The organism is Bacteroides sp. 11BF (assembly GCF_019633765.1).
Classification (GTDB): Bacteria; Bacteroidota; Bacteroidia; order Bacteroidales; family Bacteroidaceae; genus Bacteroides; species Bacteroides hominis.
This window is the reverse complement of record NZ_JAFKPJ010000017.1, coordinates 57,672-115,342: the sequence shown is the minus strand read 5'-3', so window position 1 is coordinate 115,342 and position 57,671 is coordinate 57,672. Positions and strand designations below refer to the sequence as shown.

At 45.9% G+C, this 57,671-nt stretch carries 43 protein-coding genes, 1 tRNA gene, 2 pseudogenes and 1 riboswitch (2 of these 47 cut by a window edge); of the genes and pseudogenes, 30 read left to right on the top strand and 16 right to left on the bottom strand.

Features of this window, described 5'->3' with window-relative positions; translation table 11 throughout:
• Together JZY04_RS16940 and JZY04_RS16935 are read left to right on the top strand one after the other, a co-directional pair.
• Positions 1-216 carry the final stretch of a RagB/SusD family nutrient uptake outer membrane protein gene (locus JZY04_RS16940; RefSeq protein ID WP_122141477.1) on the top strand. 1,749 nt of this gene lie to the left of the window's left edge, so 216 of the gene's 1,965 nt are visible here — the last part of the coding sequence; its start codon lies off the left edge, out of view; it ends in the stop codon at positions 214-216.
• 108 nt (positions 217-324) lie between these two features.
• Positions 325-1,785: an arylsulfatase gene (locus JZY04_RS16935; RefSeq protein WP_005778816.1), complete on the top strand. Its 1,461-nt coding sequence runs from the start codon at positions 325-327 to the stop codon at positions 1,783-1,785.
• A 118-nt stretch (positions 1,786-1,903) separates the two neighbouring features.
• Here the strand turns inward: JZY04_RS16935 and JZY04_RS16930 are convergent, their stop codons facing one another.
• The gene (locus JZY04_RS16930; RefSeq protein WP_005778814.1) at positions 1,904-2,530 is read right to left on the bottom strand and encodes a porin family protein; all 627 of its coding nucleotides are present in this window, start codon (positions 2,528-2,530) and stop codon (positions 1,904-1,906) included.
• 17 nt (positions 2,531-2,547) lie between these two features.
• Complete coding sequence (locus tag JZY04_RS16925) at positions 2,548-3,180, bottom strand: DUF4136 domain-containing protein (protein WP_005778812.1); 633 nt, start codon at positions 3,178-3,180, stop codon at positions 2,548-2,550.
• A gap of 176 nt (positions 3,181-3,356) precedes the next feature.
• Between JZY04_RS16925 and JZY04_RS16920 the strand changes: the two genes are divergently transcribed.
• Entirely contained in the window at positions 3,357-4,655 is a 1,299-nt protein-coding gene (locus JZY04_RS16920; protein ID WP_270369113.1) for a S28 family serine protease, read from the top strand.
• Positions 4,656-4,803: 148 nt separating this feature from the next.
• On the opposite strand, the gene JZY04_RS16915 is transcribed toward JZY04_RS16920, so the two are convergent.
• From JZY04_RS16915 to JZY04_RS16905, 4 genes and pseudogenes are all read right to left on the bottom strand, one after another.
• Entirely contained in the window at positions 4,804-5,154 is a 351-nt protein-coding gene (locus JZY04_RS16915; RefSeq protein ID WP_005810690.1) for a MarR family winged helix-turn-helix transcriptional regulator, read from the bottom strand.
• A 9-nt stretch (positions 5,155-5,163) separates the two neighbouring features.
• Positions 5,164-5,898: pseudogene (locus tag JZY04_RS21560) on the bottom strand (DsrE/DsrF/DrsH-like family protein); the annotation flags it as partial.
• Between the two features lie 74 nt (positions 5,899-5,972).
• A pseudogene (locus JZY04_RS16910) lies at positions 5,973-7,644 on the bottom strand (FAD-dependent oxidoreductase); the annotation flags it as partial.
• Between the two features lie 205 nt (positions 7,645-7,849).
• The gene (locus tag JZY04_RS16905; protein WP_122141480.1) at positions 7,850-9,259 is read right to left on the bottom strand and encodes an aspartate kinase; all 1,410 of its coding nucleotides are present in this window, start codon (positions 9,257-9,259) and stop codon (positions 7,850-7,852) included.
• Positions 9,260-9,565: 306 nt separating this feature from the next.
• Between JZY04_RS16905 and JZY04_RS16900 the strand changes: the two genes are divergently transcribed.
• The 14 genes from JZY04_RS16900 (at position 9,566) to JZY04_RS16835 (ending at position 29,612) form a co-directional block, all read left to right on the top strand.
• Positions 9,566-10,915 (top strand): sigma-54 dependent transcriptional regulator, encoded by a 1,350-nt coding sequence (locus tag JZY04_RS16900; protein WP_122141481.1) that lies wholly within the window; start codon positions 9,566-9,568, stop codon positions 10,913-10,915.
• 347 nt (positions 10,916-11,262) lie between these two features.
• Positions 11,263-11,343 (top strand): K(+)-transporting ATPase subunit F, encoded by an 81-nt coding sequence (kdpF, locus tag JZY04_RS21555; protein WP_080546244.1) that lies wholly within the window; start codon positions 11,263-11,265, stop codon positions 11,341-11,343.
• Between the two features lie 14 nt (positions 11,344-11,357).
• Positions 11,358-13,064, top strand: coding sequence for a potassium-transporting ATPase subunit KdpA (gene kdpA, locus JZY04_RS16890; protein WP_122141482.1), 1,707 nt, complete (start codon positions 11,358-11,360; stop codon positions 13,062-13,064).
• A 21-nt stretch (positions 13,065-13,085) separates the two neighbouring features.
• The gene (gene kdpB, locus JZY04_RS16885; RefSeq protein WP_032531738.1) at positions 13,086-15,134 is read left to right on the top strand and encodes a potassium-transporting ATPase subunit KdpB; all 2,049 of its coding nucleotides are present in this window, start codon (positions 13,086-13,088) and stop codon (positions 15,132-15,134) included.
• An 11-nt stretch (positions 15,135-15,145) separates the two neighbouring features.
• A complete protein-coding gene (locus tag JZY04_RS16880) occupies positions 15,146-15,727 on the top strand; it encodes a K(+)-transporting ATPase subunit C (RefSeq protein WP_005778797.1) in 582 nt (193 codons plus the stop codon).
• A gap of 2 nt (positions 15,728-15,729) precedes the next feature.
• Positions 15,730-16,479 (top strand): hypothetical protein, encoded by a 750-nt coding sequence (locus JZY04_RS16875; RefSeq protein ID WP_122141675.1) that lies wholly within the window; start codon positions 15,730-15,732, stop codon positions 16,477-16,479.
• 94 nt (positions 16,480-16,573) lie between these two features.
• Positions 16,574-17,701 carry a sensor protein KdpD gene (locus JZY04_RS16870; protein WP_122141483.1) on the top strand — a complete coding sequence of 376 codons (1,128 nt, stop codon included), beginning with the start codon at positions 16,574-16,576 and terminating at the stop codon, positions 17,699-17,701.
• Positions 17,702-17,727: 26 nt separating this feature from the next.
• Positions 17,728-19,167 (top strand): ATP-binding protein, encoded by a 1,440-nt coding sequence (locus JZY04_RS16865; RefSeq protein WP_122141484.1) that lies wholly within the window; start codon positions 17,728-17,730, stop codon positions 19,165-19,167.
• Positions 19,168-19,330: 163 nt separating this feature from the next.
• Positions 19,331-19,894, top strand: coding sequence for an RNA polymerase sigma-70 factor (locus JZY04_RS16860; RefSeq protein ID WP_022011483.1), 564 nt, complete (start codon positions 19,331-19,333; stop codon positions 19,892-19,894).
• A 53-nt stretch (positions 19,895-19,947) separates the two neighbouring features.
• Positions 19,948-20,958 (top strand): FecR family protein, encoded by a 1,011-nt coding sequence (locus JZY04_RS16855; RefSeq protein ID WP_032536840.1) that lies wholly within the window; start codon positions 19,948-19,950, stop codon positions 20,956-20,958.
• Between the two features lie 116 nt (positions 20,959-21,074).
• Positions 21,075-24,488, top strand: a complete 3,414-nt coding sequence (locus JZY04_RS16850) for a TonB-dependent receptor (RefSeq protein WP_122141485.1) — start codon at positions 21,075-21,077, stop codon at positions 24,486-24,488.
• Between the two features lie 22 nt (positions 24,489-24,510).
• Positions 24,511-25,998: a RagB/SusD family nutrient uptake outer membrane protein gene (locus JZY04_RS16845; RefSeq protein ID WP_122141486.1), complete on the top strand. Its 1,488-nt coding sequence runs from the start codon at positions 24,511-24,513 to the stop codon at positions 25,996-25,998.
• A 123-nt stretch (positions 25,999-26,121) separates the two neighbouring features.
• On the top strand, positions 26,122-28,515 hold the full coding sequence (locus JZY04_RS16840; protein ID WP_122141487.1) for a hypothetical protein: 2,394 nt from the start codon (positions 26,122-26,124) through the stop codon (positions 28,513-28,515).
• A 341-nt stretch (positions 28,516-28,856) separates the two neighbouring features.
• The gene (locus JZY04_RS16835) at positions 28,857-29,612 is read left to right on the top strand and encodes a NigD-like protein (RefSeq protein ID WP_005778786.1); all 756 of its coding nucleotides are present in this window, start codon (positions 28,857-28,859) and stop codon (positions 29,610-29,612) included.
• Positions 29,613-30,285: 673 nt separating this feature from the next.
• On the opposite strand, the gene JZY04_RS16830 is transcribed toward JZY04_RS16835, so the two are convergent.
• Positions 30,286-30,362: transfer RNA gene (locus tag JZY04_RS16830), tRNA-Met, on the bottom strand.
• 219 nt (positions 30,363-30,581) lie between these two features.
• On the opposite strand from JZY04_RS16830, the gene JZY04_RS16825 reads away from it, so the two are divergent.
• The 4 genes from JZY04_RS16825 to JZY04_RS16810 all read left to right on the top strand — a co-directional run bounded on the left by JZY04_RS16825 (position 30,582) and on the right by JZY04_RS16810 (position 35,451).
• Positions 30,582-30,968 carry an START-like domain-containing protein gene (locus JZY04_RS16825; RefSeq protein ID WP_122141676.1) on the top strand — a complete coding sequence of 129 codons (387 nt, stop codon included), beginning with the start codon at positions 30,582-30,584 and terminating at the stop codon, positions 30,966-30,968.
• Between the two features lie 76 nt (positions 30,969-31,044).
• Positions 31,045-32,949 (top strand): LptF/LptG family permease, encoded by a 1,905-nt coding sequence (locus JZY04_RS16820; protein ID WP_122141492.1) that lies wholly within the window; start codon positions 31,045-31,047, stop codon positions 32,947-32,949.
• An 11-nt stretch (positions 32,950-32,960) separates the two neighbouring features.
• Positions 32,961-34,175, top strand: a complete 1,215-nt coding sequence (locus JZY04_RS16815) for a bifunctional 3,4-dihydroxy-2-butanone-4-phosphate synthase/GTP cyclohydrolase II (protein WP_005778652.1) — start codon at positions 32,961-32,963, stop codon at positions 34,173-34,175.
• A gap of 82 nt (positions 34,176-34,257) precedes the next feature.
• Positions 34,258-35,451 carry a pyridoxal phosphate-dependent aminotransferase gene (locus JZY04_RS16810; protein ID WP_005823072.1) on the top strand — a complete coding sequence of 398 codons (1,194 nt, stop codon included), beginning with the start codon at positions 34,258-34,260 and terminating at the stop codon, positions 35,449-35,451.
• A 160-nt stretch (positions 35,452-35,611) separates the two neighbouring features.
• Here the strand turns inward: JZY04_RS16810 and JZY04_RS16805 are convergent, their stop codons facing one another.
• Positions 35,612-35,782 carry a DUF362 domain-containing protein gene (locus JZY04_RS16805; RefSeq protein ID WP_005810660.1) on the bottom strand — a complete coding sequence of 57 codons (171 nt, stop codon included), beginning with the start codon at positions 35,780-35,782 and terminating at the stop codon, positions 35,612-35,614.
• A 159-nt stretch (positions 35,783-35,941) separates the two neighbouring features.
• On the opposite strand from JZY04_RS16805, the gene metA reads away from it, so the two are divergent.
• The 3 genes from metA to JZY04_RS16790 are packed head-to-tail and all read left to right on the top strand — an operon-like array spanning position 35,942 to position 39,653.
• On the top strand, positions 35,942-36,859 hold the full coding sequence (gene metA, locus JZY04_RS16800; protein WP_005810659.1) for a homoserine O-succinyltransferase: 918 nt from the start codon (positions 35,942-35,944) through the stop codon (positions 36,857-36,859).
• Positions 36,856-38,682 (top strand): U32 family peptidase, encoded by a 1,827-nt coding sequence (locus JZY04_RS16795; protein WP_122141493.1) that lies wholly within the window; start codon positions 36,856-36,858, stop codon positions 38,680-38,682. Before metA ends, JZY04_RS16795 begins: the two co-directional genes overlap by 4 nt.
• Positions 38,679-39,653 (top strand): zinc ribbon domain-containing protein, encoded by a 975-nt coding sequence (locus JZY04_RS16790; RefSeq protein ID WP_022011547.1) that lies wholly within the window; start codon positions 38,679-38,681, stop codon positions 39,651-39,653. The genes JZY04_RS16795 and JZY04_RS16790 overlap by 4 nt, the downstream gene beginning before the upstream one ends.
• Positions 39,654-39,915: 262 nt before the next feature.
• On the opposite strand, the gene JZY04_RS16785 is transcribed toward JZY04_RS16790, so the two are convergent.
• From JZY04_RS16785 to radA, 5 genes are all read right to left on the bottom strand, one after another.
• Positions 39,916-42,318, bottom strand: coding sequence for a TonB-dependent receptor (locus JZY04_RS16785; RefSeq protein ID WP_122141495.1), 2,403 nt, complete (start codon positions 42,316-42,318; stop codon positions 39,916-39,918).
• A 257-nt stretch (positions 42,319-42,575) separates the two neighbouring features.
• Positions 42,576-43,175, bottom strand: coding sequence for a response regulator transcription factor (locus JZY04_RS16780; RefSeq protein ID WP_032531771.1), 600 nt, complete (start codon positions 43,173-43,175; stop codon positions 42,576-42,578).
• 8 nt (positions 43,176-43,183) lie between these two features.
• Positions 43,184-44,773: an NAD(P)/FAD-dependent oxidoreductase gene (locus JZY04_RS16775; protein ID WP_122141496.1), complete on the bottom strand. Its 1,590-nt coding sequence runs from the start codon at positions 44,771-44,773 to the stop codon at positions 43,184-43,186.
• Positions 44,774-44,816: 43 nt separating this feature from the next.
• The gene (locus JZY04_RS16770; protein ID WP_005778635.1) at positions 44,817-45,191 is read right to left on the bottom strand and encodes a GxxExxY protein; all 375 of its coding nucleotides are present in this window, start codon (positions 45,189-45,191) and stop codon (positions 44,817-44,819) included.
• Between the two features lie 54 nt (positions 45,192-45,245).
• Positions 45,246-46,613 (bottom strand): DNA repair protein RadA, encoded by a 1,368-nt coding sequence (gene radA, locus JZY04_RS16765; protein WP_005810649.1) that lies wholly within the window; start codon positions 46,611-46,613, stop codon positions 45,246-45,248.
• Between the two features lie 610 nt (positions 46,614-47,223).
• Here radA and JZY04_RS16760 point away from each other — a divergent pair.
• The 5 genes from JZY04_RS16760 to JZY04_RS16740 all read left to right on the top strand — a co-directional run bounded on the left by JZY04_RS16760 (position 47,224) and on the right by JZY04_RS16740 (position 54,081).
• Positions 47,224-47,364 carry a hypothetical protein gene (locus JZY04_RS16760; protein ID WP_181996227.1) on the top strand — a complete coding sequence of 47 codons (141 nt, stop codon included), beginning with the start codon at positions 47,224-47,226 and terminating at the stop codon, positions 47,362-47,364.
• 355 nt (positions 47,365-47,719) lie between these two features.
• Positions 47,720-50,155 carry a bifunctional aspartate kinase/homoserine dehydrogenase I gene (gene thrA, locus JZY04_RS16755; protein ID WP_005823094.1) on the top strand — a complete coding sequence of 812 codons (2,436 nt, stop codon included), beginning with the start codon at positions 47,720-47,722 and terminating at the stop codon, positions 50,153-50,155.
• A gap of 10 nt (positions 50,156-50,165) precedes the next feature.
• On the top strand, positions 50,166-51,377 hold the full coding sequence (locus JZY04_RS16750; protein WP_032531726.1) for a cofactor-independent phosphoglycerate mutase: 1,212 nt from the start codon (positions 50,166-50,168) through the stop codon (positions 51,375-51,377).
• A 126-nt stretch (positions 51,378-51,503) separates the two neighbouring features.
• Positions 51,504-52,805, top strand: coding sequence for a threonine synthase (gene thrC, locus JZY04_RS16745; RefSeq protein ID WP_122141498.1), 1,302 nt, complete (start codon positions 51,504-51,506; stop codon positions 52,803-52,805).
• Positions 52,806-53,133: 328 nt separating this feature from the next.
• Positions 53,134-54,081: a DMT family transporter gene (locus tag JZY04_RS16740; protein ID WP_032531769.1), complete on the top strand. Its 948-nt coding sequence runs from the start codon at positions 53,134-53,136 to the stop codon at positions 54,079-54,081.
• Here the strand turns inward: JZY04_RS16740 and JZY04_RS16735 are convergent.
• The 3 genes from JZY04_RS16735 to JZY04_RS16725 form a co-directional block, all read right to left on the bottom strand.
• Positions 54,035-54,658 (bottom strand): thiamine diphosphokinase, encoded by a 624-nt coding sequence (locus JZY04_RS16735; protein ID WP_005810634.1) that lies wholly within the window; start codon positions 54,656-54,658, stop codon positions 54,035-54,037. The two genes, JZY04_RS16740 and JZY04_RS16735, sit on opposite strands and share 47 nt — an antisense overlap.
• Positions 54,645-55,217 carry a nicotinamide riboside transporter PnuC gene (pnuC, locus tag JZY04_RS16730; RefSeq protein ID WP_005823108.1) on the bottom strand — a complete coding sequence of 191 codons (573 nt, stop codon included), beginning with the start codon at positions 55,215-55,217 and terminating at the stop codon, positions 54,645-54,647. The genes JZY04_RS16735 and pnuC overlap by 14 nt, the downstream gene beginning before the upstream one ends.
• A 3-nt stretch (positions 55,218-55,220) precedes the next feature.
• The gene (locus JZY04_RS16725) at positions 55,221-57,440 is read right to left on the bottom strand and encodes a TonB-dependent receptor (protein WP_122141500.1); all 2,220 of its coding nucleotides are present in this window, start codon (positions 57,438-57,440) and stop codon (positions 55,221-55,223) included.
• A riboswitch (TPP riboswitch) is annotated at positions 57,439-57,535 on the bottom strand. Its footprint overlaps the gene before it by 2 nt.
• Before the next feature lie 117 nt (positions 57,536-57,652).
• On the opposite strand from JZY04_RS16725, the gene JZY04_RS16720 reads away from it, so the two are divergent.
• Positions 57,653-57,671, top strand: the 5' portion of a protein-coding gene (locus tag JZY04_RS16720) for a mechanosensitive ion channel family protein (protein WP_122141501.1). Its footprint extends 890 nt past the window's final position; only the first 19 of its 909 coding nucleotides appear in the window; it begins with the start codon at positions 57,653-57,655; its stop codon lies beyond the right edge, outside the window.

Genomic DNA, 57,671 nt, shown 5'->3' with positions numbered 1-57,671 from the left:
ATTTCGAAGAGCGAACTCAGCTCACTGACACTGCTTAACGAAATGACCGGAACATCGGATGGGGCAAATGGATCTATGACCGAAGGTTATATCTATCTGTTCAACGATCCGTTGAAAGAAGGAAAAGGCTGGCTTGAAAAATATTATCTCTATCAAGTCCCGTTGGAAGAAATAGCGCTTAATCCTAATCTGACTCAAAACCCGGGCTGGGAATAGAAAGATCTTTATCCGTTCTTTTAAATTAAACAATGAGAGAAGAAGAGTGGCGAAACTGGCTTTAGTAGCGCCCTCTTCCTTCTGTTTTGAAAACTTTAAATACATATCATGAATCAGAAATTATTACTCGGAAGTGCATTGCTCGTAGGGATGGTTTCTACACAACAAACGTTGGCACAGAAAAAGAAAGCACAGGGGCAAACCCGCCCTAACGTTGTTTTTATACTGGCTGATGATCTGGGGTACGGAGATTTGAGTTGCTATGGGCAAGAGAAGTTCGAAACCCCTAATATCGACCGATTGGCACAGAATGGCATGCGTTTCACCCAATGTTACTCGGGAACAACGGTTAGTGCTCCCTCGCGTTCGTGCCTGATAACCGGAACCCATAGCGGGCACACTGCTATTCGCGGGAACAAAGAGCTTGCTCCGGAAGGACAATTCCCATTACCGGAAAACTCACAGACCATCTTTAATGATTTTCGTAATGCAGGTTATCGTACAGGTGCCTTTGGCAAATGGGGGCTTGGCTACATCGGTTCGGCGGGTGACCCTAACAAACAGGGAATCGATCAATTTTACGGATATAACTGCCAGTTGCTCGCCCATAGTTATTATCCCGACCATTTGTGGGATAATGATAAACGTGTTGATTTGCCGGATAACAATTTAAACGTGCAATACGGAAAGGGAACTTATTCGCAGGATCTGATTCATTCTAAAGCATTGGCTTTCCTGGATGAAGCAGCTAAGGATAAAGATAAACCGTTCTTTATGTGGTATCCTACTATTATCCCGCATGCCGAACTGATAGTACCGGAAGATAGTATTATCAAGAAGTTCAGGGGGAAATATCCGGAGAAACCCTATCGTGGAGCAGAGCCCGGCAGTCCCGGTTTTCGTAAAGGGGGATATTGTACCCAGTTCTATCCGCATGCTACTTTTGCTGCAATGGTTTACCGGTTGGATGTATACGTAGGGCAGATTGTACAGAAACTTAAAGATATGGGAGTATACGATAATACCATTATTATTTTCTCAAGTGATAATGGTCCTCACATGGAGGGCGGTGCCGATCCGGATTTCTTTAACAGTAATGGTATCTGGCGCGGATACAAGCGTGATGTATATGAAGGTGGTATTCGTGTACCTATGATTATATCGTGGCCTGGACGTGTACAGCCAAATACGGAAACTGATTTCATGTGTTCATTCTGGGATTTGATGCCTACTTTCAGGGAAGTATTGGATCCGAAAGTGGATACTCGGAATATGGATGGTGTCAGCATACTTCCTTTGTTGCAAAACCGCAAAGGGCAGAAAGAGCACGAATATCTTTATTTTGAATTTCTTGAGATGAACGGACGCCAGGCTGTCCGCAAAGGCGATTGGAAACTCGTTCATATGAATATACGTGGAAACAAACCCTACTACGAATTGTATAATTTAGCTTCGGATCCGTCAGAGAAACACAACGTGCTGAACCTGTTCCCCAAGAAAGCGGATGAGCTGAAGACAATTATGAAAGAAGCTCATACAGAAGATCCTAATTGGCCTTTATTTCGATAAATAGTGATTGATAAAGTTGTCAAAATGAAAGGCAAGCATGTATTGCTTTAAAAGGAAGGGGCTGTTATGTGATATAACAGCCCCTTTATGTATATATAGTCAGGTACCTCTGCTCTTTTTAGAAAGCAAGACCTACCCTGAAGCCGAAGTTGTTCAGTTTGTCTACATTGTAAGTCAACACGTTGGCTTTGTTGGTAGCATAGCTGTAATAAACAGCGATGTGCAGGCCCGGGCCATATGCCCAAGGGTAAACGTTCAGACCGAGTTCCGGTGATACGTAAAATCCCCAAGTATTGTCGCGGGTTTCGAACATATTGTAGTTAGAACGTACTTTCGCATAGTTAGCACCCAGTTTGACACCAAAGTAAGGCTGCCATGCTCCCCCACGATTCAACTGATAGCGTGCAGCGGCACCAAAAGGTAACTGGAAGATGGTATGCTGCTGGTCAGTATTCACGGTTCCTTCGCCCACAGGGAAAGTTGCGCGTGGGAAGTATTCGTGATTGCTGCTATAGTTCATAAAGAGACCCAGTCCGAGGTTAGGGGTTACAAAATAACCGCCTTCGAAGTTCATACCCCATCCACTGGCTTTATCGGCAAAGTGATTTTTCAATGGCACGTTGAACTGCCAGTCCACGTTAGCGTATCCATTATCTGATAACTGTGCCTTGGCCGGCATGGCAAAGGCCAGAGCAAGGGCCGCTATGGCCAGTACTCTAAGAGAAATATATTTCATTGTTTTCATAACGGTTCTTAATTAAATTATTTGTTAGTGAGATAAGGTGACTGTGCAAACGACTGATTGATTGCGCGAACAACCAGAGTCTGGTTCACTTTGCCGGAATAGCTTGCAGGACCGCTCAGGAAGCTGCTCCACAGAACCGGAAGTTTCTGATTATCACCTTCGGGAGCCTTCAGGTTCATGATTTCAGTCAGGAATGAGTTGGTTGTAATGCTATAGTTCACAACATACGGATAGTACCAACCGCCCCAGTTACCCCAGTAAGGTGCATCCCAATAGCCGGGATAGTTCCACCACCATTCGGGTTGTCCGTAGTCGGTAAAGTAATAAGTACTCTGAACGTAACTAATCTGTACGCCCAGATCGGCAGCATCTTTATTGTCAGTATAAGCAAAACCTTTGCTGTTCAGGTTGTCTTTGTATGCATTGATAATAGCTGCTGCTGCTTCACCTTTCCAGTATTCCGGATCTTTTTTATCTCCTATTACGAGAACGCTGTCAGGGATGTAGTACGTGCTGAACTGTTTAAAGTCAGCTTTCTTGTCGTAGTTGGTATAAACCAAATAGTCATTGTCCAATTTGTCCATGTCAGGGTCTTTTTCGCAAGCTGCGAATGCAAAGACCGCCAATAAGATGGGAATTAATCTCTTCATATCTTTATAATGTTTAGGTTATTAAAAAAATCTTGCCCTGGTACCTTAAGGCGTTTGCAGAAAATAACAAGACTCTTGTTAAAAGGTTCGCAAAGAATAATGTTAAAATGCAGTATGATTACTTGGAGCCTTTGGTGAAAGATCTATCTTTGTACAAAATTAAAACCGAAATAAATATGAAGAACCTACGCATCTGCCAGACATTTTCTCTTTGGCTCGTTTTGCTTGCTACATCTTTGTCTCTATCCGCCCAAACAACTTTATTAGATAAGTTGGGTAAGATTACCGAAATCACCAAGACCCACCCCTTGGAATCTACAGAGTTTGTTGAGAAATATGTGGCTTATTTCACCCAGCCGTTAGATCATCATCATCCAGAGAAGGGCTCTTTCAGTCAGCGTGTTATTGTTTCCCATGTCGGATTCGATCGTCCTACTGTGATGGTTACCGAAGGTTATGGCGCTTCTTATGCTTTGGGAATCAATTACCGGGAAGAGCTATCAAAACTATTTAATACCAATATGATATTTGTGGAGTATCGCTATTTCCTCGAATCGACCCCTACTCCTAAAGATTGGCAATATCTGACAGCCGAGAACTCTGCTGAAGATTTACATGCCGTGCGCGAGGCTTTCCGCTCTATCTATCCCGGTAAGTGGATTGCTACCGGCATCAGTAAGGGAGGACAGACAGCGATGCTTTATCGGACTTTCTTTCCCGAAGATGTGGATATCTCTGTTCCGTATGTGGCTCCACTCTGCTATGGAGTCGAAGACGGGCGTCACGAACCATTTTTAAAGATGGTATCTACTCCTGAGGCTCGTGAGAAAATTGAAAATTTTCAGTTGGAAGTGTTGAAGCGTAAACCTACTTTGCTACCTCGTTTTGAGAAGTATTGTGCCGGAAAGAAATATAAATTTCGCGTTCCTGTAGAAGAGATTTATGATTATTCAGTACTCGAATATTCGTTTTCTATCTGGCAATGGGGGACCCCGGTCGATCAGATTCCTGCAATTACAGCCTCGGATGACGAACTCTTTAAACATTTGCTTGCAATTAGCGAACCGTCTTATTTTGAGGAAGAGGGTGCCAATACTTCCTTCTTTGTCCAAGCTGCCCGCGAGTTGGGGTATTATGGGTATGATATCCGTCCATTCAAAAAATATCTTACCATTAAAACCAGTGAAGATTACTTGAAGCGTTTGATGCTTCCTGAAGAACTCGGCAATATGAAGTTTGATAAGACTCTGAGCCGGAAAATAATTCATTTCCTAAAGAAAAATGATCCGAGGATGATCTTTATCTATGGGCAGAATGATCCATGGACGGCAGCAGGTGTCACTTGGCTGAAAGGAAAAAAGAATATTCATGTCTTTGTGCAACCAAACGGAAGTCATTTGGCCCGTATCGGCACTTTACCTCAAAAAGAGAAAGAGGAGGCTATCGAGTTGATAAAAGAATGGTTGGAAGAGTGATTCCATTCTTACCCTTTTGTAAATGAATAGAAAAGTTACAGGGGCGTTTTCACCACAGATTACACAAGTTTATACGGATGAAAAACAACTGGATTATTGCCCATACAGATAATCAGTGTAATCTGTGGTGATCTCTGATGTTACAAACTTACATCAACGGTTTCAATATCTCCGGCACCTCTACTTTGTCCAGGTCCAGCTCGTCTAAACGCTTCTTTCCCGCTTCTGTCAGGCTGAAATACATTTGACGTTTATCTACCTCACCCAATGAGCGGCGGATAAGTCCTTTATCCTCCACTGCACGGATGACTTTCGATGTATGTGATGGAGCCATTTCCGTTCGTTCGGATATGGCAGTCGATGTAATCTCTTTTCCAGCTTCACGTAACGCACATAGCACCATTGCTTCGTTAAGCGATATCGCATACATCTCCTCAAATGCTGTTTCGAATACAGAGAGAGCTTTGTAGATATCGCGCATTTTACATATTGTATTCATACTTCTTTATTAAATAAACAAATTGATGTTAGCATTATCGGCACGCTCCATGTAAGTGGCCACTCCACCTACCGTAACTTCGTCGAGCAGTTCTTCACGTTTCACTCCCATGACATCCATCGACATTTGGCAGGCTATGAATTCCACACCGTTTTCCAATGCCTGTTGCCGCAGGGATTCCAGTGAGTCGATGCCCTTGCGGTGCATGATGTATCGCATCATCTTTCCGCCCATGCCTCCCATATTCATTTTCGACAGCTTCAGTTTCAGTGAACTCGATGGTAACATCATTCCGAACATCTTGCCGAAAGCGTCTTTCTCTACCTTGTGTTTATGAAGTTTCTTAATCACATTCAGTCCCCAGAAGGTAAAGAAGATAGTCACTTTCTGTCCGGTTGCAGCCGCACCGTTGGCCAGGATGAAAGTAGCAAGCGCCTTATCCAGATCGTCGCTGAACATAATCAACGTTTTTCCTTTGCTGTCACACGTTGTAGTGAGACTACAGGCTTTGGGCTCTCCTTTTTCAATAATTACTACCGACTTCCCGTCTGCACTCTCTTTTGAGATGAAATTATTTCCGGTCGAGTTGCACCATGCTGCGGCATCTCGTGAGAATCCCGGGTCTGTAGCTACAATTTCCACTCGTTCTCCCGGGGCGAGTGTATCCATTGTTTTCTTCATTTTCAAGATTGGACCCGGACATTGTAATCCGCAGGCATCCACTCGGATGGTTTTAGACATTGCAACGGGTGCAGCCTGCATCTTTTCAGCAGAGGCAGGCTGCTTTACCTGACTTTCTTGAGTAATAGACATGTTTTTCGTTGCTTCATCTTCGTGCAGGACGATAGGAGCAGTAGCTGCACGGTATGTTTTCAGTCCGCCGGAAAGATTATATACATCTTTGAAACCATGCTGAATCAGGATACGGTAAGCGAGATACCCTCTCAATCCTACGGCACAGAAAGTATAAATGGGTTTCTCAGAAGGTATTTCGTCCATACGGTCGCGTATTTCATCCAACGGGATATTGACCGCTCCCGGCAGCGAACCCAGTGCGAATTCATCCGGTGTACGCACGTCCAGCAAGAATACGTTTTTCAGTTCGATGTCTCTCAGGTCACGCCAGTATACGGGTTTCACTTTGCCAAGGATGATGTTTTCGGCTACATAACCGGCAATAGCCACGGGATCTTTTGCCGAAGAGAAAGGAGGGGCATATGCCTGTTCCACTTTCATCAGGTCATAGATCGTTCCCCCGTGCTTGATGACGAGTGAGAGTTCGTCGATTCGTTTGTCCACACCATCGTATCCCACAATTTGCCCGCCATACAACTTGCCTGTTTGAGGATCGAAAGTTATTTTGATACTCATCGGCATAGCGTTCGGATAGTATCCTGCATGTGAAGCCGGATGTGTTGTTGAAGAAGCGTATGAGATGCCCGCTTGTCTCAGCCGCTTGCCGGGAAGGCCGGTAGAGGCTACCGTCATGTCAAATACTTTTGCGATGGATGTACCGATGGCTCCTTCATAAGAGATTTTCGCTCCCAGCAGATTATCGGCAACGATACGTCCCTGGCGATTAGCCGGTCCGGCAAGATAGTTCAGCCAGGATTTGCCTGTAATGGGGTGACGGAATTCGATAGCATCACCGATGGCATAAATCGATTCATCGGAAGTCTGCAAATTGTCGTTCACTGCGATGCCACCCGCTTCGCCGATTGTAAGCCCGGCAGCCCGTGCCAGTGTAGTTTCCGGACGTACACCGATGGAGAGGATCACAATATCCGCCGGAATAGACTGTCCGTTTTTGAAGATCACTTTCACCTCTTTGCCTGCTTGTTCGAACGAAGCCACAGCCTGTTCCAGATATAAGTTTACACCTTTCTCCATCAAATGTTGATGAACCAGTGCCGCCATTGAAAAGTCAATAGGTGCCATCACCTGGTTGCCCATCTCGACAATAGATACTTGTGCTCCCAATGCATGCAGGTTTTCTGCCATTTCCAGTCCGATGAATCCGGCTCCGATCACGACAGCCCGGCGGGGAGGCCGACTGTTGACGTATGCTTTAATGCGGTCGGTGTCTGCTACATTCCGCAAAGTAAAGATACCGCTTGAGTCAATGCCCGGTAATGGTGGGCGTACAGGAGATGCACCGGTGGATATTAACAGTTTGTCATAACTCTCCTCGTAAGTGTCTTCACTCTTAAGGCGGACGGTCACTGTCTTTTTTTTCCGATCTATAAAAATAACTTCATTTTCGGTACGTACATCCACTCTGAAACGTACTCCGAAAGCCTCAGGAGTCTGCACGAATAACTTCTCGCGGTCTTCAATAACGTCACCTATATAATAGGGTAGTCCGCAGTTGGCATAAGATATATATTTTCCTTTTTCCAGTAAGATGATTTCTGCTGTTTCATCCGAACGTCTGATGCGAGCCGCAGTAGTAGCTCCTCCCGCTACGCCTCCAATAATAATGATCTTCATTTGAATATGTTTTCGTTTTAAAATAGTTTCCTTTGGAAATAAACGTTTATAGGCTTCAAAAGGTTCATGGGACGTACAGGAAATTATCCGGCATCCACTCTCTTATCTTACTGAGATATGGTTGATTTAAAAGACGGCTCTTTTATCCCGTTATTATCTGTTGACAGACATGAGGATATTCGTATTCTCAATATCCCTATATTAGTCAACTTTTCTTTAGAAGAAAAGATGGTTTGTCCGTGTTGTTCCACTTACTGCGGTTTAATGTCGGGGCACATGTATGAGAGACCATTGTAGCTGAAGGCTTAAACAGGGTATCGTTCAGTAGTTGCAATGCTTCTTTCTTATCTTCTGCTTTGATAACAAGAGAAACGTCGTTATTATTACTACCATAAGAAATCATCCGAATCGGGATGGCTGTCAGAGCGTTTAGGATTCGGGTCTCCAATCCGGTATATTGCCATTGTATGTTTCCAATGACCGACAGGATGCACATACGGTCCTTTACTACCGTAGTTGCGTATCGCGAAAGCTCATGCAGGATATTTGGTAGATGTTCTTTATCGTTGATGGCGACGGATACATCCGAGCCGGACGAAGTAAAAAGGCACAGGGGAGTGTGGTATTTTGCAAAAACATCGAATATCTTGCTGATGAACAAGTAGGGGCGCAATGTCCGGTTCGACTGGAATCTGATGTAACAAATACCGTCTCTGGCAGTAATGGTTTTTATACTTTCTCCGCTCTGTATGTGTGAAATCAGAGTACCTTTTTCCGTGGGATCCATTGAACAGAACAGGCGTATCGGTATATTGCTTTCTCTTGCCGGGAAAATGCAGCAGGGATCGAATCCCGTTCCTCCGCAATGGGCGAATCGTTCGGCTTCGTCGAAACTGAGTTGTGTAACCATAGCCGGATGTTTCACGAAATGCGGATCACAACTGTGTATGCCATTACCACCTATCCATAGCCGTATTTCTTCGGTCCGTAGGGCGGCTCCGATTAATGTGGCAGAAGCATCGTCTCCACCCGGCTTGAGAAAACAGGTTTCGCCATAAGCATTCTGGCAGAGGTGTCCTTGGGTAAGAAACACGTTGATGTGTTTGTTGTCTTCCATGGATGTGTGCAGTTTTTTATTGATGTATTCCAAGTCAGGTTCTCCTTCCGGAGTCAATCGCATAAAGTCAAGACTGTTAAGCAATAGATTATTGATTCCCCGTTCTTTCAAATAAAGGCTTGACAGCATGCTGCTTATGAATTCTCCTTGCGACAATATGTCTTTTTCATCGACCGATGTAAAACGTTGCCGGGTAAAGTTCCATAGGGTACGGAAGCGGTCGATGATGGAGTCAATAGCTTGTTGTTTGATCGACTCGTCGTTGAATAGTTCGTTAGCGAAATCAATGAATCTGAATTCCAGTTTGCTTATTTCGTCATGCGCCCGTTCTGTATCTCTACTGAAAAGATGTGTTGCTATTTTCGTTAGATGCTCCGTAGTTTCTGTAGGGGCAGATAGAACGATTATTTTGGGTGTACTGTCGTTGACCAGTTGGAGCATTTCCTGCATTCCTCGGATTGAACCAGTGGGAATATTACCGAATTTGTAGATCTTCATTTTTTTGTTTTTGAGTTATACGATATATTTTCTTTGTTCGTTACCCCTTTCCATTTTAGGTTGTTTTTATCAAAATGGGAGGGAATATAAGTACCTGTTCCGGCTGTATCTTGCCCGTTGAAAGCGCTGTTGTACTATTTGTAAGGCAGATTAGACGAATTTTCAGGGACTATGTCATGAATGAAAGATCAAAGTATATGCCATTGAAGGTTGTTTTTTTCCACAGCCCGATCATTTGCATTGTAGTAGAAAACCATTATATTTGCACACCCTGTTTTTTACCGTTCACATTTTAACTTATCAGACATGAGTAAAATTCTGATTATAGATGACGAAGTTCAGATTCGTGGTCTGCTGGCCCGTATGATGGAACTTGAAGGTTATGAAGTGTGCCAGGCCGGCGATTGCAAGGCAGCGCTCAGACAATTGGAACTTCAAATGCCCGACGTGGCTTTGTGTGACGTATTTCTTCCGGACGGAAACGGGGTAGACCTGGTGACGGAAATGAAGAAAAAAGCACCCGGAGTAGAAATCATCCTGCTGACGGCTCATGGTAACATACCCGACGGTGTGCAGGCCATTAAGAACGGAGCTTTCGATTACATTACAAAAGGAGATGATAATAATAAGATCATTCCTCTCATTAGTCGTGCTGTAGAGAAAGCGCGAATGAATATCCGTTTGGATAAGCTTGAGAAAAAAGTCGGACTGATGTATTCGTTTGACACTATACTTGGCGAATCGAAGGCATTGAAAGAAGCGGTGTCACTGGCACGTAAAGTATCAGTGACTGATGTCCCTGTGTTGCTGACAGGTGAAACAGGGACTGGAAAGGAGGTCTTTGCCCAGTCGATACATTATAACAGCAAGCGGTCGCAGCAGAATTTTGTAGCGGTCAATTGTTCTTCATTCAGTAAAGAGTTGCTGGAGAGTGAAATGTTTGGGCATAAGGCGGGTTCGTTTACCGGTGCGTTGAAAGATAAGAAGGGGCTTTTTGAGGAAGCCAACAATGGAACAATCTTTTTGGATGAGATTGGTGAGATGGCTTTTGAATTGCAGGCCAAACTATTGCGCATCCTCGAAACCGGTGAATATATCAAGATAGGAGATACGAAGCCTACCCGCATCAATGTACGCATCATTGCTGCTACGAATCGGGATTTACCTGCTGAGATAGCAGCCGGACGCTTCCGTGAGGACTTGTTCTATCGCCTTTCTGTATTTCAGGTACATCTTCCGCCTTTGCGTGAACGTACGGGGGATATTAAGATTCTGGCTGAATCGTTTGTCCGTTCTTTCTCGGAGAAGCTTTCACATCCGGTGGGTACTATTACGCCTGCTTATCTTGAGGCTTTATGTCAACAACCGTGGAAAGGCAATATCCGCGAATTGCGTAATGCCATCGAACGAAGTCTGATTGTCTGTGAGGGTGATTGTTTGGATGTAGACGACCTTCCGCTTGAAATACAGAACAGCCATTATGAAAAGTCTGATGAAGGAATGCCGGGCAGCTTTGAACTTTCAGCCATGGAACGCAGGCATATTGCCAGGGTATTGGAGCATACCAAAGGGAATAAGACTGAAGCGGCACGTTTGCTGAAAATCGGATTAACTACCTTATATCGGAAAATAGAAGAATATAAACTTGGCAGTTGAGCGGACAGGAATATACTTGCTTGTCCGGGTTTATGCTTTTCTCCCTTTCAAAATAAAACATACCTTTTCAAAATGATAGGGTATCCTTGCACTGACGAGGATACCCTATTTGTTTTATCTGTCTGTATGTTAGTTGATTATGCTAACTCTCTTCATTTTTGGCACACATTTGGCATTAATTGTTTCAAGTAAAACAGAAATATAAACATTCTAATTAAAAGGTAAAGAACATGGGAATAACAGTTTCATTTATTTTCTGCCTGTTGAGCGGCATCGTCTGCTTCTGGCTGTTTTGGAAATGTGTCGATTGGTTTGAAACAATTTAAAGAGAGAGGAGAATTAAGTTTATGTACACAACACTATTTGTAATAAGTATTACACTTTTCGGCTATTTGGCGTATGTGCTCATTCGGCCTGAGAAGTTTTAATTGGAAGTAAAGCAATGAATACAGAAATTTTAGGAGTGGCGGTGCAAATCGTCCTAATGGTGGTCTTAGCTTATCCCTTGGGACGTTACATAGCCCGGGTTTATAAGGGAGAGAAGACTTGGTCGGACTTTATGGCTCCTATAGAGCGAGTGATTTATAAGATATGCGGTATAAATCCGCAAGAGGAGATGAATTGGAAACAGTTTCTCAAAGCCTTGTTGATTTTGAATGCCTTCTGGTTTGTCTGGGGAATGGTACTGCTGGTATCACAAGGTTGGCTGCCACTCAATCCCGATGGTAACGGCCCTCAGACACCCGATCAAGCATTCAATACCTGCATCAGTTTCATGGTAAACTGCAATTTGCAACATTATAGTGGTGAGAGCGGATTGACTTATTTTACCCAGCTGTTCGTTATTATGCTGTTCCAATTTATCACTGCTGCTACGGGGATGGCCGCTATGGCCGGTATCATGAAAAGTATGGCTGCCAAATCCACCAGAACAATAGGTAACTTCTGGCATTTCCTGGTAATAAGCTGTACACGTATTTTATTACCTCTTTCGTTGATTGTCGGTTTCGTCCTGATTTTGCAGGGAACACCGATGGGATTTGATGGTAAGATGAAGGTGACTACCCTGGAAGGACAGGAGCAGATGGTATCGCAAGGACCTGCGGCTGCAATTATCCCTATTAAACAACTGGGAACCAATGGTGGCGGTTATTTCGGGGTTAATTCTTCACATCCGCTGGAGAACCCTACTTATCTGACTAATATGGTTGAATGCTGGTCAATCTTGATCATTCCGATGGCAATGGCGTTGGCGTTGGGCTTCTATACCAATCGCAGAAAGTTAGGATATAGCATCTTTGGAGTGATGCTGTTTGCTTATCTGGCCGGAGTTTTCATTAATGTTCAGCAGGAAATGGGAGGTAATCCACGTATCGATGAGATGGGAGTTGCTCAGGATCATGGTGCGATGGAAGGCAAGGAGGTAAGGCTTGGGGCCGGAGCCACAGCATTGTGGAGTGTTACTACAACGGTTACCTCTAACGGATCAGTCAATGGCATGCACGATTCGACTATGCCGCTTAGTGGAATGGTCGAAATGCTGAATATGCAGATTAACACTTGGTTTGGTGGTGTCGGTGTCGGATGGATGAATTATTATACCTTCATTATTATGGCCGTGTTTATCAGTGGCTTGATGGTGGGACGTACACCTGAGTTTCTGGGAAAGAAGGTAGAAGCCCGGGAGATGAAGATTGCAACTCTCGTTGCTTTGCTCCATCCGTTTGTTATCCTTGTGTTTACTGCCATTTCAAGTTACGTTTATACACATCATCCCGATTTTGTAGAGAGTGAAGGAGGCTGGTTGAATAACCTCGGTTTCCACGGGCTCAGCGAACAACTCTATGAATATACCTCTTCGGCAGCCAACAATGGTTCCGGTTTTGAGGGGTTGGGTGATAATACTTACTTTTGGAACTGGACATGTGGGATTGTGCTTATCCTGAGCCGTTTTATTCCAATTATCGGTCAGGTAGCCATTGCGGGACTTTTGGCACAGAAAAAGTTTATTCCCGAAAGTGCCGGTACATTGAAAACGGATACTGCGACTTTTGCCATGATGACTTTCGCTGTTATCTTTATCGTTGCAGCCTTGTCTTTCTTCCCTGTGCATGCATTAAGTACGATTGCCGAACATTTAAGTTTATAAGAATAGCAGGATAATATAGTTATGAAAAATAAAATGTCAGCTTCTATGTTTCAAAAGGAGCAAGTAATGGAAAGTATCAAGCAATCGTTTGTGAAGTTAAATCCGCGAATGATGGTAAAGAATCCGATCATGTTTACAGTAGAGATAGTTACCTTTATTATGTTGGTGGTGACGGTGTTCTCTCTGTTCACTCCGGAGTATGGTGCTTTCGGATATAATTTGTGTGTATTCCTGATTTTGTTTATCACTTTGTTGTTTGCCAATTTTGCCGAAGCGATAGCCGAAGCCCGTGGCAAAGCACAAGCGGATAGCCTGCGTAAGACACGTGAGGAAACTCCTGCCAGACTGGTGATGGGTGACAAGATTCAGACGGTGAGCAGTTCAATGCTGAAAAAGGGAGATATTTTTGTGTGTGAGGCAGGCGATACGATTCCTGCCGATGGAGAGATTATCGAAGGATTGGCTTCGATTGATGAAAGTGCCATTACCGGTGAATCTGCTCCTGTGATTCGTGAAGCAGGTGGAGATAAGAGTTCGGTGACCGGTGGAACTAAAGTGCTTTCGGATCACATCAAGGTATTGGTGACACAACAGCCCGGTGAAAGTTTTCTCGACAAAATGATTGCTTTGGTAGAAGGTGCCAGCCGACAAAAGACACCGAACGAGATAGCTTTGACCATTCTGTTGGCCGGTTTTACACTTGTGTTTGTCATCGTTTGCGTCACTCTGATTCCGTTTGCTGATTATACCAGTCTTGAGCATCCTGGAACGGCCATCTCGATCGCAGCTATTCTTTCTCTGTTTGTCTGTTTGATTCCGACTACTATCGGGGGACTACTTTCTGCAATCGGTATTGCCGGTATGGATCGTGCACTGCGTGCCAATGTGATTACGAAATCGGGTAAGGCTGTTGAGACGGCAGGTGACATTGATACTCTGCTGTTAGATAAAACGGGTACCATTACGATTGGTAATCGTAGAGCGACAAAATTCCATTCGGCACCGGGAGTCGGTCCGCGTGAGTTTATTACGACCTGTCTACTGGCTTCCCTCTCGGATGAAACGCCTGAAGGTAAGTCCATCGTAGAGTTAGGACGTGAATCGGGGGTACGCATGCGGAGTCTTAATACGACCGGTGCACGCATGATTCAGTTCACTGCCGAAACCAAATGTTCGGGGGTTGATTTGTCCGATGGTACACAAATCCGTAAAGGGGCTTTCGATGCAATCCGTAAAATAACGGAGGCTGCAGGAAATAAATTTCCGAAAGAAATAGAAGAAGTGATAGCTGAAATTTCGGGTAATGGCGGTACACCGCTGGTAGTGTGTGTCGACCAGAAGGTAACAGGGGTTATTGAGTTGCAGGATATCATCAAACCGGGAATTCAGGAGCGTTTTGAGCGCTTGAGAAAGATGGGAGTGAAAACGGTGATGGTGACCGGTGACAATCCCCTGACCGCTAAATACATTGCAGAGAAGGCAGGAGTAGATGATTTCATCGCCGAGGCAAAACCCGAAGATAAGATGGAATATATCCGTAAGGAACAACAGTCAGGTAAGTTGGTGGCTATGATGGGCGACGGAACGAATGATGCTCCTGCTCTGGCACAGGCTAATGTCGGTGTGGCAATGAACAGTGGTACCCAGGCGGCCAAGGAAGCCGGTAATATGGTCGACCTTGATAACGATCCGACGAAGTTGATAGAGATTGTGGAAATCGGAAAGCAACTGCTGATGACTCGCGGTACGTTAACAACTTTCTCTATTGCAAACGATGTGGCCAAATACTTTGCTATTGTGCCTGCCCTGTTTATGGTGGCTATTCCAGAACTCGGTGCACTTAATGTCATGAATCTGCACAGTCCGGAAAGTGCGATCCTTTCGGCTGTTATCTTCAATGCTATTATTATTCCGATCTTAATTCCATTGGCTTTGAAAGGAGTACAGTATAAACCGATCGGAGCATCGGCACTACTTCGTCGTAACCTGCTGATTTATGGGTTAGGAGGGGTGATAGTTCCTTTTGTCGGAATCAAGTTAATCGATTTGGTAGTCAGTTTATTCTTCTAAATATTCAAACAATGAAAACATTATTAAAATCCATCAAGATAACGCTTGTGTTTTGTGTATTCTTCTCAGTGTTCTATATTCTCGTGTTATGGTTGTTTGCTCGGGTAGCCGGTCCCAATCAGGGTAATGCGGAGGTGGTGACATTGAACGGTAAAGTGGTCGGCGCCGCCAATGTCGGACAAAAATTTACGGAGGATATTTACTTTTGGGGACGCCCTTCATGTGCAGGTGACGGTTATGATGCAACCAGTTCATCTGGTAGTAATAAAGGGCCTACCAATCCGGAATATCTGGCAGAAGTGAAATCCCGTATCGACACTTTCCTGGTTCACCATCCATACTTGTCCCGTAAAGATGTGCCTGCCGAAATGGTGACGGCCAGTGGTTCGGGACTGGACCCCGATATCACTCCTCAGAGTGCTTATGTGCAGGTAAAAAGGGTCGCTCAAGCACGTGGAATGGATGTAGAGGAAGTCAGAAGGATTGTAGATAAGGCAGTGGAAAAACCATTGTTAGGGGTATTCGGAACCGAGAAAGTAAATGTATTAAAATTGAATATAGCTCTTGAAGAGACAAAAGTAAACAGGAAATGAATATGAGAAATATTATAAATAAAAACACGATTTTAACATCACTGGCACTTGTGGCTATGTGTTTTTGGGGAGGTATAAATGCAAATGCTCAACAGTTCAATGTTCAGGGCGATCTGGTAAGCTCTTACATTTGGCGTGGAATGTATCAGACAGGGGTCAGTATTCAGCCGACCCTGGGGTTCAGTGCCGGAGGCTTTTCGCTGACGGCATGGGGATCTACAGATTTTGACGGGACTTCCGCTTCGGCCGGAGCTGCTGCTAAAGAGATAGATTTGACTGCTGCCTATACTTTAGGTAATTCCGGATTGACTTTTTCAGTTGCGGATTTATGGTGGGCAGGACAGGGAGCACGTAAATACTTTAATTTTAAAAGTCATGAAACCGCTCACCATTTTGAAGCAGGACTTACTTATGCCGTCCAGTCTGAAAAGTTTCCTTTATCTATAGCATGGTATACCATGTTTGCCGGACAAGATAAGAATGCGGAAGGCAAACAGAATTACTCGTCTTATGTCGAGTTTAATTATCCTTTCTGTGTAAAGATGGTAGATCTGAACGCAACTTGCGGTATTGTCCCTTATGTGGCTCCTCAGTACAATTGTGATGGATTCGCTGTGACCAATGTTGCTTTGAAAGGAACTACCCGGATCAGATTCAATGATACGTTTGCTTTGCCTATATTTGCACAGGCTGTTTGGAATCCTCGTATGGAAGATGCACATTTGGTGTTTGGTATCACTTTAAAACCGTGAAATCAGATATAATTTAAAAACTCGTGAAGTTGTTAGCCGGCCCGTAGCAGTAGTGATACTGTTACGGGTTATGCAGTATAAAAAATGAATAAATATGGATAGAGAAGAGAGTGTACAACATTTCCTCGATTTGATAAAGAGATCACGTCGTGGTAAGTTCAAGGTTTACATCGGTATGATTGCCGGTGTAGGCAAGTCTTACCGGATGCTTCAGGAAGCACACGATTTGATTGATAGTGGAGTAGATGTCCGGATAGGATATATTGAGACACACGGGCGTGCCGGGACGGAGGCCGTATTGGAAGGCTTGCCGGTTATTCCGCGTAGGAAACTGTTTTATAAAGGGAAAGAGCTTGAGGAGATGGACTTGGAGGCGATTATCCGTATTCATCCCGAAATTGTGATAGTGGACGAGCTGGCACATACTAATGTGGAAGGGAGTCTAAATGAGAAACGTTGGCAGGATGTGATGACATTGCTCGATGAAGGCATTAATGTGATTTCGGCAGTCAATATCCAGCACATTGAGAGTGTAAACGAAGAAGTGCAGGATATAGCAGGCATTGAAGTTCGGGAACGTATCCCCGATAGCGTACTTCAAGAGGCTGACGAGGTCGTGAATATTGACCTCACAGCCGAAGAACTGATTACCAGGCTTAAAGCGGGGAAGATATATAAACCGGAGAAGATTCAGACCGCACTCAATAACTTTTTTAAGACTGAAAACATTTTGCAACTCCGTGAATTGGCCTTGAAAGAGGTCGCATTGCGAGTAGAGAAGAAAGTGGAAAATGAAGTTGTGATGAGCATTGGCCTTGGGGTTCGTCATGAAAAATTTATGGCTTGCATCAGTAGTCAGGAAAAAGCTCCCCGGCGTATTATACGGAAAGCGGCCCGTTTGGCTACCCGGTACAACACCTCGTTTGTAGCACTCTATGTACAGACTCCCAGAGAGAGTATGGAGCGTATCGATCTGGCCAGCCAACGTCATTTGCTGAATCATTTTAAACTGGTGACTGAGTTGGGGGGAGAAGTGGTTCAGGTGCAGTCGAAAGATGTGTTGCGGAGTATTGTACAGGTTTGCAAAGAGAAACAAATATCCACTGTTTGTATGGGATCCCCTTTCCTCCGATTGCCCGGCGCTGTGTGCGGAATATTGAAATATCGCAGATTTTTAAATAATCTGGCACAAGCGAACGTAGATTTGATTATACTTGCATAAAAAATGATTTAGTCTCATTATCGATTATGAATATAAAAACCAAATTACTTTTCGGCATTGGAATATTGGCCGGAATGATCATTTTACTGGTAACACTTTCAGTGGTTAATCTTCAGATTTTGACGGCTACGGAACCTGACAGTCCGGTTGCTATGCCTTCTTTGGAACGTGCTCTTTTATGGATTTCCATAACGGGTGGTATTTGTATTTTGACGGGGTTGGTTCTGCTTATTTGGCTACCCCGCTCCATTAATAGACCAGTAAAGGAACTGACTCGTGGAATTCTGGAAATAGCCAATCATAATTATGAAAAGAGATTGGATATGAAGGGATATGAAGAATTCAGGGAGGTTTCCGATAGTTTTAATCGTATGGCAGAGAAACTGACAGAATATCGTGACAGTACGTTAGCTGATATTCTTTCTGCAAAAAAATTTCTTGAGGCTGTAGTCAATAGTATCCATGAACCGATTATCGGGCTGAATACCGAACGAGAAATTCTTTTTATTAATAATGAAGCACTGAATGTGCTCAATATGAAGCGTGAGAATGTGATTAGACACTCGGCTGAGGAACTTTCTTTGAAGAATGATCTGCTGCGCAGACTGATACGTGAACTGGTGACTCCCGGCGAAAAGAATGAACCCTTGAAAATCTATGCGGATAATAAAGAAAGTTATTTCCAGGCTTCTTATATCCCGATTGAGAATGCAGAGGCAGAAAAAGGAGAAGCCCGTAATTTGGGAGACGTCATTTTGCTGAAAAATATCACAGAATTTAAGGAACTCGATTCGGCAAAAACAACCTTCATTTCCACAATTTCTCACGAACTGAAGACCCCCATTTCTGCCATTATGATGAGCCTTCAGCTATTGGAGGACAAGAGGGTAGGAGTTCTGAATGGAGAACAAGAACAGCTGTCAAAGAATATAAAGGATAACAGCCAGCGTTTGCTTGATATTACCGGAGAATTACTGAATATGACTCAGGTGGAAGCCGGTAAACTTCAGATGATGCCGAAAATTACAAAACCTATCGAACTGATTGAATATGCCATTAAGGCCAATCAGGTACAGGCCGATAAATTCAATATACAGATAGAAGTGGAGTACCCTGAAGAGAAGATACCTAAGTTATTTGTGGATAGTGAAAAGATAGCTTGGGTGCTTACTAATCTTTTGAGCAATGCAATCCGCTATTCTAAAGAGAATGGACGGGTGGTGATTGGTGCCCGGCGTGAAGAGGAGTATATCGAACTCTATGTCCAGGACTTTGGGAAGGGGATTGATCCGCGATATCACCAAAGTATTTTTGATCGTTATTTCCGTGTACCGGGCACCAAGGTGCAGGGGAGTGGTTTAGGATTGTCTATCTCAAAAGACTTTGTAGAAGCACATGGAGGTACGTTGACCGTGCAGAGCGAATTGGGTAAGGGGAGCTGCTTCGTGATGAGACTGAAGGCTTGATGATGATTGTAAATGACAGAGGTGAACTTGTGGCTCTGTAGGGCATTTTCCGGAAAAAACAACTTATAACATCTTTATATTAAGCTTTTTTTGTTATTTTTGTCGGCGTATTGATATATAATCTGATACTTGTCTAAGTTAATCTTTTAAGCGAGGTATAATAATGCATTCTGAAATCGCAGATGAAAAATTGCTGGTCGTCCAATTCTCACAAGGAAACCATATAGCGTTTAAGACATTGTTTGTGCGTTATTATCCAAAGGTGCGCTCTTTTATTATGGGATTGGTTAAATCAGAGAGTGAAACGGAAGATTTGGCACAAGAGGTTTTTCTTAAGCTGTGGACCCATCGGGAACGATTTCGTGAAGTGGAAGTCTTTGGTACTTATCTGTATGTTTTGACTAAAAATACAACTTTCAATTATTTGCGTTCCAGGCAGAATCGTCAGGATGATCAAAGGGCTGATTCAGTGGAAGAGTCTACGGATACTACACCTTACGAAGAGTTAGTTGCCAAAGATTTGCAATTATTGATTGATATGGTGGTAGAGAACATGCCTCCTCAACGGCAAACGATTTTCCGGTTAAACCGTGAGGCTGGGCTTACCAATGCAGAAATAGCGGAAAAGTTGCAGATAAGTAAAAAAACAGTTGAGAACCATCTTAACCTGGCATTGAAAGAACTGAAAAATGCTTTGTTACTCTTTATTTTTCTCTATTTATGTTAATACGGTTAGGGATAAACTCGGATTTATACGTCCTATTATAAATTACTAATAGAATGAGTTATTTAAAAAATATAATCACTTACTTTTTCCATCATCCGGCATCGGAAGAGGTGGCGGGGAGAGTGTATAAACGATTAACCGACACAAATAGCAAGCAAGAGAAAGAGGAGGCTTTGTCTGGTATTTGGGAACAGATCGGTTTCCCGGAAGGGGATGAACACGAAACATTAAGAGCGTTTGAGAAGCTGGAACAACAGATTGGAGGAAGCTCTGTGAAGTTGGAACCGGACTCTCCGCGTTTCCGTATTCCCCGGTGGACTTGGGTTGCTGCATCTATCATCATCCCTCTATTGCTTTTATTCGGTTCTGCTTATTTATATACAGAAACTCTTACTATCAAGAATGAACTCAGTAATGTGACCTTCATCCAATACTATGTTAATAATGGGAAGAGGGAACAAATTATCTTACCCGATCAATCGAAAGTTTGGCTCAATTCCGGTTCTCTGTTGGTTTATCCATCTTCGTTCATTGGAGATGAACGTGAAGTTTATCTGGCTGGTGAAGGTTATTTCTCAGTAACGAAAAATAAAGAATGTCCTTTCATTGTGAAAACGAACTCTATTTCAATCAGTGTACTTGGTACGGAGTTCAATATAAATGCTTATCCTAATATCGATAAGGTCGTGACAACTTTGGAAGAAGGATCCATTCGTATGTTGCTGAATCGTTCCAATTCATCCTATTTACTGGAGCCTGATGATCAAATCGTTTATATCCCGTCTACCGGACATATAGAGCGAAAACGGGTAAAAGCTTCTGATTATTCTGATTGGAGAGATGGAGGTTTATATTTTAGTAGTAGTCCGTTTAAAGAAGTGATACAGACCTTAGAACGCGCCTATTCGGTTCAGGTACATTTACAGACTTCTATTTATCAATCCAATAATCTAACTATTCATTTTTATCCTAATGAGTCGATAGAAAATGTAATGATGCTGATCAAAGAAATGATTCCAGGACTTGAATATCAGATAGAGGGGAAAGATATTTATATCGAATAAGATTTTAAATATTAGCTTTTGTTAACGTTTTGTCGTTGGGTGTAGTTAAATAACAGACTGTCCTATTGTAAAAGTCGCCAAAGGACGGCTATTGTTTAACTAAAAAAAATAATATTATGAACAAAAATCGATCAATCCGAGTGGCAACCTTCTGCCTTGGTTTGATGTTGGCGGGTTCTCTGCAAGTACATGCCCAGAAAGTTACGTTTCGGGATGGAACAGTATCATTGAAACAAGCGTTTGAGAAGATCGAAGCATCTTCGAAGTATAAAATCGCTTATAATGATTCACACCTGAACGTCTCCCGTAAGGTTTCGTTAAACCAGAAAGAAACTGAAGTCCTGGAGATATTGGCAACCATCCTGAAAGATACGGGTTATACATACAAAAAGAACGGCAACTACATCGTTATTGTGCCGGTGGAGCAAAAGCCTGCTTCAAAGGTAAAGAAAGTGAAAGGAGTTGTAAAAGATGCCAGTGGCGAGGCGATTATCGGAGCAAATGTATTAGTAAAAGGTACGACAACAGGAGTAATTACCAATCTCAATGGAGATTTTGAGTTAGAAGTGCCGGATAACGCAGTATTACAGGTTACATATATTGGATATGTACAGCAGGATATAGCTGTAAAAAACCGGAATCAATTAACTATCTCGCTGAAGGAAGATACTAAAACTTTAGATGAAGTTGTTGTCGTAGGTTATGGTACTATGAAGAAAAAGGACCTGACCGGAGCTGTAGCATCAGTGAAGATGGATGATACTCCCTTAAGTACAATCTCTACGGTAAGTCATGCATTGGCAGGTAAGGCTGCTGGATTGCAAGTAAACACAGTTAGTGCCCAGCCGGGTGGGGGTACAACATTTCGCATTCGTGGAGCTGCTTCGACCGGTGCAGGTAATGATCCGTTAATTATTGTGGATGGATTTCCTGTAAGTAATGCGGGAAATGTCAGTGTCGGTTATAACAGCAATAATGGTACAACTGATAATATATTGGCCTCTATTAATCCCAATGATATAGAATCAATTGAAGTATTGAAAGATGCCAGTTCTACTGCCATCTATGGTGCGCGCGCAGGCAGTGGTGTTATCATTATTACGACTAAACGGGGAAAAGAGGGGAAACCCAAAGTTACCTATTCAGGATCGGCTACTGTACAGACCATGGCTACCCAATATGAAATGTTGGATGCACAGGATTTTATGATTCAGTCTAACCGCTGGTTCAAGGAAAAATGGATGTATGACAATAAAGTTGGTATTTATGGCGGTAAGAGTGAATCGGATGTCGCCAGTGCATATCGTCCAAAATATTCGGATGCGGAGATTGCGAATCCGGTGAACGATACGGATTGGTTTGATCACATTACGCGTACCGGTTTTCAGACACAGCATAATATTTCTATCAATGGAGGTACAGAATATACCAAATATCTGATTTCGGGTAACTTTTTTAATCAGAAGGGTATTGTGAAGAATAATGGTATGTCGCGTTATACCGGACGTGTTAATTTGGATCAGAAACTTAGTAAATATGCAAAAGTCGGTATCAACCTGACTGTGAGCCGTAATACATTGGACAATGTTCCGTTGGGAGCGGGGCAAAATGAATATGCCAGTATTTTAGTGTCGGCAGCTCAGTTTAGTCCTCTACTTTCGGTCAAAGATGAAAATGGTGATTACAGTTTGAATCAACAAGCTGCTTATATTCCAAACCCTGTTTCATTACTTGAGATTAGTGACCAAACGACTAAAGAACGTTTGTTGGCTACTCCGTTTGTTGAAATTAAACCTATTAATGAACTCACATTAAAAGCGAGCTTCGGCATTGACCGCAACTACCAGCGTCGTGAAGTGTATATGCCCAAAACAACTCTTTATGGAGAAAAGGCAGATGGACGTGCAGATATCGGGCAATATGACAGATCTGATTATTTGCTGGAACTGACAGCCAATTATGCAAAGCGTTTTGGTAACCATAATTTGAATGCTTTGGTCGGATATTCTTTCCAGCGTTTCACCAGCAAATATCTGAATGCCGGTAACCAGGGTTTTTTGACGGATGCTTTTCTGTTTAATAATCTGGGTGCAGGTACTTATGAGAAACCATGGGTTGGTTCTTCCGCTTCTAAAAGCGAAATGGCTTCTTTCTTCGGTCGTGTAAATTATACCTATAAAGATCGTTATTTGTTGACTGCCACTCTTCGTGCTGATGGTGCCTCTAACTTTGCAAAAAATAACCGCTGGGGATATTTCCCTTCTGTCGCTTTGGGTTGGAGATTTACGGAGGAAAATTTTGCCCGGTCTTTGAATTTGGATAAAGTGCTATCTAACGGTAAGTTAAGGTTAAGTTACGGACAAACAGGTAACTCGAATATTGGAGATAAATCAGTCACTTATTATGGTACTGGATATAATAAAGTTTTCGGTAATAAAGAATATACAGGAGTTTATGTCAGTCAGATCGGTAATCCGGATTTGAAATGGGAGACCACGACCGAGTGGAATGTAGGATTGGATCTGGGCTTCTTAAACAACCGTTTTAATGTAACGGCAGAATACTTTCATAAGGTAGTTTCTGATTTGCTTAGCTCCCGCAGTGTGCTTTCATATAATGAAGTAGGTTCAATTGCGGCCAATATTGGTAAAACACAAAGCCAAGGATTTGAACTGACAGTCAATACAAAGAACTTTGATACAAAAGATTTTAGCTGGAATACCGATTTCACCTTCTCATTCTATCGTGATAAATGGAAAGAACGTGACGAGAGCTGGAGCCCGAACCCATACGACATGTATAATGCTCCGTTGAGGGGATACTATATGTATCTGTCTGACGGGTTGATTCAGCCGGGAGAGGAAGTATCCTGGATGCCGGGAGCCCTACCGGGACAGGTGAAATTAAAAGATATTGATGGATATGCATACAATGCAGACGGAACTTATAAAACCGATAAACATGGCATTCCATTGAGGACTGGAAAGCCGGATGGAAAGATCGATTATGCGGATGCTGTATTTAAAGGTTGCAGTGATCCGGGGTATTTGTTGGGATTGAATAATACTTTCCGTTATAAGAATTTCGATCTGAATGTTTACTTCTATGGGCAGCTGGATTTATTAAAGAGTGGTTCTTATAAAGATTATTGGATTGTTGGTTCAGGGACAATGACTGGAGTGAATAACTTATATCGTGGCTATAACATGCCGACTTCGGCTAAAGATGTGTGGTCACATGATAATACATCGGGTAAGATGCCGGGTTATTTTCAATATATGAGTAATTATGGATATGGAGACTATTTTCTGGAAAAGAGCTGGTTTATTCGATGCCGTAATATTACATTGGGATATACATTGCCTGTTAAATCGGCAAAGAAGCTGATTTCCAATGTACGTATCTACGCTGATGTAAACAACTTGTTTACTATTACTCCGTATGATGGTTTGGATGTGGAAACGGATGATTCTTATTGGGCATATCCTAATGTGCGCAGTTTTAGTATTGGTCTGGATATTACTTTCTAAGCAATAAAAAATAAAGAATGATATGAAAAAGATAATTTATATATTTTCCCTGTTTATCGCAGTGATTGGTTTATTGGATTCTTGCATTAACCTGGAATCCGAATCATACGACTCTATTAATACAACTATATTTCCAACTAATGCAGATGATGCAGATGCACTGGTTATTGCAGCAGCTTACGGTCCGTTCCGTGCAGATGGATATGGCGGATTATTTCAATGCGCTAAAGGTGGTCTGGCCTCCAATACAGATATGTCTACCGACCTATTGGACTGTAAATGGGGAGATTCATGGTGGCCGGCTGTATTACAGTTGAATTTCACTGCTACCTCTGATATCCCTACTTCTTTTTATGGTACGTGGGCGAATCATATCGGAAAGATGACATTGACATTAGACCGTATTTCTGGTATTGATATGAAAGAAGAGGAAAAAACACGTTTAGTTGCCGAAACACGTTGTGGACGTGGCTGGTTAGCATATATTCTTTACGACTTGTATGGCCCTATTCAGATTCCTTCATTAGAAGTTTTACAGAATCCTACCCAGAAGGTCATTGTACCTCGTTCTTCAAAAGAGGAAACAGTGAAGCTGATTGAAGATGATTTGAAAGCGGCAGCTGAAGTACTTCCTGCTAAATATAGCAAGTCTGATGAGAACTTCGGACGATTTACCAAAGGACTGGCATATACGGTGTTGATGAAACTTTATATGCATGAAAAAGAATGGGGCAAAGCTGTGGAATGTGGAAGAGAAGTTATGAAATGTGGGTATTCGTTGGTTACTAATTATAAGGACATCTTTACTTTAGAGAATGAAGGCAATGATGAAATGATCTTTTCATGTATTGAAACCAGAGGGGTAAATGAGCAAATGTGGCATGCACATGTGTTGCCAAGTAATTATCCTACAACTAATCCGAATATCCAAAAATGGAATGGCTATCGTATGCCATGGCAGTTTTACCACAGTTTCGATCCTAAGGACAAGCGTCTGGAAGTTATTTGTAGTGAATATGTAGGAACAGATGGGGTGACATACAATGAAACTAATCCGGGCGAGTATCTGGATAAAGGTGCATTGCCTATTAAGTATGGAGAAGATCCGACACAAACCAGTGAAAGCAGTGAAGTAGATGTTGTTGTTTACCGTTATGCCGATGTATTGACTCTGATGGCTGAGGCATTGGCACGTAGTAATAATGCAGTTACTCAGGAAGCTGTGGACCGTCTGAATGATGTACATACACGTGCAGGATTGACTGCTTATCAGTTGAGTGATTTTACCTCACTGGACGATTTTCTTGGAGCTGTTCTTAAAGAACGTGGGCATGAATTATGGGGTGAGGGCTGCCGTCGTAGTGATCTGATTCGTTATGGATTGTATATTGATTATGCTATCAAGTATAAGGGATCTACTACTGCAAAAGAGTATATGAACCTGATGCCGTTGCCGCAGAGTGTCATTACCGAAAGTAGTGGACAGGTCATTCAGAATGAGGGTTACTAATGCTTATTAAGAGATTATTATAAATTTATTCAAAACGGATTCCGCAATTTGTCATGGAGCATCTTATGATTCTTTAAATTGCCGGGATCCGTTTTTTCACAATTAGAATAGAAAAAACAGATTATGCTTTTTAAAGGAATACGTTTAGCCGTTTTATTATCCGGAATGTTGATTTTCAGTCCAATGACTCCGGCACAAATTGTTTTGAAACACCCTGGTTGGGAATGGAGAATTTCTGAAACCGGATGTGCGGAACAACTAATATTTAAAAATAAACAACGAAATGATACAGTACCTTTTTTCCGTAAGGGCGATCATGCCGGCCCTTCTTTCTATGCTAAACGCGAGGGAAAAGAGATACGTGCGCCTTGGATTCCGGATGGATATGCTTCCTATCGCAGCGAAATAGACGGGGTGCTTTGCTGCATTTCCTATACAAAAGTTCATGGGCAACCTGCATTGAGGGTAAAGTTGACTAATGAGTCACCAGTTCCTTTTCAACCTCAGAAGGCAGGGCTTAAGTTAGGTATCGATACATATATGGACAAATATCCGGATTGGTTCGGTAAATATTTTCCAACTTTGATGAGAAATGAAAAGACTCATTTTTACGGGTATCTGCAGACTCCTTCCGGACATACATTGGGACTTGTGTCACAACAGCCTGTAGCATCTTGGAGTGTGGACTATAATTTGGGATATCAGGATCCGGCACCGTTTTGGTTCATGGGGCATCGCATTGAATCGCTAAATCTTGACTTGTTGAATGCCTTACCTTTACCGTCTCGTCATCCGCAAGATTTGTATGAGTTGAAACAAGGCGAAAGTAAAGAGTGGACCTTCCTGTTCATCAATGTGGGGAAGCTGGATAATTTGGAATATGCTATAACACAAGCTGCAGATATTCCTTTGATTGATATTCGTCAGACCTCTTATGCTGCGCATGAGGAAGCGTCATTCATGCTTACAGCGGATACTCCAGAGGTAAAAGTAACTAATGATGTGGGGGCAGAGTTACCTGTTGTACTGACTAAAGCGGAGGGTAAACGTTGGATGGGAAAGGTTAAACTGGGAGATGCAGGACTTTATACTCTTTCCGTCCGTTCGGGCAATAAGGTTGCCGAAGCAGTATGGACGGTGCATCATCCTTGGCAGTGGGTGATGAAAAAGGCACGTGAGAATGTAGCCCGTTATCATCAGAAACCCACATCACATGCCGAAAGTTGGTATGGGTTCTATTCGGCCTTTCTGGCCGCCCGTTATTTTCCGGATAAAACATTGGATAAACAATTGAGTGACTATTTTGATCAGCTCTACAATAAATTGCATGATCCGGAAAAAGTGGAGCCATTGTATTTTAAAACTCGTATTCAAAATACTTCTACTACAATTGGGATGTTGGCAGATAAGTATGAGGCACAGGGAAATTTGGAGGATCTGAAGAAAGCATCGAAATTGGCTGACTGGATGATTCGGACTTCTCAGCGTGATGACGGAGCCTATTATAATCACGGAACAGTCTATACCAGTGTTATTTATATTGCTAAAAGTGTTTTAGAACTTGCTGTTCTTGAACGTAAACTGGGTGAGCAAGATCCGTTTTGGAAAGATTGTGCCGAACGTCATTTTTTATCTGCCAAAAAGGCAATTGACCAATTGGTTGCATCACAAGGTGATTTCCAGACAGAGGGAGAGTTGACATTTGAGGATGGAATGATTTCTTGTTCGGCTTTGCAGATCGGTATGATGGGGGTTCTTGAAAAAGATGCTGAAACACGTAAATATTATACTGATGCAATGCTGAAGATTCTTAATAGTCACGATTGTCTGACTCAGCTTCGTGTTCCTGATGGACGTCGCCGGCAAGGTACTATGCGTTATTGGGAAGCGCAATACGATGTGCAAATGTTACCGAATATGTTTAATTCGCCACATGGTTGGAGCGGATGGCGTGCATATGCTACCTATTATGCCTATTTGTTGACAGGTGACGAGAAATGGTTGGAACAGACATTTAATGCAATGGGGGCTTTTGCTAATTTGATTGATTATAAGACAGGACAGTTGCGTTGGGCTTTTGTTGTTGATCCACACCTTGAAGTAGAACAGGCATGCAGTGCTGATACAAAATTGAACTTTTCAGATCTTAGTTTTGGCAATCCGCATCCCAAATTATATGATACCCGTAAGTTTGTTATTGGCGAACAATATGTAAACATGATCAGCGATTGGCAGACAGTCAATACTCAGGATAATGATGTGCACGAACTGTTTAAGTGTATTGGTGAGACGGTACTGACTAATGCTTTTGTGATAGAACGTCCAAATGGTGAGGTGGTTGGATATAATTGTCGTGTATCCGGAAAAGGTAATACACTGACAGTAAAGGCAGATGAAAAACAAATCGTGAATCTGCATTGTAACTTGAAACAACCGTTCTCTGTGACTTTTGGTGGCAAATCCCGCTCTTTACCCAAAGGATACTGTGATTGGGCCTTTGGGCAATCCGGTTATTAATTTTTCGATAACTTTCATTGATCCCCTGTATTCATAAAACGAGATGTGTGATATGTTCCGTTTTATGAATATAGGGGATGTCTTTTGAAGAAACTGTTTTTATGAGAAATTTTGGCTTACCCATAGGAATACTTATCTTAATGATGTAAGTGATGAACTTGTCATCAAAAAATAGTAATTGATATGGGCGGTTTCAAAAGATCATATTTTGGACCTGAAAGTACTCTTTGCCGTTGATATTATTTTTAATTAACACTCTTGGATGCAGGCTTTTCGGAATTGTTTTATTTCTATAAATAGAGAGAACCTATTTTGAATGTCTAATGAAAATGAAATCTATTATGAAAGTCTGTTCATTCTTGAATAAAGGAGTTATAATTGCGATGGCGGTTGTTTGTTCTGCCGGTTTACAGTCTTGTCTGGATGACAATGATAAGTACTATTATGTAGGAGGATTTCCTAATGCACTTGTAACGGTGAAAAACGCGACTGATGGTTCATGCTTTTTGCAGTTGAATGATAGCACGACATTATTGCCTACTAATATGACCTCTTCCCCTTTTGGCGAGAAAGAAGTAAGGGCATTGGTGAATTATGATGAATTGGATGAATCAGGTGGAAAATATGATAAGGCCATACAGGTGAACTGGATAGATAGTATTCTGACCAAATCGATTGCACCTGATCGGGGGACGGAAAATGATGTTGTATATGGCACGGATCCAGTCGAAATTGTGAATGACTGGGTGACTATTGCAGAAGATGGTTATTTGACTCTACGTTTCAGAACAACGTGGGGAGACTATCATAAAGCCCATTTCGTAAATTTATTGTTAAGCCAGAATCCGGAGAATCCTTATGAGGTAGAATTCCGTCATCATGCGTACGGAGACACATATGGTACGATGGGAGATGGTCTGGTCGCTTTTAAACTGGATGGTCTGCCGGATACAAATGGTAAAACAGTCAAATTAAAACTAAAATGGAAATCATTTACCGGCGATAAATCTGCAGAGTTTGACTATTGCACTCAAAAGTCTGTTACACCAGTTAATGCAGCAATCACATCGGTAAGGAGTAATTTGAACTTAAAATAACTTCTCAAGCCCAAAAAGGTTACGTTTCTGTGAATCTCGATTGGAGCATACGGCTTGCCGGGATCTGAAATAGATAGGAGCGTAGTCCTTTTCTATTAACATTGTTAATGCCTTTTTCAGAACGTTTTTTTCTATTTGCAAAGAAGAAGTCTTTTGTGCACAAAAGACTTCTTCTTTATTATCAAAAGGCTTGTTTTAACAGTACGTTAAAACAAGCCTTTTGCAGGAATGTAACTAATGCTTATAATTACTTGATTTTTAATCTTATGGAGTAATGTTAGAACTTTTACTCCCCAATTTTCTCCTATAAGGTTTAGCGGGGATATTTGCTATTTTAATAAGTATATGTGCTTTGATAAAAAAAAGTAGGTGGTTGAACCTTTCGATAAGATTGTTTGTTTTGACTTCCTGCATTTACCTCGTTTCAGTAAATAGACTTACATAGTTGAAACATTATCATTTTCCCTTGTTGATAGCCTGTTTGAAGTAATGGTTAATAGAATGAATGTAAACTTGTAATCAATTGAAGCTTATTTTGTTATCCTGTTGATAACTTTGGTGGATACCTGTTAATAACCTTGTTGATAACTGAGTGAAATGTATGAGGGGAGCAGCGTGTCGGGCAATAAAAAAGCGCCCAAGAGTGGAAGCCTCCTAAACGCTAATTTTCTTTTGGTAGCGGGACCCGGGATTGAACCGGGGACCTCATGATTATGAATCATGCGCTCTAACCAGCTGAGCTATCCCGCCATTGTTTCTCGATTGCGGGTGCAAAGATAGAGCCTTTTTTTTAATCTCCAAAACATTTTCTATCTTTTTTGTGTTTAACTTAAAAAAACATCTCTGAAAGTATGATGAACAGGCTATTTCTGACTCTGAAAGAAGAGATGTAATGAAGAAAGTGAATTAATTATGCCTTGTATTTAGAAAAAAGTATTTATCTTGGCACACACAATCAATAATAAAGCTATGAAAAAGGAGAAAATACATTTGGAATACCTTCTGAATGCGACTTCTAAAAATATTCTTTGGTCAGCAATAAGCACACCTACCGGTTTGGAGGACTGGTTTGCAGACAAAGTGGTATCAGATGATAAAACAGTGACTTTTTGTTGGGGTAAAATCGAACAGCGTCAGGCAACTATTGTTGCCATTCGGGCCTATTCGTTTATTCGTTTCCATTGGCTTGATGACGAAAATGAAAGGGAGTATTTTGAAATAAAAATGAGTAATAATGAATTGACGGGCGATTACGTGCTTGAAATTAGTGACTTTTCTGATCCGGAAGAGGTTGATGATTTGAAGGAATTGTGGGATTCCCAAGTGAGTAAGTTACGTAGAACATGCGGTTTTTAGTTAACTTTCAACCAAAAATTTTTTGCACTCCTTTTTTTGTGCTAATTTTGTATCTTAATTGCATGAAACTATTAAGATGCTACGCATAAAAAGATTAGATATTTTTATAATAAAGAGTTTCTTATTACTCTTTGTCGGTACATTTTTCATCTGCCTCTTCATCTTCATGATGCAGTTTTTGTGGAAGTATGTAGACGAATTGGTGGGAAAAGGGTTAGAAATGAGTGTACTGGCTCAATTCTTCTTTTATTCTGCGTTGAGTCTGGTACCGATGTCTCTGCCTTTGGCAGTGTTGTTGGCTTCTTTAATTACGTTTGGTAATTTTGGCGAGCGTTTTGAATTGCTCGCCATGAAGGCAGCAGGCATTTCGCTGCTTAAAATTATGCGTCCGCTCATTGTCCTTGTCTTCGCCATTTGTTGTGTATCCTTCTATTTCCAAAATGTCATAGGGCCGCGGGCACAAGCCAAGTTGGGCACTTTGCTCATTTCGATGAAGCAGAAATCTCCTGAGGTAGATATTCCCGAAGGAGTTTTTTATGATGAAATTGATGGGTATAATTTGAAAGTGCAAAGAAAAGACCGTAAGACGGGCATGCTCTACGATGTGATTATTTATGATTTCTCCAATAACTTTGATAATGCACGTATTATTGTAGCCGATTCGGGGCGTCTGGAGATGACAGCCGATAAGCAGCATCTTTATCTACATCTGTATAGCGGTGAGATGTTTGAGAATCTGAAGGCACAGAGCATGAGTTCGAAGAATGTTCCTTATCGCCGGGAATCTTTCCGGGAGAAACATACGATCATTCAGTTCGATTCGGACTTTAATATGGCTGATGCTAGTATTATGAGCAATCAGTCTACCACCAAAGATATGATAAAAATACAGGCTTCCATCGACTCGATGACTGTATTGGCCGATAGTATCGGCAGGCAGTATTACATTGAAGCAAGTAAGGGGCCGTATCGCACTGCGGCCGGACTGACCAAGGAAGATACCCTGAAGATGGAGGAAGCGCGCATTGGCGATTACAATGTGGATAGTCTGTTTAAAGTTGCTACCTTGATGAATAAGCAGAAGATCATAGCTTCAGCCGTTGGCCGTACGGAGAATCTGTCGAGTGATTGGGGGTTTAAGAGCTTTACAATGGCTCAGAATGATCTTAGCATACGAAGACATAAAATAGAATGGCATCGGAAAATCACAATTTCTCTTTCCTGCCTCTTATTTTTCTTTATTGGCGCACCTTTGGGAGGCATTATCCGCAAAGGTGGATTGGGTATGCCGGTTATTGTTTCCGTGTTTACCTTTATCATTTATTATATTATTGATAATACAGGCTATAAAATGGCTCGCGACGGGAAGTGGATTGTATGGATGGGGATGTGGATGAGTTCCGCCATTCTGGCTCCGCTGGGATATTTCCTGACTTATAAATCGAATAAAGATTCTGTGGTATTGAATACTGATGTTTATATTGCTTGGTTTAAGCGAGTATTCGGTGTGCGCAGTGTCCGCCATCTGTCAAAGAAGGAGGTGATTATTCATGATCCGGATTATCGGCGCCTTCCCTCTGATCTGGATGCACTTTCGGAGGAGTGTAAAAACTATATGGAAAAGAACCGGTTGTCTAAAGCTCCTAATTATTTTAGTTTGTGGATGGCTGCCGGTCAGGATCAGGAGATCATTGCGATTAACAACCGCATGGAGTCATTGGTAGATGAGATGTCCAATACCCGTTCGTTGATATTGCTTCAGAAGCTGGAGAAATATCCGATTATCCCTGTAAACGCACATGTGCGTCCGTTCCATAATTATTGGCTTAATATGGCAATTGGAATTTTGATGCCTATCGGTTTATTTTTCTATTTCCGTATCTGGGCTTTCCGTATACGCCTGAATAAGGATATGGAACGGATAATTGCATTGAACCGGGATGTAGAACTTACAATAAAGGATATTAATAACAAAAATTAAGATATAAGAGTATGGAACCAATAAGACTGAATACCATCGAAGAGGCGATAGCCGACTTCAAAGAAGGTAATTTCGTAATTGTGGTAGATGATGAAGATCGTGAAAACGAAGGTGATTTCATTATTGCTGCCGAAAAGATTACTCCGGAAAAAGTGAATTTCATGCTGACTCATGGCCGTGGCGTACTTTGTGCTCCTATCACGGAAGAACGCTGTGCCGAGTTGGAACTGGATATGCAGGTGTCATCCAATACTTCAATTTACGAGACTCCCTTTACGGTTACTGTCGATTTACTTGAGGGATGCACGACGGGAGTTTCCATGCACGACCGTGCTATGACTATCCGTGCTTTGGCCGATCCGAAGACAAAACCTTCCGATTTGGGACGTCCGGGGCATGTCAATCCTCTGCGTGCCCGTTCGCGTGGAGTCCTTCGTCGCGCTGGACATACTGAGGCGAGTGTCGATTTGGCTAAACTTGCCGGTTTGTATCCTGCTGCCGCGTTGATTGAAATCATCAATGAAGACGGAACCATGGCTCGTCTGCCCCAATTGGTGGAAGTGGCCCGTCGTTTCGGATTGAAAATAATCTCCATCAAAGACCTGATCGCATACCGTCTTCAGATGGAGTCGATTGTTGATAGAGGAGTGGAAGTGGATATGCCTACGCAGTTCGGACATTTCCGTCTGATACCTTTCCGTCAGAAATCGAACGGGATGGAGCACATTGCATTAATAAAAGGAACGTGGGACAAAGACGAACCGATTCTGGTACGTGTGCACTCTTCGTGTATGACTGGTGATATTTTCGGTTCATGCCGTTGTGAATGTGGTGAGCAGCTTCATAAAGCTATGCAGATGATCGAAGCTGCCGGAAAAGGGGTAATTGTCTATATGAATCAGGAAGGTCGTGGTATTGGTTTGATGAACAAGATTGCCGCTTATAAACTCCAGGAAGAAGGATATGATACGGTAGATGCCAATCTCCATTTGGGTTTTGATGCCGACGAACGTGATTATGGGGTCGGTGCGCAGATTCTGCGTGAGATCGGAGTGAAAAAGATGAAGTTGATGACGAATAATCCGGTGAAGCGTATCGGTCTGGAAGCCTATGGGTTAGAGATTACCGAGAACGTGGGAATAGAGGTTAAACCGAATCCTTATAATGTACGTTATCTGAAGACAAAGAAAGAGCGGATGGGGCATACGCTTCATTTTAATAAGTAAACTGTCTATTTGCTTTCATATATCAAATATTATAGTTTATTTTGCAATCAAATTCACTCAACAACAATAAAATAGATACGAAATGAACCAACTATCAGACCGTTTGAACAGCTTGTCGCCTTCGGCGACTCTTGCTATGTCGCAAAAAAGCGCTGAGCTGAAAGCTCAGGGTGTTGATGTAATTAACCTCAGTGTGGGAGAACCCGACTTCAATACTCCCGATCACATCAAAGAAGCTGCCAAGAAAGCGGTAGATGACAACTTCTCTCGTTACTCTCCGGTTCCGGGCTACCCGGCTTTGCGCAATGCAATCGTAGAGAAACTGAAGAAAGAAAACGGTCTGGAATATACAGCCGCTCAGATTTCTTGTGCAAATGGTGCAAAACAATCTGTATGTAACACCATCATGGTGTTGGTAAATCCGGGTGATGAGGTGATTGTGCCTGCTCCTTACTGGGTAAGCTATCCGGAAATGGTGAAACTGGCCGAAGGTACTCCGGTGATTGTAACTGCCGGTATCGAACAGGATTTCAAAATCACTCCTGCCCAACTGGAAGCTGCCATCACTCCGAAGACCAAAGCTTTGATTCTTTGCTCACCGTCTAATCCGACCGGTTCTGTCTACAGCAAAGAAGAGTTGGCCGGTCTGGCTGCCGTATTGGCTAAGTATCCGCAGGTTATCGTCATTGCCGACGAGATTTATGAGCACATCAATTATATCGGAAAACACCAGAGTATCGCTCAGTTCCCCGAGATGAAAGAACGTACGGTGATTGTAAACGGTGTGTCAAAAGCATATGCGATGACCGGATGGAGAATTGGTTTCATTGCCGGTCCGGAATGGATTGTGAAAGCCTGCAATAAACTTCAGGGACAGTATACTTCGGGTCCTTGCTCAGTTTCTCAGAAGGCTGCTGAGGCTGCTTATACAGGTTCTCAGGCTCCGGTGGAAGAGATGCGTAAGGCTTTCGAACGTCGTCGTAACCTGATTGTGAAGTTGGCGAAAGAAGTTCCGGGATTTGAGGTGAATGTGCCGGAAGGCGCTTTCTACCTGTTCCCTAAATGCAGTTCTTTCTTTGGCAAATCTGTTGGGGATCGTAAGATTGAGAATTCGGATGATCTGGCGATGTATCTGCTTGAGGATGCTCATGTAGCTTGCGTAGGCGGTACTTCGTTCGGTGCTCCGGAATGCATCCGTATGAGCTATGCCACCAGCGATGAAAATATAGTTGAAGCGATCCGTCGCATCAAAGAAGCATTGGCTAAGCTGAAATAAGACTCTGCCAATCAGATAAAGGAGAAGGATGTATCGGTGAAAAGATGCATCCTTCTTTATTTTTAAGAGTATCCGGTTTCAATAGCCGGGTAGGGGTAAAAATCAATAAAGGCCGCTTTCCATCAGGAAAGCAGCCTTTATCTTGTTTTGGGGGATTGTATTATTCAGCTGGGTGAATTGCTTCAGAAGGACATACATCTGCGCAAGTACCACAGTCTGTACACTGTTCAGGATCAATTGAATAAATATCACCTTCAGAGATAGCGCCAACCGGACACTCGTCAATACAAGTTCCGCAAGCAATACAATCATCACTAATTACGTAAGCCATTTTGTTTGATATTTTAATTATTAGTACTAATTTGTAGGTACAAAAATAGAGTTTTTAATCATTAGTTGGTATCGATTTTGATTAAAATGTTTTAATTTGTATATCTTCTAAATAAGGAAAACACTATTTTTGCATTGATTATTAAATACGTATGCAATTATGCCTTTAAATTTACCCGATAAGCTTCCTGCGATAGAACTATTGAAAGAGGAGAATATCTTTGTGATAGATAACTCCCGCGCAACACAACAGGACATCCGCCCGCTACGCATTGTCATCCTCAACCTGATGCCGTTGAAGATTACGACAGAAACAGACTTGGTGCGTCTGCTCTCGAACACTCCGCTTCAGGTGGAGATATCTTTTATGAAGATAAAGAGCCACACTTCGAAGAATACACCGATAGAACACATGAAGACATTTTATACCGACTTCGACAAGATGAGGGACGATAAGTACGACGGTATGATCATTACCGGTGCGCCGGTAGAGCAGATGGATTTCGAGGAGGTGAATTATTGGAACGAAATAACGGAGATATTTGACTGGGCACGTACCCATGTCACCTCTACGCTCTATATATGCTGGGCCGCGCAGGCCGGTCTGTACCATCATTACGGTGTGCCCAAGTATGCACTGGACAAGAAGATGTTCGGCATTTTCAAACATCGCACGTTGCTTCCGTTGCATCCCATCTTCCGCGGGTTCGATGATGAATTTTATGTTCCCCATAGCCGGCATACGGAAGTGCGGAAAGAAGATATACTAAAGGTGCCTGAACTGACATTGCTTTCGGAGTCGGACGATTCGGGAGTGTATATGGTGGTGGCTCGCGGTGGGCGTGAGTTCTTTGTGACGGGGCACTCGGAATATTCGCCGTTGACACTGGATACGGAATACCGCCGGGATGTGTCGAAAGGTCTGCCTATCGAGGTTCCTCGCAATTATTATGTAGATGATGATCCGGACAAGGGGCCGCTGGTGCGTTGGCGCGGACATGCCAACCTGTTGTTCTCCAACTGGCTGAACTATTTCGTCTATCAGGAGACTCCTTATAATATTGAAGATATCAGATGATAAAACAACGTAAGATAGAATTGCTGGCTCCGGCCAAAAACCTGGAATGCGGCATGGCTGCCATCGATCATGGGGCGGATGCCGTATATATCGGTGCGCCGAAGTTCGGTGCCCGTGCGGCAGCGGTCAATTCATTGGAAGATATAGCCGCTTTGGTGGAGTATGCCCATTTGTATAATGTGCGGATTTATGTCACGGTCAATACGATCCTGAAAGATGAAGAACTGAAGGAGACGGAGGAGATGATCCGGGCCCTGTACCGTGTCGGAGTGGATGCGCTTATTGTGCAGGATATGGGAATCGCCGGTCTGGAGCTGCCGCCCATTCCGTTGCATGCGAGCACGCAGATGGATAACCGTACGGCAGAGAAAGTGAGATTTCTGGCCGATGCGGGCTTCCGCCAAGTGGTGTTGGCGCGTGAACTTTCGTTGCGGGAGATCGGCAAGATACATGAGGCTTGTCCCGACGTGCCTCTGGAAATCTTTGTGCACGGAGCGCTCTGTGTAAGTTATAGCGGGCAGTGCTACGTCAGCCAGGCTTGTTTCGGGCGTAGCGCCAACCGGGGTGAGTGTGCCCAGTTCTGTCGTTTGCCGTTCAGCCTGGTCGATTCGAACGACCGGGTGATTGCGAAGGACAAACATCTTCTTTCACTCAAGGATCTCAACCAAAGTGAGGAGCTGGAGGCTCTGCTCGATGCCGGTGCCTCTTCTTTCAAGATAGAAGGCCGGTTGAAGGACGTTTCGTATGTAAAGAACGTGACGGCCGCCTACCGCCAGAAGCTGGATGCCATCCTTGCCCGCCGCAAGGAGTATGTGCGTGCTTCTTCCGGCAGCTGCCGTTACGCTTTCAAGCCTCAGCTGGACAAGAGTTTCAGCCGTGGTTTTACGCATTATTTCCTGCACGGGCGCACCAGGGATGTTTTTTCGTTCGACACCCCCAAGTCGCTGGGAGAGGAGATGGGGACGATGAAAGAGGCCAGGGGGAATTATCTGACCGTGGCGGGATTGAAGTCGTTCAATAACGGTGACGGTGTTTGCTACATTGACGAGCAAGGCAAACTGCAAGGTTTCCGCATCAACCGTGTGGAGGGCAATAAGCTCTATCCGCAGGAGATGCCCCGCATCAAGCCCCGAACGGTGTTGTACCGTAACTTCGACCAGGAGTTTGAGAAGATACTCGCCCGCCGGTCGTCCGAACGCAAGATGACCGTGGCCATCCGGCTGGCGGACACTGCCTTCGGATTCGCCCTGACGCTGACGGATGAGGATGATAACCGTGTGACCCTGTCGCTGCCGCGTGCGAAAGAGCAGGCGCGTACGCTACAGGAAGAGAACCTGAAGACGCAGCTGGCTAAGTTGGGGAATACTCCTTTCGAAGCGGAACGCGTCGACATCGACTTCACGGAGAACTGGTTTCTGCCTGCTTCGGTATTGGCCGATTTCCGCCGGCAGGCGATTGAGAAACTGATTGCCGCCCGCCGTATCAACTACCGGAGAGAGCTGGCGGTGCTTAGGCCTACGACTCATGCTTTTCCGCAGACGACGTTGACCTATCTGGGAAATGTGATGAATGCGCGGGCTGCCTCTTTTTATGCCGGGCATGGCGTGGCAAGCATTGCTCCTGCTTTTGAACAGACGCCTGTGGAGAAGGCGGTGCTGATGTTCTGCAAACATTGCCTGCGCTACAGCATGGGCTGGTGTCCGGTTCATCAACGGGAACGCTCTCCGTATCGTGAACCTTATTATCTGGTATCGACGGACGGCAAACGCTTCCGCCTGGAATTTGACTGCCGGAACTGCCAGATGAAAGTGAGTGCCTTATGAAAATGAAGGGGCTCTGCGCGCGTCTGTGTTATGCTGTGATAGGCTTTTTCCTGCTGGCGGCCTGCCATTATTCACCGCCCGATCTCACTGCCGAGGGGCTGGGGGAGAAAACAAAGGACTCTTTAGCTTATCTTTTCCGGTACCATTATACTTGGAACACGAATCTGGAGGTGCTGGACGACTCCGTCCGGTTGGAATATCTTCCGGTGAAGGATGCCTATGTCAGTCTGAACAAGGGTGACCGGGTGGTCGTGGCAGAGTTTTCCATTCATCCGCAGGACAGCGTGGACAGCGTATGGGTGAAGCTGGCCCATTCGCAGGACGTCCAGGGGTGGGTGCGCAACCGTGATCTGGTGCGCTCCTTCGTGCCCACCGATAGTATTTCGCAGTTTATCCACCTTTTCAGCAATACTCACGCTTCGTATTTCGTCATCATTTTCGCCCTCTTTGTCGGGGCCTACCTGCTCCGTGCTTTCATGAAGAAGCAGTTGCAGATGGTTTACTTCAATGATATCGACAGCGTCTATCCCCTTTTCCTCTGTCTGCTGATGGCGTTCAGTGCTACGGTTTACGAGACGATGCAGGTGTTTGTCCCCGATACCTGGGAGCATTTCTACTTTAATCCCACCCTTTCGCCGTTCAAGGTGCCTTTCATCCTTTCGGTTTTTCTGCTGAGCATCTGGTTGTTTATTGTCGTCACGCTGGCCGTGCTCGACGATTTGTTCCGCCAGCTCACTCCTGCCGCCGCCGTTTTCTATTTGCTGGGGCTGATGTCTTGCTGCATCTTCTGCTACTTCTTCTTCATCCTGACCACGCACATTTATATCGGTTACCTGTTTTTAGCTTGCTTCATCTGGCTTTTTGTGAAGAAGGTGCGTAGGAATTCCGGCTATAAATACCGCTGCGGAAACTGTGGGCAGAAACTCCGGGAGAAGGGGGTATGCCCGCATTGCGGGGCGATCAACGAATAAGATCTTCTCACCACAGAGGACACAGAGGACGCAGAGTTTTAATTCCGCTCGCCCTTGGAGGGTGGAGGACAGAGAAAAGAGAGAGAGAAAAACTCCTCTGTGTCCTCTGTTCCTCTGTGGTGAGAACAGTGAAAACTACGGTGCACCGTCGTCGGAAAAACGGTGCACCGCTCTTAAACAAACGGTGCACCGCTCTTGAGGAAACGGTGCACCGTTGTTTCCGCCCCCTTCGGGCGTCCTTCCGGAGGCGCAGGCTTCGGCGTCAGAACCGGCAGCGCACGTCTACCCCGAAGTGCACCGGACGGCCTTTTTGCATGAATCCGTTGCCCATTGATTCGAAATAGAACGCGGCATATTCCTTATCCAGTATGTTGCGTACCCAGAATCCGATCTGTCCGTTTCCCTTCTCCAGGCTGACACGTCCGTTCAGGGTTCCGTAGAACGACTGGCTGACGTTGTTCTGCTCCGTCCAGTAGATCCGTCCGACACCGTTGTAGTTCAAGTTCACCTGTACCCGGTCCAGCCAGTGGCGGGGAGCGATGCGGAAGATGTATTGCGCGCCCACGTTGAGCGTGTGTTTGGGGACGAAAGGCACGTAGTTGCCGTTATAGTTTTCTTTTTCTTGCAGGCTGCCGTCCTCCGTTTTCTGGCGGACGACGTAATCGGTGAACGTGGCATACGTATATCCGTAGTTAGCGTTCAGGCTGAGCGCGTCTGTCAGGCTGCTGCGCAGGGCGACTTCGGCGCCATAACTTCGGCTCTTGCCGGCATTGATGGTGATGCGTCCCAGTCCGCTTTCGGCAAACTGCGCTATCTGCTGGTCGCGCGTATCCATATAATAGGCGGCGAGGTCGGCCCAGAGACGGCCTTCCCACAGGGTGAGGTGCGCGCCCGCTTCGTAGTTCCACGAGTATTCGGGCTTATACGTGGTCGATGCCTTCACGTCGATCTTCTCTTCCGGCATCATCTGGCCGATCATCCCGGCGTATTTCTTGAACACGTCGCTTTCCATCATGGCGGTTTTCATCGAGTTCTTCAGTTCGCTCTGCACCAGGTCGGAGAACATCTGCACGTTGTATCCTCCCGAACGATAGCCGCGTGAAACCGTGGCATAGACGCTGTTCCCTTTTTGCCATTCATATTGCAGGGCGAATTTGGGGAGCAATTGCAGGTAATCGTTCTTCAGCTTGCCTTTGAAGGATGCCGGGGCCTTCATGTGCTGGTCCTTCAGGTTCAGCATGGGCGGCATGCTGATGCTGAAATCAAAGTCCATCGGGTCGCTGACGGAGTTGTACGTCATCGATATCTTTTCATAGTCCAGGCGCAGGCCGGCGGTAAAGGAGAGCCCTTCGGTGAAGAGGTTGTTGAATGTAGACTGGTGGTAGATCGCTCCGCTCAGTATCGGAGTGTCAAAGTTGCCGCTGACGCGGAGTGTCGGGTTGTTCACCGTCAGCGCCATCCGGGGGGCTTTGGGGCCTAAGTTGGCGAAGGCCTTGTTGGCGCCTCCCTCTATCACCTCTTTTACCCCGTCTTCTTTAAATATCACCGGTCCGTCTGTGTTCAGCCACTGATAGAAACCGAAGGCGCCCGTAGTCCATTGCCAGTTGCTTCCCGGTTTCGATTTCAGCATCACTTCCTCCGAGAGGGTGTTCAGCTTCTGCTTCTGAATCAGGTTGAACAGGTTCTTCTCCGTGAAGTCCTGGTCGAGAAACATGCGGTCGTTCAGGTTCTGGAATCCGGTTACGGCGCTCAGGATGAACTTCTGCGCCTGGTACTCTATGTTGACTCCCGCATTCAGCAGCCCGCGGCGGTAGGTGCTCTCGTCGTTGTACGAGATCTTGCCGATTCGTTCTTTTCGCGGATCGTCCTCTCTTTCCGCCGGGTCCACTCTTCCTGTGTAGAAGTACGGATATCCCCCTTCGTGGCTGTACTCGTAGCTGATGTTCAGGTCCAGCTTCAGGTTCTCGCCGGGCAGGTAAATGCCGCGGAACCGTCCGCCTGCTGCCTGACTCTTGTCTATTCTTTTGTTAAGGTAGGTATTCTTGAAAAATCCGCCGCCGTATTCGTAGAATCCGCCCGTTGAAAAAGCGAATTGATCCGATACACGATGGTAGTGGGTCACCGAAGCGTTGTAATTGTTGTAACTTCCGGCACCCAGACGGAGGTCGGTGCCCTGATAGCTGAAAGGCGATTTGGTGTGCACCTTGATCAGTCCGCCCATGGTGTTGCGCCCATAGAGGGTCCCCTGAGGGCCGCGCAGCACGTCGATGCGTTCGATGTCGGCGTAGTTGAAGTCGAACGCCGATTTGTCGATATAAGGTACGTTGTCCACATACAACCCCACGGAAGGCGTGTTGATGCGTGAGCCGATTCCGCGGATATAGATGGCGGAAGTCAGCCTGGAACCATAGTCCGGTATGAAGATATTCGGCACAAGGGCAGTCAGGCTTTTGATGGAATTTACCTGGTTGGCCTGCATATCCTGCTGCGAGAGCATGGTGACTGCGGTCGGCAGCTCCCGTAGTTTGCGGTTTTCTTTCGGAGCGGCGATGACTACGATTTCTTCTACGTCTATCACCTTCAGTGTGTCCTTCGGCAGCTCCCCGGCCCATGTTCCGCTGGCCGAAAAGAGGGCAAGAGCAATAAGAATGCTGTTTTTCTTCATTTACTGTATCTTTTCATTGATTCGTTTGCAAAGATGCAGCAAAAAATGTTAAACGGCAATCCTCATTTATTAGGATATATCGGATTCACCACTGATTCACCACAGAGGACACAGAGGGCACAGAGTAAGGTATATAGTGAATATAGGGTAGTGTATATAGGGTACACAGAGCGGACAAGGCGGACAGCGCCCACAGCGCAATCGATAACTCAAAATATCCTCTGTGCCCTCTGTGTCCTCTGTGGTGAATTCCCGGTTTATATCCTGTCCGCCTCCACGTATCCGTTCATCACCGCGTAGATGGTCAGCCCGGAGACCGACTTGATGCCCAACTTCTCGGTGATGTTCTTCCGGTGTGTGATCACCGTAGTCAGGCTGATATTCAGCTTGTCGGCGATTTCTTTGTTGATCAGCCCTTTGGTGATCAGCACCAGCACCTCGATCTCGCGTGCCGAAAGCTCGTGTCCGGTGGCGGCAGGCGGGGCAGGAGGCATGTCCTTCACCGGATAACCGTCGTGGTGCGCGTGCTGGTGGAGTTTCAGGATGTCCTTCACCAACCCCTCTTCCGTCTGGTAGATGTTGAGTATCGGGACGCCCGAAAGCTGGAATTGGTGACTGTCTCCCGCCAGTACGATGGTTTTCCGTTTCCGGGGGAGGAAGAAAGCATTATGCTCCACATATATCTGTGCGGAGATAAAGTAATGAGCGTACATGTCCGGCGTGTCGTCCATCAGTTCGCCGAAACCGGGAAACGTGCGGATGACTGCCATGGGGATCATCCTCTCCAGGATTGTTTTCAGTCCCAGGCTGGTGAGGGTGTTCGCCTCTACGATGGCTATTTCGGGTTGGTGATTCATCATAAGTCCTATTGATTCATAAATTGTGCTACTGCTTCTGCGCATCGTTCTCCATCGATTCCTGCCGAGACGATGCCCCCCGCATAACCGGCCCCCTCACCGCACGGGAAGAGTCCGCGCAGGGTGATGTGCTGCAATGTATCCTTGTCCCGCACGATGCGTACCGGCGATGAAGTCCGTGTCTCTACGCCTATCATCACCGCCTCGTTGGTGAGGAATCCGTGGCTGCTGCGTCCGAACTGCTGGAAACCCTGTGACAGCCGGTCGGTGATGAACTCCGGCATCCAGAAGTGCAGCGGAGAAGAGATAAGCCCCGGGCTGTACGACGATTCCGGTAAGTCGTAACTCAGCTTCCTGCGTGTGAAGTCTGCCATGCGCTGGGCGGGAGCCGTCTGTCGTCTGCCTCCTTGCAGCCAGCACTGGCGCTCCAGCTCTTCCTGAAAGCGCAGCACCGCCAGTTCGGGATGGCTCCCTTCTGCTTCATCGTTCATCGTTAACCGTTCGTCGTTCATGATGTCTTCCGGCTGTATCTCCACCACCATCCCCGAGTTGCTCCACCGGGAGCCACGGTTGGAGGGCGACATTCCATTGACCACCACCTGCTCCGGCCCGCTGGCGGCAGGTACGATAAATCCTCCCGGACACATGCAGAAGCTGTATATCCCCCGGCCTTCCACCTGTGTGACGAAACTGTATTCGGCTGCCGGCAGGTATTTCCCTCTCCCGTTCCGGTTGTGGTATTGGATCTGGTCTATCAGTCCTGCCGGATGTTCCAGGCGTACCCCGACGGCAATGCCTTTCGCCTCGATGGGCACCTTGTTGGCCGCCAGCCATCGGTATACATCCCGTGCCGAGTGCCCTGTCGCCAGAATGACAGGTCCGAGGAATGTCTTGCCCGTCTGGGTTTCAATGCCTTTCACCTCCCCCTTCTCGATGATCAGTGCGTCCATCCGGGTTTCGAAGTGCACCTCACCGCCACATTCGATAATCGTATGACGCATGTTCTCTATCACCCGTGGCAGTTTATCCGTACCGATGTGCGGATGGGCGTCCACCAGGATGGCGGTGGAAGCCCCGTGCTGGCAAAATACGTTCAGTATCTTGTCCACGTTTCCCCGCTTTTTGCTCCGGGTATATAGTTTCCCGTCCGAGTAAGCGCCTGCTCCCCCTTCACCGAAACTATAGTTCGATTCCGGGTCTACCCGGTGCTCCCGGCTGATTTGTGCCAGGTCCTTCTTGCGCTCGCGTACATCTTTGCCACGCTCTACGACGACGGGACGCAGCCCCAGTTCTATCAGTCGCAGTGCGGCAAACAATCCGCCGGGTCCGGCGCCCACAACAATTACCTGTGGCTTGTCTTCCACCTTATTATATATAGTACGTTCGTATTCATCATCCGTCGGCATTTCATTGAGGTATACCCGCACTTTCAGGTTGACGAAGATGGTGCGTTGCCGGGCGTCTATGCTCCGTTTCAGTATGCGGAGAGAGGTTACATCACGCAGGTTCAGCCCTTTCTCCTGAGAAAGGTATGTCTTGAGTTGCTGCTCGTTGGCGGCAATTTCAGGGAGGATTCGTAGTTGGTATTCTTGTATCATAGGTTCACCACAGAGGACGCAGAGGTCACAGAGTTTAATTAGTTTATAATATGAAACGTTTGATGCCGTATTTGAGGCTTGCAACGTTGAAGTTTAATAATAGTCCGTACTTAATATTACTCAATTTCATATAAGTCAGGATTTGGGCAGAATGTACCGGAAGTAGCGCTTCCACGCTTTTTAGCTCTATAATAAGCCGGTCGTCAATTAGTAAGTCCAACCGATAGTCGGTATCCAGTTTACTACCTTTATATATGATAGGCAATTTCTTTTGTCTTTCCACTTTTATGCCAGCTTCGATAATTTCGTGGAATAAGCATGTCTCATAAGTACTTTCTAATAATCCCGCTCCCAGTTGCGTATGTACTTCGAAAGCTAATCCCAGAACCTTGCTGGTAAGTATATTAATCTCTTCCATTCCTATGTCTTTCTATTTTTTAACTCCGTGTCCTCTGTGTCCTCTGTGGTGAACTCATCCGAAGAGTCCCCGGAACGCCTCTTCCACCTTTCTCACCGGCACCAGTTCTATCTTCAGCTTCTTCATGTCGATTCCCTGCATATTATACTTAGGCAGGATAAACCGTTTGAATCCAAGCTTCTCGGCTTCACCGATACGTTGTTCGATTCGGTTCACCGGACGGATTTCACCGGACAACCCGATTTCACCTGCCATACAGACTTCCGGTTCGATGGCGGCATCCATATTGGATGAAAGGATGGCACTGATAACAGCCAGGTCGATGGCAGGGTCGTTCACCTTCAGCCCCCCGGCAATATTTAGAAAGACATCTTTCTGTGCTAACTTGAAGCCGACACGTTTCTCAAGCACAGCCAGCAGCATGTTCATGCGGCGGATATCGAATCCGGTTGCCGAACGTTGCGGATTGCCGTAAACGGCAGAACTGACAAGTGCCTGTGTTTCTATCAGGAACGGCCTGACTCCTTCGATGGCAGATGCGATGGCTACCCCGCTCATGCCTTCGTGATCTTGCGACAGCAACAGCTCCGACGGGTTGCTGACCTGGCGAAGCCCGTCTTGCCGCATCTCGTAAATACCCAGTTCGGCCGTACTGCCAAAGCGGTTCTTGATGCTGCGCAGGATACGGTACATATAATGCTGGTCCCCCTCAAACTGGAGCACGGTGTCTACGATGTGTTCCAGTACCTTCGGACCGGCAATGCTGCCTTCTTTGTTGATATGCCCGATCAGTAATACCGGAGTATGCGTCTCTTTGGCAAAACGGAGAATGGAGGCCGAGCACTCCCGCACTTGCGCGATACTTCCCGGCGAAGACTCGATGCTTTCGGTGGATATGGTCTGTATGGAGTCGATGATTACCAGGTCCGGACGTGTATTCTTAATGTGCACATAGATCTGCTCCAACGACGTTTCGCACACAATCAGGCAGTCGCTCGACGTTTGTGTCAGTCGGTCTGCGCGGAGCTTCAGTTGCCTTGCACTCTCTTCTCCGGAGATGTAGAGTATCCTGCGTTCGGGCATGTGGAGCACGGTTTGAAGTACCAGAGTCGATTTTCCGATACCCGGTTCGCCACCGATCAGCACCAGTGATCCCGGCACCAGTCCGCCGCCCAGTACCCGGTTCAACTCCTCGTCGTGCATGTCGATGCGGGGTTCCTCGTCCGCTTCGATCTCGTTCAGGGTGACAGGTTTGGCTTTAGGCGATTCGATGCCCGATACCGGACGTTTATTCGGAACCTCCTTGCGTACGATTTCTTCTACATAAGTATTCCACTCGCCACACGAAGGACACTTGCCCACCCATTTGGGTGATTCCTGTCCGCAGTTACTGCATACATAAACGGTTTTCTCTTTTGCCATTGATCTCTTGATAAATAGGTCTCAAAGTTACGCATTTCGTCTTTTTCTGCCAAACAGAATATAGCTTTTGACTTTTGAATGCCGGGAAGCCGTTATTCTTTTGGATAAAGCATCTGGCCGATTGTCAGCGAAATGAACGGATTGCTGACTCAATGTCGCCTATTGGCCAGCTTCGCTGACAAGCTTTGTGCGATAAGATTGCATTCCGGAAATGGAACTTGAATAAATATTCCCAAATAACTGCATATTCCGCATTTCCGTCGTTAGTTTATTCGGTTTTAGGGCTTCAGGTTATTAACTTCGTTGCGGTAAGATGCTAACTTCATAGCGGCAGGATGTTAACTTCGTGACGGCACAATGTTAACTTCGTGCAAGTAGAGTGTCAACTTCCTGCCGGCAGAGGCTTCGTTTCTATTGAATAGAGGTTCCGTTCATACCGATTCCAGCGTCTTTTCGGCTGGTTGGTTTGATGGAGAAGGCAGATTTGGAGTAGCATAAAGAATCTGTTTAGCCTTTCAATTGTATTGAATGATACTATAAAGGATAATCTGCTTTGTTTTTGACGGAATTTTCCGGATATGACAATCAAACAGATAACTGGCTAAACGGTATGGCTGCATTTTTTGCAAGCTCCCTTGGCATTCGTTCGGAAAAACAGATTCTGAGCCTTTATGAATATCATTTAGACAAATCGGTACTTCTGCCTTCCGGCATTCATCTGAAGCATTTGCAGGCGTACTTTGTCCGGTAAGTATCTGTTTTCTGGTAAAAACTATACTTTTATCGCAAAATAATCGCAAAAAGTGATAGATTGAATGAAATTATTCTTATTTTTGCAACATCTTATCAAAATCAAAAGTAGAAACAGAGACAATGATGCATTACTATCCACATACAGTCACATCGATGTGTATCCTGATGATCGGGACACAGGGGACAATGGGGATGACCCTTAGGGGTTAATATATAGTATGATGTGTATCTACGTGATTCACGCTTACAGGAAGTAAGCAAAACTCAATTTTATATTTTATTATTTGTATCAACAAAAGTGGTTTTGTATGCCTTAAGGAGCGTACAAAGCATTCCATTAAATAAGTATCTGCATGAAAGTAATGAAATTCGGCGGAACGTCCGTAGGTTCCGTGAACAGCATTTTAAGCGTAAAGAAAATCGTAGAGTCTGCCGGTGAGCCGGTAATTGTTGTAGTGTCCGCATTGGGCGGGATCACTGACCAGTTGATTAGTACTTCCCGAATGGCCGCCACCGGCGATGCAGCTTACGAAGGGGCATATCGGGAAATAGTACGCCGTCACGAAGAAATGGTAAAGGGAGTGATTCCTGCCGGAGAAACTCAAACTTTGTTGCACTATCAGGTGAATGAATTGCTTGATGAACTGAAAGATATTTTTCAGGGCATTTATCTGATTAAAGACCTTTCCCCGAAAACATCCGATACCATTGTCAGCTATGGTGAACGCCTGTCTTCACTGATTGCGTCGCGGCTGATTCAGGGGGCTGTGTGGTTCGATTCACGCACTTTTATCAAGACAGAAAAGAAACACAATAAGCATACACTGGATACGGAACTGACCAATCGGTTGGTGCGGGAGGCTTTCAAAGAGATTCCACAGGTATCACTCGTACCGGGATTTATTTCTTCTGATAAGGTTTCGGGAGACGTGACCAATCTGGGACGCGGTGGCTCCGACTATACTGCCGCCGTTATTGCCGCAGCCCTCGGTGCCGATAGCTTGGAGATATGGACAGATGTGGATGGCTTTATGACTGCCGATCCGCGGGTGATCAGTACGGCCTACACCATCAGTGAGCTGACCTATGTTGAAGCGACGGAGCTCTGTAACTTCGGTGCAAAAGTGGTTTATCCGCCTACCATCTATCCGGTGTGTCACAAGAATATACCGATTCTGATTAAAAACACATTCAATCCGGATGGGCAGGGAACGGTGATCAAGCAGAATGTAGACCATACGAAGAGCAAGGCCATCAAAGGTATTTCGTCTATCAACGACACGAGCCTGATTACGGTGCAAGGTTTGGGTATGGTGGGGGTGATCGGTGTAAACTACCGCATCTTTAAGGCGTTGGCAAAGAACGGCATCAGTGTGTTCCTCGTTTCGCAGGCTTCCTCAGAGAACAGTACCTCTATCGGCGTGCGTAATGCCGATGCCGATCTGGCTTGTGAGGTGCTGAACGAAGAGTTTGCCAAAGAGATCGAGATGGGTGAGATCTCGCCTATCCAGGCAGAAAAGAACCTGGCTACCGTGGCTATCGTAGGTGAGAATATGAAACATACACCGGGTATTGCCGGAAAGCTGTTCGGCACGCTGGGACGGAATGGTATCAACGTGATTGCCTGTGCGCAGGGAGCGTCCGAAACCAATATATCGTTTGTGGTCGATTCAAAATCACTGCGTAAATCGCTGAACGTGATCCACGACTCTTTCTTCCTCTCGGAATACCAGGTGCTCAACCTCTTTATCTGCGGTGTGGGTACGGTGGGTGGAAGCCTTGTCGAACAGATACGCCAGCAACAGAAGAAACTGATGATGGAGAATGGGCTGAAACTGCATGTGGTGGGTATCATCGATGCGACGAAAGCGATGTTCAGCCGTGCCGGATTCGACTTGGGCAACTATCGTGAGGAGTTGAAAGAGAAAGGAACCGACAGTTCGCTGGACACTATCCGCGAAGAGATTATCGGCATGAACATATTCAACTCAGTATTTGTGGATTGTACGGCCAGTCCGGACATTGCATCTTTGTATAAGGACTTCCTGCAACACAACATCTCTGTGGTGGCGGCCAATAAGATCGCTGCTTCGTCGGCTTACGAGAATTACCGCGAACTGAAGCTGATAGCCCGTCAGCGTGGTGTGAAATATCTGTTTGAAACCAACGTGGGTGCCGGACTTCCGATTATCAATACCATCAATGACTTGATACATAGCGGTGACAAGATCCTGAAAATCGAAGCCGTCCTTTCGGGCACACTGAACTATATCTTCAATAAGATCAGTGCCGATGTGCCTTTCAGCCGTACCATCAAGATGGCGCAGGAGGAACGCTACTCCGAACCTGATCCGCGTATCGACCTTAGTGGCAAGGATGTGATCCGTAAGCTGGTGATCTTGGCCCGCGAAGCCGGATATAAGCTGGAGCAGGAAGAGGTTGAAAAGAACCTGTTTGTGCCGAACGACTTTTTCGAAGGTTCGCTGGAAGACTTCTGGAAGAAGGTACCCAGTCTGGATGCTGACTTCGAAGCCCGTCGCAAGGTGCTCGAAAGCGAGAATAAACATTGGCGTTTCGTTGCCAAGCTGGAAAACGGTAAGGCATCCGTAGGCTTGCAGGAAGTGGACCGCAACCATCCTTTCTACGGACTGGAGGGCAGCAACAACATCATCCTGCTGACTACCGAGCGCTATAAGGAATACCCGATGATGATTCAGGGATACGGTGCGGGTGCCGGAGTGACAGCCGCCGGTGTGTTTGCCGACATCATGAGTATTGCAAACGTATAAAAAGAAGCTTATGAAACACATCATCCTGTTAGGCGATGGAATGGCCGACTGGCCTGTGAAATCGTTGGGAGGCAAGACGCTCCTGCAATATGCAAAAACGCCTTATATGGATAAACTGGCCCGCATGGGACGGGTCGGACGGTTGGTGACCGTAGCCGACGGGTTTCATCCGGGAAGTGAAGTAGCCAACATGTCGGTTTTGGGATACAATCTTCCGCAGGTATACGAGGGGCGCGGGCCGCTCGAGGCCGCCAGTATCGGTGTAGATCTGCAGCCGGGCGAGATGGCGATGCGTTGCAACCTGATTTGTACGGAAGGGGATATCCTGAAGAACCATTCGGCCGGGCATATCACCACGGAAGAGGCGGATGTGTTGATTCAATATCTTCAGGAGAAGTTAGGTGACGACCGGGTGCGGTTTCATACCGGTGTGCAATACCGCCATTTGCTGGTGGTGAAAGGGGGGAACAAGCAGCTGGACTGCACTCCGCCGCACGATGTGCCTTTAAAGCCTTTCCGTCCGCTGATGGTGAAACCGCTGGTGCCGGAGGCCGAAGAGACAGCCGGCTTGCTCAACGAACTGATCCTGAAGTCGCAGGAACTGCTGAAGGATCATCCGCTGAACCTGAAGCGGATGGCCGAAGGCAAGGACCCTGCCAACAGTATCTGGCCGTGGAGTCCGGGTTATCGTCCGCAGATGGAACGTCTGTCCGATACATTTCCGCAAGTGAAGAGGGGAGCCGTAATCTCGGCTGTCGATCTGATCAACGGTATCGGATATTATGCCGGACTGCGCCGCATCGCGGTGGAAGGGGCGACGGGACTGTACGACACCAACTATGAGAATAAGGTAGCCGCCGCATTGGAAGCCTTGAGGACGGATGACTTTGTCTATCTGCACATCGAAGCCAGTGACGAAGCCGGTCACGAAGGTGACGTGGCACTGAAGTTGCGGACCATCGAGAACCTGGACAGCCGTGCCGTAGGCCCTGTCTACGAGGCGGTGAAGGATTGGGACGAACCGGTGGCCATCGCCGTATTGCCCGACCATCCCACTCCTTGCGAGCTGCGCACGCATACTAATGAACCGGTACCGTTTTTCATCTGGTATCCGGGCATCGAACCGGACAGTGTGCAGACTTTCGATGAAATGGCAGCAGTGGAGGGCAGCTACGGACTGATGAAGGAGGATGAGTTTATTAAAGAGTTTATGAATCATTAGCGAATACGGTTCACCACAGAGGACACTGAGGACACAGAGTTTTAATCTCTTGCTTTTCAGTGTATTTAAGAGAAAGATATTCTCTGTGTCCTCTGTGGTGAGTTCAAAACCATAACAAAAGTATCTATGAAATATTATAGCACAAACAAGCAGGCACCGCTTGCTTCACTTGAAGAAGCAGTGGTAAAAGGGCTTGCTTCCGATAAGGGCTTATTTATGCCCATGACCATCCGGCATTTGCCGCAGGAGTTTTACGACGAGATAGACAGCCTTTCTTTTCAGGAGATCGCATATCGGGTGGCGGATGCCTTTTTTGGCGAAGATGTCCCGACGGAAATATTGAAAGAGATCGTTTATGACACATTGAACTTTGATGTTCCGCTGGTACAGGTTAAGGACAACATCTACTCACTGGAGCTTTTCCACGGTCCCACGCTTGCCTTTAAGGATGTGGGCGGACGGTTTATGGCCCGTTTGCTGAGCTACTTTATCCGCAAGGAAGGCAGGAAGCAGGTGAATGTGCTGGTGGCTACCTCCGGAGATACGGGCAGTGCCGTGGCCAATGGCTTTCTGGGAGTGGAAGGCATCCATGTGTATGTGCTCTATCCGAAGGGAAAGGTGAGTGAGATACAAGAAAAACAGTTCACTACGCTGGGGCAGAACATCACGGCACTCGAAGTGGACGGCACTTTCGACGACTGTCAGGCGCTGGTGAAAGCGGCCTTTATGGATAGTGAACTGAACGAGCGGTTGTTGCTGACTTCGGCCAACTCCATCAATGTGGCCCGTTTCCTGCCGCAGGCTTTCTATTACTTCTACGCTTACGCACAGTTGAAACGGGCGGGACGGGCAGCGAATGCCGTCATCTGCGTGCCGAGCGGAAACTTCGGAAACATTACGGCAGGCTTGTTCGGTAAGAAGATGGGGTTGCCCATCCGGCGTTTTATCGCTGCCAATAACAGGAATGACATTTTCTATCAATACTTGCAGACGGGGCAGTACAATCCTTGTCCGTCGGTTGCTACCATTGCCAATGCGATGGATGTGGGCGACCCGAGTAACTTTGCCCGTGTACTCGATCTGTATGGTGACTCGCATGCGGCTGTCGCAGCCGAGATTTCCGGTGCGACGTATACCGACGGGCAGATCCGTGAGACTGTGAAAACCGTATGGCAGGAGACCGGCTATCTGCTCGATCCCCACGGTGCATGCGGCTTCCGTGCCTTGGAAGAGGGCTTGCAGCCGGGTGAGACAGGTGTTTTCCTGGAGACGGCCCATCCGGCAAAATTCTTGCAGACGGTTGAGGCCATCATCGGTACTGAGGTCGAGATACCTGCCAAGCTCCGGGCATTTATGAAAGGTGAGAAGCAAAGCTTGCCGATGACGAAGGAGTTTGCCGATTTCAAGAGCTACCTGCTGGGCAGGTAGAAACTCACCCCTAAGGGCACAGGGTGACACATGAGGGCACAGGGTGACGCAGACGATTTATGTCATGGATTATTGACGTGAATACTCTGTGCCGCTCTGTGCCTTCGGTGGTGAAATATGCTTTTTCCCCCGCCGCCGGCTTTTCCCCCGGATTCGCTTCCGCGCGCACGCGGTTTTTTTTCGTTCCACATGCGGGTGAAAGTCGGTTCTTGTGTAAAACTAAATAACTGGAATCCGCTTCCCGCTCCAGGCTTTATCGCCCTCCTTTTCCCGAACTTTCCGCCGCCTCTTTTGTTGTACCCCAATAAAACCTAACCCCTCGTGTATGATGAAGAATAAAAAAGTGGAGGCCAATCTGAGCATGGTGGTGTCCAAAACCTTTAGCGGATTGAATATGAATGCGTTGAAATACCTGCTTCCCGTGTGGGTCAGCCCTCTTTCGGGAGTGGCCCTCCGGTGCGTGTTTGCCGCCGTTGCTTTCTGGATCATCGGAATGTTTGTCAAGCCCGAGACTTCTACCCGCAAAGAAAAGATCTACCTTTTCCTCCTTGGTGCGTTGGGCATTTACGGTTTTATGTTTCTCTATCTGGTGGGGCTGAGTAAGACGACCCCCGTCTCCAGTTCCATTTTCACCAGTCTCCAGCCCATTTGGGTGTTTGTCATCGCCGTCGTCTTCTTCAAAGAGAAAATCAGCGTCCTGAAGGTTGCCGGCATCTCCCTCGGACTCGGCGGGGCCATCCTCTGTATCCTGGCACAAAAGAGTGACGACTTGGCTTCGGACGCCCTGACGGGGAACGTGCTGTGCCTGTTGAGTTCGATTGCCTATGCCATCTATCTGGTGGCGAGCAACCGTATCCTGAAATCGGTCGGGATGTTTACGGTGCTGAAGTATACCTTTGCCGGAGCGGCCTTTTCGAGCATTCTGGTCTCTGCCATCACCGGTTTTCACGCACCGGTATTTTCCGGACCGGTGCATTGGTTTCCGTTGTCTGTTCTCCTGTTCGTCCTAATTTTCCCTACGGTCGTCAGTTATCTGCTGGTGCCCATAGGACTGAAATATCTGAAGACTACCGTAGTTGCCATTTATGGTTATCTGATTCTGATGGTGGCCACCATCGTTTCCCTGTTGGTCGGGCAGGACCGCTTCAGCTGGGCGCAGACCATTGCCATCGGCATGATATGCATCAGTGTCTATCTGGTCGAGGTGGCGGAAACGAAGGAGAAACCTCTCAGTAATTCAGATAAACCAGGTAGTCTCCCTCCGCATGGATCGTGAATTCGTCACCTGTCGCCTCGTTCAGTGTCCCTTGCCACCAGTTGTCGAAGTCGCTGAGCGGGTATACCAATCCCTCTCCTCTGAGTCCGGTGGCACCGAAGTTAAAGACAGAGACCTGTTGTCCGGGGCGTGATTTGAAAGTGTTCCGTCCCGATGCGGGGACGAACATGCCATGATCGGTCAGCATCGTCACCTGTGCTCCCACCTTCATATAATCCACCAGCAGGCTGATGTTTCCCAATGTATGGTCTTCCCGTTTGCCGGTTGCACCTACAAGGATGATCACCTTCTTGCCTTGGTCCAGCAGGAAATGGACCGCTTTGGTCTGATCGTTCGTCTCCTGGTCGTCTATCTGATGGAATATTTCCCTGAAACGGTCTTTATTCTCCGCCGAGAGGGAGTCCCCGTCACCGATGATGGCATTCGGGATGAATCCCCGGCGGATGTGTTCATCGGCCGATCCGTCACAGCATACCACATAGGGAGCCATGATCAGCATGGTTTCGGGCATGGAGTGGGTTGGATATTCGCCGTTGCCCAGTATCACGGCATCCATATCGATATCATTTACTTTCATAGTGCATCATTTGTTTCCATTTAAAGTAGCCAAAGATAGCAATTATTGAGTAAAGTCCGTAAAGGGCGGATGTGAAATAAAGCTCTTTGTAGATGTAGAGTCCGCAGCATACCACGTCGACCAGTATCCATGCCCACCATTGTTCTACGTATTTGCGCGCCAGCATCCACATGCCGATGATGCTCAGTGCCGTGGTAAACGAATCGAGCCAGGGTACGTTGCTGTCCGTGAACCGGATCAGTATCCAGGCAATGCCGAGGAAGGCTGCTAAGAATACCGCGGTCAGCGGAAGATACCTTTTCAGCGGAGTATGTGTGATGGGGAGTTCGGCTTTCGACTCCCGGCCGGCACCCCGCATCCAGACAATCCATCCGTAAACGGCCGCCAGCAGATAGTAGATGTTGATTCCGAAGTCGGCATACAGTCCCGCCCGGTAGTAGACGAAGATGTAGATGGCAGGCATGATGATGCCCGCTATCCAAAGGTAAATGCTGGCACGGTATTCCAGCCAGAGATAAATCAGCCCGATCAGGGTGCCTGTGATTTCGAGGTAGTTCATGGCTTAAAAGCGGATGGAAATGTTACCCATTACATTCGTTCCGGCCTGTGCGGCGTAGCCGGCATAGTTGTAGCGCTCTACCTCTCCTTTTACTATTTTATAACCGCTGCCTGCATATCCGTTGTTTTCGTACTCGGCATTGAAGAGGTTGTAGATGGTGAATCCTGCCGTAACCGACTTTACGTGAGGGAGCTTGAAGGTGTAAGCCAGGTTGAGGTTGCTCACGAAATAGGTGTCCAGCGTCTGGTCAGCCTGTCTGGCATTGCTCATGTACTGCTTGCTGACGTATTGTGATTGCAAGGCGACCTCGAATCCCCGGTAGCTGAACGAGAAGCGGTTGTTCAGGATCAGGTCCGGCGAGAAGGCAATCGGTGTATTTCCGTGGCTGACCTCGATCGGATTCTTCCATTCGTCTTCATACAGTTTTTCGGTGAAGTTCTTCACCCGGTTTTTGCTCAGTGTACCATTGATGTCCCACTGGAACCATTGGCAGGGCTTCACACCCAGCATCAGTTCCATTCCCATCCGGTAACTGTCGGGCACGTTGCGCGCCATAGCCTCGCCTATCTCGTTCAGCTCTCCGGTCAGTACCAACTGGTCTTTGTAGTCCATATAATAGAAGTTGGCCCCGGCGCTCAGCCAAGTGTTCCGGTAGGTATATCCTAACTCATAGTCGAGTAGTTTTTCCGCCTTTGGATACTCGTCCGCGTTGCCGTCGGTATAGTTGTTCCGTGTAGGTTCTTTCTGGGCGATGGAGAACGATGCGTAAACCCGGTTGTTGGCGTCTATGTCCCAGTTCAGCCCGGCTTTCGGGTTGAAAAAGTTGAAGTGATCGTTTACCGCCAGTTTTTGCAGGGCGTCCGCGTTGTAGTCAAACTTATCGTTGTCGCCGTTTATCTTATAGTTGATGTAGCGGTATTGCAGGTCGGCGTACGCATTGAGCCCCGCCACCAGATTATAGTTGGCTTTCAGATAGAGGTTGCCGTCCGTCTTCTTCGCTTTATTCCGGTAATATTCGTGGTCGGGGAGCAGTTCGCCGATGTAGTTTTTCACCCAGATCACCCGTCCGAAGTGCCATCCGTCATAATGGTTCAGCGCACCTCCCAGTGAAGCGTTCAGCTTTCCGTTCTGGTAATTTACCGAGAACACGCCGCCACCGAAGTGGTTGTCCATTTTCTTCTGGCGGATCAGGTCGCTCTTGTCCACCTCTTTGCCGTCGTGCATGAAAGGTGGCAGGCGATACTCCTTCAGTGTCCGGTCCTCCTTATACTCCTGATAATATCCGTCTCCTTTCGTATAATGGAGTGCTGCGTTCAGGTTCCATTCCGGCGAGAAAGTGTGGTTCAGCAAGAGCTGGTAGTTCATTTGCAGATAGTTGTCCGTCTGGTCTTTGTAGAAACGGATGTTGCCGTCATCATCCGTGTACATGCCGCACGAGTTGAAACGTCGTCCGTACTTCTCCATTTCTTCCTTGCTGGCATAATTCCAGGCATGATACGTTTTCTCTTTTCCGCCGAAAGTGATGAACTTCACCGAAGTGTTGTCGGCGAAATATCCCCCCTGTGCATAAAAAGAATAAAGGTCTACCGAAGCCCGGTCGATGTATCCGTCCGTACCGATGTTGGACAGGCGGGCATCGAAGGCCCAATGGTCGTTCAACAGTCCGGTACCGAATTTTACCGTTTCTTTGTGCGCATTGAAGGTTCCGTACGAAGCATTCAGTTCGGCATATGGCTTCATCGAAATCCCCTCCGTCTGCATATTCACGCTGGCACCGAAAGCACCGGCACCGTTGGTCGAAGTTCCCGCACCGCGTTGCACCTGTATATCCTTCACCGATGAGGCAAAGTCGGGCATGTTCACCCAGAAAAGCGTATGGCTTTCGGCATCGTTCATCGGAATGCCGTTGGCGGTGATGTTGATACGTGTCCCGTCCGTTCCGCGCACACGCAGGGTGGTATAGCCGATGCCTGCCCCCGCATCACTGGTGGTCAGTGCCGAAGGTGTCATACTGAGCAGATACGGGATATCTTGCCCGAAGTTCTGCTTTTTGAGTTCCTCTTTCGACACGTTGGTAAATGCTACGGGAGTCTTCGAAGTGGCACGTGTGGATACTACCTGCACCTCTTGCAGGTTTACTACTTTCAAGCTGTCTGTCTCGCCCGCTTGCGCGAAGACGCTTGCTCCGGCTATCAGACAGCCGGCAAAAATCATCTTTTTCATGTTGCTAATTTATTTTTCTCTACGCCGGCATTACCCGGATCAGGTCAAAGGGTATGTTCTCAGCCCGTCATGTTAAGGCACCCCTACTCAGTGAATCGGTGGCAAATTTACGCTTTTTGGGCGTGTTAAGCAAGAAACACTTCGCTATTTGATAAAAACATTGTAGCTTTGTCTGCTGTTATTAAATGAAAAACTTCTAAAATTGTACTATTATGCTACTATTCTTTCAAG

Coding starts and splice junctions, on each gene's coding strand:
- JZY04_RS16935 (WP_005778816.1), top strand. CDS start 325: ATGAATCAGAAATTATTACTCGGAAGTGCATTGCTCGTAGGGATGGTT.
- JZY04_RS16930 (WP_005778814.1), bottom strand. CDS start 2,530: ATGAAAACAATGAAATATATTTCTCTTAGAGTACTGGCCATAGCGGCC.
- JZY04_RS16925 (WP_005778812.1), bottom strand. CDS start 3,180: ATGAAGAGATTAATTCCCATCTTATTGGCGGTCTTTGCATTCGCAGCT.
- JZY04_RS16920 (WP_270369113.1), top strand. CDS start 3,357: ATGAAGAACCTACGCATCTGCCAGACATTTTCTCTTTGGCTCGTTTTG.
- JZY04_RS16915 (WP_005810690.1), bottom strand. CDS start 5,154: ATGAATACAATATGTAAAATGCGCGATATCTACAAAGCTCTCTCTGTA.
- JZY04_RS16905 (WP_122141480.1), bottom strand. CDS start 9,259: ATGAAGATCTACAAATTCGGTAATATTCCCACTGGTTCAATCCGAGGA.
- JZY04_RS16900 (WP_122141481.1), top strand. CDS start 9,566: ATGAGTAAAATTCTGATTATAGATGACGAAGTTCAGATTCGTGGTCTG.
- kdpF (WP_080546244.1), top strand. CDS start 11,263: ATGTACACAACACTATTTGTAATAAGTATTACACTTTTCGGCTATTTG.
- kdpA (WP_122141482.1), top strand. CDS start 11,358: ATGAATACAGAAATTTTAGGAGTGGCGGTGCAAATCGTCCTAATGGTG.
- kdpB (WP_032531738.1), top strand. CDS start 13,086: ATGAAAAATAAAATGTCAGCTTCTATGTTTCAAAAGGAGCAAGTAATG.
- JZY04_RS16880 (WP_005778797.1), top strand. CDS start 15,146: ATGAAAACATTATTAAAATCCATCAAGATAACGCTTGTGTTTTGTGTA.
- JZY04_RS16875 (WP_122141675.1), top strand. CDS start 15,730: ATGAGAAATATTATAAATAAAAACACGATTTTAACATCACTGGCACTT.
- JZY04_RS16870 (WP_122141483.1), top strand. CDS start 16,574: ATGGATAGAGAAGAGAGTGTACAACATTTCCTCGATTTGATAAAGAGA.
- JZY04_RS16865 (WP_122141484.1), top strand. CDS start 17,728: ATGAATATAAAAACCAAATTACTTTTCGGCATTGGAATATTGGCCGGA.
- JZY04_RS16860 (WP_022011483.1), top strand. CDS start 19,331: ATGCATTCTGAAATCGCAGATGAAAAATTGCTGGTCGTCCAATTCTCA.
- JZY04_RS16855 (WP_032536840.1), top strand. CDS start 19,948: ATGAGTTATTTAAAAAATATAATCACTTACTTTTTCCATCATCCGGCA.
- JZY04_RS16850 (WP_122141485.1), top strand. CDS start 21,075: ATGAACAAAAATCGATCAATCCGAGTGGCAACCTTCTGCCTTGGTTTG.
- JZY04_RS16845 (WP_122141486.1), top strand. CDS start 24,511: ATGAAAAAGATAATTTATATATTTTCCCTGTTTATCGCAGTGATTGGT.
- JZY04_RS16840 (WP_122141487.1), top strand. CDS start 26,122: ATGCTTTTTAAAGGAATACGTTTAGCCGTTTTATTATCCGGAATGTTG.
- JZY04_RS16835 (WP_005778786.1), top strand. CDS start 28,857: ATGAAAGTCTGTTCATTCTTGAATAAAGGAGTTATAATTGCGATGGCG.
- JZY04_RS16825 (WP_122141676.1), top strand. CDS start 30,582: ATGAAAAAGGAGAAAATACATTTGGAATACCTTCTGAATGCGACTTCT.
- JZY04_RS16820 (WP_122141492.1), top strand. CDS start 31,045: ATGCTACGCATAAAAAGATTAGATATTTTTATAATAAAGAGTTTCTTA.
- JZY04_RS16815 (WP_005778652.1), top strand. CDS start 32,961: ATGGAACCAATAAGACTGAATACCATCGAAGAGGCGATAGCCGACTTC.
- JZY04_RS16810 (WP_005823072.1), top strand. CDS start 34,258: ATGAACCAACTATCAGACCGTTTGAACAGCTTGTCGCCTTCGGCGACT.
- JZY04_RS16805 (WP_005810660.1), bottom strand. CDS start 35,782: ATGGCTTACGTAATTAGTGATGATTGTATTGCTTGCGGAACTTGTATT.
- metA (WP_005810659.1), top strand. CDS start 35,942: ATGCCTTTAAATTTACCCGATAAGCTTCCTGCGATAGAACTATTGAAA.
- JZY04_RS16795 (WP_122141493.1), top strand. CDS start 36,856: ATGATAAAACAACGTAAGATAGAATTGCTGGCTCCGGCCAAAAACCTG.
- JZY04_RS16790 (WP_022011547.1), top strand. CDS start 38,679: ATGAAAATGAAGGGGCTCTGCGCGCGTCTGTGTTATGCTGTGATAGGC.
- JZY04_RS16785 (WP_122141495.1), bottom strand. CDS start 42,318: ATGAAGAAAAACAGCATTCTTATTGCTCTTGCCCTCTTTTCGGCCAGC.
- JZY04_RS16780 (WP_032531771.1), bottom strand. CDS start 43,175: ATGAATCACCAACCCGAAATAGCCATCGTAGAGGCGAACACCCTCACC.
- JZY04_RS16775 (WP_122141496.1), bottom strand. CDS start 44,773: ATGATACAAGAATACCAACTACGAATCCTCCCTGAAATTGCCGCCAAC.
- JZY04_RS16770 (WP_005778635.1), bottom strand. CDS start 45,191: ATGGAAGAGATTAATATACTTACCAGCAAGGTTCTGGGATTAGCTTTC.
- radA (WP_005810649.1), bottom strand. CDS start 46,613: ATGGCAAAAGAGAAAACCGTTTATGTATGCAGTAACTGCGGACAGGAA.
- JZY04_RS16760 (WP_181996227.1), top strand. CDS start 47,224: ATGGCTGCATTTTTTGCAAGCTCCCTTGGCATTCGTTCGGAAAAACAG.
- thrA (WP_005823094.1), top strand. CDS start 47,720: ATGAAAGTAATGAAATTCGGCGGAACGTCCGTAGGTTCCGTGAACAGC.
- JZY04_RS16750 (WP_032531726.1), top strand. CDS start 50,166: ATGAAACACATCATCCTGTTAGGCGATGGAATGGCCGACTGGCCTGTG.
- thrC (WP_122141498.1), top strand. CDS start 51,504: ATGAAATATTATAGCACAAACAAGCAGGCACCGCTTGCTTCACTTGAA.
- JZY04_RS16740 (WP_032531769.1), top strand. CDS start 53,134: ATGAAGAATAAAAAAGTGGAGGCCAATCTGAGCATGGTGGTGTCCAAA.
- JZY04_RS16735 (WP_005810634.1), bottom strand. CDS start 54,658: ATGAAAGTAAATGATATCGATATGGATGCCGTGATACTGGGCAACGGC.
- pnuC (WP_005823108.1), bottom strand. CDS start 55,217: ATGAACTACCTCGAAATCACAGGCACCCTGATCGGGCTGATTTATCTC.
- JZY04_RS16725 (WP_122141500.1), bottom strand. CDS start 57,440: ATGAAAAAGATGATTTTTGCCGGCTGTCTGATAGCCGGAGCAAGCGTC.